The organism is Duganella sp. GW821-FHT01E12 (assembly GCF_059422325.1).
Genome location: NZ_JBWKWR010000004.1, coordinates 277,842 through 332,080 on the forward strand (window position 1 = coordinate 277,842; position 54,239 = coordinate 332,080).

General features: G+C 66.4%; 56 protein-coding genes (2 of these 56 cut by a window edge). 24 read left to right on the forward strand and 32 right to left on the reverse strand.

Features of this window, described 5'->3' with window-relative positions:
- Positions 1 to 384, reverse strand: partial view of a YgjP-like metallopeptidase domain-containing protein gene (locus tag AC07WS_RS14515; protein WP_494729763.1) — the 5' portion only. It extends 135 nt beyond the left edge of the window; 384 of the gene's 519 nt are visible here — the first part of the coding sequence; the start codon lies at positions 382 to 384; the stop codon falls past the left edge of the window.
- Between the two features lie 79 nt (positions 385 to 463).
- On the opposite strand from AC07WS_RS14515, the gene AC07WS_RS14520 reads away from it, so the two are divergent.
- Entirely contained in the window at positions 464 to 814 is a 351-nt protein-coding gene (locus tag AC07WS_RS14520; protein WP_494729764.1) for a VOC family protein, read from the forward strand.
- On the opposite strand, the gene AC07WS_RS14525 is transcribed toward AC07WS_RS14520, so the two are convergent.
- Genes AC07WS_RS14525 through AC07WS_RS14535 form a run of 3 tightly spaced genes read right to left on the reverse strand, consistent with a single transcriptional unit; the run spans position 811 to position 2,725 of the window.
- A complete protein-coding gene (locus AC07WS_RS14525) occupies positions 811 to 1,176 on the reverse strand; it encodes a cupin domain-containing protein (protein ID WP_494729765.1) in 366 nt (121 codons plus the stop codon). The genes AC07WS_RS14520 and AC07WS_RS14525 overlap by 4 nt on opposite strands.
- 47 nt (positions 1,177 to 1,223) lie before the next feature.
- Positions 1,224 to 2,054 carry an AraC family transcriptional regulator gene (locus AC07WS_RS14530; protein WP_494729766.1) on the reverse strand — a complete coding sequence of 277 codons (831 nt, stop codon included), beginning with the start codon at positions 2,052 to 2,054 and terminating at the stop codon, positions 1,224 to 1,226.
- Positions 2,055 to 2,110: 56 nt separating this feature from the next.
- Positions 2,111 to 2,725 (reverse strand): hypothetical protein, encoded by a 615-nt coding sequence (locus AC07WS_RS14535; RefSeq protein ID WP_494729767.1) that lies wholly within the window; start codon positions 2,723 to 2,725, stop codon positions 2,111 to 2,113.
- A gap of 127 nt (positions 2,726 to 2,852) precedes the next feature.
- Between AC07WS_RS14535 and modA the strand changes: the two genes are divergently transcribed.
- Genes modA through AC07WS_RS14555 form a run of 4 tightly spaced genes read left to right on the forward strand, consistent with a single transcriptional unit; the run spans position 2,853 to position 5,793 of the window.
- Positions 2,853 to 3,596 carry a molybdate ABC transporter substrate-binding protein gene (gene modA, locus AC07WS_RS14540; RefSeq protein ID WP_494729768.1) on the forward strand — a complete coding sequence of 248 codons (744 nt, stop codon included), beginning with the start codon at positions 2,853 to 2,855 and terminating at the stop codon, positions 3,594 to 3,596.
- 4 nt (positions 3,597 to 3,600) lie between these two features.
- Positions 3,601 to 4,287, forward strand: a complete 687-nt coding sequence (gene modB, locus AC07WS_RS14545) for a molybdate ABC transporter permease subunit (RefSeq protein ID WP_494730013.1) — start codon at positions 3,601 to 3,603, stop codon at positions 4,285 to 4,287.
- A 2-nt stretch (positions 4,288 to 4,289) separates the two neighbouring features.
- Positions 4,290 to 4,991, forward strand: coding sequence for an ABC transporter ATP-binding protein (locus AC07WS_RS14550; protein WP_494729769.1), 702 nt, complete (start codon positions 4,290 to 4,292; stop codon positions 4,989 to 4,991).
- Positions 4,981 to 5,793 (forward strand): TOBE domain-containing protein, encoded by an 813-nt coding sequence (locus tag AC07WS_RS14555; RefSeq protein WP_494729770.1) that lies wholly within the window; start codon positions 4,981 to 4,983, stop codon positions 5,791 to 5,793. The genes AC07WS_RS14550 and AC07WS_RS14555 overlap by 11 nt, the downstream gene beginning before the upstream one ends.
- Here AC07WS_RS14555 and AC07WS_RS14560 read toward each other — a convergent pair whose 3' ends face one another.
- Entirely contained in the window at positions 5,794 to 6,591 is a 798-nt protein-coding gene (locus AC07WS_RS14560; protein WP_494729771.1) for an AraC family transcriptional regulator, read from the reverse strand. It lies immediately after the preceding gene.
- Positions 6,592 to 6,691: 100 nt separating this feature from the next.
- On the opposite strand from AC07WS_RS14560, the gene AC07WS_RS14565 reads away from it, so the two are divergent.
- The gene (locus tag AC07WS_RS14565) at positions 6,692 to 7,516 is read left to right on the forward strand and encodes an inositol monophosphatase family protein (protein WP_494729772.1); all 825 of its coding nucleotides are present in this window, start codon (positions 6,692 to 6,694) and stop codon (positions 7,514 to 7,516) included.
- A 32-nt stretch (positions 7,517 to 7,548) separates the two neighbouring features.
- Here the strand turns inward: AC07WS_RS14565 and AC07WS_RS14570 are convergent, their stop codons facing one another.
- The 3 genes from AC07WS_RS14570 to AC07WS_RS14580 form a co-directional block, all read right to left on the reverse strand.
- Entirely contained in the window at positions 7,549 to 7,911 is a 363-nt protein-coding gene (locus AC07WS_RS14570; protein WP_494729773.1) for a KGG domain-containing protein, read from the reverse strand.
- Positions 7,912 to 8,033: 122 nt separating this feature from the next.
- Complete coding sequence (phaP, locus tag AC07WS_RS14575) at positions 8,034 to 8,477, reverse strand: TIGR01841 family phasin (protein ID WP_494729774.1); 444 nt, start codon at positions 8,475 to 8,477, stop codon at positions 8,034 to 8,036.
- Between the two features lie 105 nt (positions 8,478 to 8,582).
- Positions 8,583 to 9,611, reverse strand: a complete 1,029-nt coding sequence (locus tag AC07WS_RS14580; protein WP_494729775.1) for an NADP-dependent oxidoreductase — start codon at positions 9,609 to 9,611, stop codon at positions 8,583 to 8,585.
- 124 nt (positions 9,612 to 9,735) lie between these two features.
- Here AC07WS_RS14580 and purU point away from each other — a divergent pair, with 124 nt between their 5' ends.
- From purU to AC07WS_RS14600, 4 genes are read left to right on the forward strand one after another with little or no spacing between them, the layout of a single operon-like run.
- Positions 9,736 to 10,605, forward strand: coding sequence for a formyltetrahydrofolate deformylase (purU, locus tag AC07WS_RS14585; protein WP_494729776.1), 870 nt, complete (start codon positions 9,736 to 9,738; stop codon positions 10,603 to 10,605).
- Positions 10,606 to 10,624: 19 nt separating this feature from the next.
- Positions 10,625 to 11,167, forward strand: coding sequence for a YaeQ family protein (locus AC07WS_RS14590; protein WP_494729777.1), 543 nt, complete (start codon positions 10,625 to 10,627; stop codon positions 11,165 to 11,167).
- Positions 11,168 to 11,179: 12 nt separating this feature from the next.
- Entirely contained in the window at positions 11,180 to 11,626 is a 447-nt protein-coding gene (locus AC07WS_RS14595) for a copper chaperone PCu(A)C (RefSeq protein ID WP_494729778.1), read from the forward strand.
- Positions 11,626 to 12,111: a YcnI family copper-binding membrane protein gene (locus AC07WS_RS14600; protein ID WP_494729779.1), complete on the forward strand. Its 486-nt coding sequence runs from the start codon at positions 11,626 to 11,628 to the stop codon at positions 12,109 to 12,111. The genes AC07WS_RS14595 and AC07WS_RS14600 overlap by 1 nt, the downstream gene beginning before the upstream one ends.
- An 18-nt stretch (positions 12,112 to 12,129) precedes the next feature.
- Here AC07WS_RS14600 and AC07WS_RS14605 read toward each other — a convergent pair whose 3' ends face one another.
- Positions 12,130 to 13,416: a Xaa-Pro dipeptidase gene (locus AC07WS_RS14605; RefSeq protein ID WP_494729780.1), complete on the reverse strand. Its 1,287-nt coding sequence runs from the start codon at positions 13,414 to 13,416 to the stop codon at positions 12,130 to 12,132.
- Between the two features lie 105 nt (positions 13,417 to 13,521).
- Between AC07WS_RS14605 and AC07WS_RS14610 the strand changes: the two genes are divergently transcribed.
- Positions 13,522 to 14,550, forward strand: a complete 1,029-nt coding sequence (locus tag AC07WS_RS14610; protein ID WP_494729781.1) for an Rpn family recombination-promoting nuclease/putative transposase — start codon at positions 13,522 to 13,524, stop codon at positions 14,548 to 14,550.
- Here the strand turns inward: AC07WS_RS14610 and AC07WS_RS14615 are convergent.
- Positions 14,522 to 15,301, reverse strand: a complete 780-nt coding sequence (locus tag AC07WS_RS14615) for a head GIN domain-containing protein (RefSeq protein WP_494729782.1) — start codon at positions 15,299 to 15,301, stop codon at positions 14,522 to 14,524. The two genes, AC07WS_RS14610 and AC07WS_RS14615, sit on opposite strands and share 29 nt — an antisense overlap.
- A gap of 206 nt (positions 15,302 to 15,507) precedes the next feature.
- Here AC07WS_RS14615 and AC07WS_RS14620 point away from each other — a divergent pair, with 206 nt between their 5' ends.
- The 3 genes from AC07WS_RS14620 (at position 15,508) to AC07WS_RS14630 (ending at position 18,138) form a co-directional block, all read left to right on the forward strand.
- Complete coding sequence (locus tag AC07WS_RS14620; RefSeq protein ID WP_494729783.1) at positions 15,508 to 16,152, forward strand: class I SAM-dependent rRNA methyltransferase; 645 nt, start codon at positions 15,508 to 15,510, stop codon at positions 16,150 to 16,152.
- 71 nt (positions 16,153 to 16,223) lie between these two features.
- Positions 16,224 to 17,339 (forward strand): type IV pilus twitching motility protein PilT, encoded by a 1,116-nt coding sequence (locus AC07WS_RS14625; RefSeq protein ID WP_494729784.1) that lies wholly within the window; start codon positions 16,224 to 16,226, stop codon positions 17,337 to 17,339.
- Between the two features lie 97 nt (positions 17,340 to 17,436).
- Positions 17,437 to 18,138, forward strand: a complete 702-nt coding sequence (locus AC07WS_RS14630; protein WP_494729785.1) for a YjjG family noncanonical pyrimidine nucleotidase — start codon at positions 17,437 to 17,439, stop codon at positions 18,136 to 18,138.
- Between the two features lie 12 nt (positions 18,139 to 18,150).
- Here the strand turns inward: AC07WS_RS14630 and arr are convergent, their stop codons facing one another.
- The 5 genes from arr to AC07WS_RS14655 form a co-directional block, all read right to left on the reverse strand.
- Positions 18,151 to 18,540: an NAD(+)--rifampin ADP-ribosyltransferase gene (arr, locus tag AC07WS_RS14635; RefSeq protein ID WP_494729786.1), complete on the reverse strand. Its 390-nt coding sequence runs from the start codon at positions 18,538 to 18,540 to the stop codon at positions 18,151 to 18,153.
- Positions 18,541 to 18,648: 108 nt separating this feature from the next.
- Positions 18,649 to 19,923: a c-type cytochrome gene (locus AC07WS_RS14640; RefSeq protein WP_494729787.1), complete on the reverse strand. Its 1,275-nt coding sequence runs from the start codon at positions 19,921 to 19,923 to the stop codon at positions 18,649 to 18,651.
- Positions 19,924 to 19,933: 10 nt separating this feature from the next.
- Positions 19,934 to 20,656 carry a c-type cytochrome gene (locus AC07WS_RS14645; protein ID WP_494729788.1) on the reverse strand — a complete coding sequence of 241 codons (723 nt, stop codon included), beginning with the start codon at positions 20,654 to 20,656 and terminating at the stop codon, positions 19,934 to 19,936.
- A 49-nt stretch (positions 20,657 to 20,705) separates the two neighbouring features.
- Complete coding sequence (locus AC07WS_RS14650; protein ID WP_494729789.1) at positions 20,706 to 21,362, reverse strand: 3'-5' exonuclease; 657 nt, start codon at positions 21,360 to 21,362, stop codon at positions 20,706 to 20,708.
- 19 nt (positions 21,363 to 21,381) lie between these two features.
- The gene (locus AC07WS_RS14655) at positions 21,382 to 21,852 is read right to left on the reverse strand and encodes a ProQ/FINO family protein (protein WP_161092191.1); all 471 of its coding nucleotides are present in this window, start codon (positions 21,850 to 21,852) and stop codon (positions 21,382 to 21,384) included.
- A 472-nt stretch (positions 21,853 to 22,324) separates the two neighbouring features.
- Here AC07WS_RS14655 and rpoD point away from each other — a divergent pair, with 472 nt between their 5' ends.
- Together rpoD and AC07WS_RS14665 are read left to right on the forward strand one after the other, a co-directional pair.
- Positions 22,325 to 24,814, forward strand: coding sequence for an RNA polymerase sigma factor RpoD (gene rpoD, locus AC07WS_RS14660; protein ID WP_494729790.1), 2,490 nt, complete (start codon positions 22,325 to 22,327; stop codon positions 24,812 to 24,814).
- A gap of 150 nt (positions 24,815 to 24,964) precedes the next feature.
- The gene (locus tag AC07WS_RS14665) at positions 24,965 to 25,441 is read left to right on the forward strand and encodes a hypothetical protein (protein WP_494729791.1); all 477 of its coding nucleotides are present in this window, start codon (positions 24,965 to 24,967) and stop codon (positions 25,439 to 25,441) included.
- A 3-nt stretch (positions 25,442 to 25,444) separates the two neighbouring features.
- Here AC07WS_RS14665 and AC07WS_RS14670 read toward each other — a convergent pair whose 3' ends face one another.
- The 9 genes from AC07WS_RS14670 to ppc form a co-directional block, all read right to left on the reverse strand.
- The gene (locus AC07WS_RS14670) at positions 25,445 to 26,224 is read right to left on the reverse strand and encodes a 3-hydroxybutyrate dehydrogenase (protein ID WP_494729792.1); all 780 of its coding nucleotides are present in this window, start codon (positions 26,222 to 26,224) and stop codon (positions 25,445 to 25,447) included.
- Between the two features lie 61 nt (positions 26,225 to 26,285).
- A complete protein-coding gene (locus AC07WS_RS14675; protein WP_494729793.1) occupies positions 26,286 to 29,243 on the reverse strand; it encodes a sensor histidine kinase in 2,958 nt (985 codons plus the stop codon).
- An 18-nt stretch (positions 29,244 to 29,261) separates the two neighbouring features.
- Positions 29,262 to 30,380, reverse strand: a complete 1,119-nt coding sequence (locus AC07WS_RS14680; protein ID WP_494729794.1) for a PAS domain-containing sensor histidine kinase — start codon at positions 30,378 to 30,380, stop codon at positions 29,262 to 29,264.
- Positions 30,381 to 30,430: 50 nt separating this feature from the next.
- Positions 30,431 to 30,886, reverse strand: coding sequence for a PAS domain-containing protein (locus tag AC07WS_RS14685; RefSeq protein WP_494729795.1), 456 nt, complete (start codon positions 30,884 to 30,886; stop codon positions 30,431 to 30,433).
- Between the two features lie 104 nt (positions 30,887 to 30,990).
- Positions 30,991 to 31,713, reverse strand: coding sequence for a DsbC family protein (locus tag AC07WS_RS14690; RefSeq protein WP_494729796.1), 723 nt, complete (start codon positions 31,711 to 31,713; stop codon positions 30,991 to 30,993).
- A gap of 24 nt (positions 31,714 to 31,737) precedes the next feature.
- Entirely contained in the window at positions 31,738 to 32,688 is a 951-nt protein-coding gene (locus tag AC07WS_RS14695; RefSeq protein ID WP_494729797.1) for a hypothetical protein, read from the reverse strand.
- Between the two features lie 8 nt (positions 32,689 to 32,696).
- Positions 32,697 to 33,212: a nuclear transport factor 2 family protein gene (locus AC07WS_RS14700; protein WP_494729798.1), complete on the reverse strand. Its 516-nt coding sequence runs from the start codon at positions 33,210 to 33,212 to the stop codon at positions 32,697 to 32,699.
- 77 nt (positions 33,213 to 33,289) lie between these two features.
- Positions 33,290 to 34,222, reverse strand: coding sequence for a hypothetical protein (locus AC07WS_RS14705; RefSeq protein ID WP_494729799.1), 933 nt, complete (start codon positions 34,220 to 34,222; stop codon positions 33,290 to 33,292).
- Positions 34,223 to 34,834: 612 nt separating this feature from the next.
- Positions 34,835 to 37,651 (reverse strand): phosphoenolpyruvate carboxylase, encoded by a 2,817-nt coding sequence (gene ppc / locus AC07WS_RS14710; protein WP_494729800.1) that lies wholly within the window; start codon positions 37,649 to 37,651, stop codon positions 34,835 to 34,837.
- 148 nt (positions 37,652 to 37,799) lie between these two features.
- On the opposite strand from ppc, the gene hemC reads away from it, so the two are divergent.
- From hemC to AC07WS_RS14730, 4 genes are read left to right on the forward strand one after another with little or no spacing between them, the layout of a single operon-like run.
- On the forward strand, positions 37,800 to 38,819 hold the full coding sequence (gene hemC, locus AC07WS_RS14715) for a hydroxymethylbilane synthase (protein WP_494729801.1): 1,020 nt from the start codon (positions 37,800 to 37,802) through the stop codon (positions 38,817 to 38,819).
- Between the two features lie 7 nt (positions 38,820 to 38,826).
- Positions 38,827 to 39,630, forward strand: coding sequence for a uroporphyrinogen-III synthase (locus tag AC07WS_RS14720; RefSeq protein ID WP_494729802.1), 804 nt, complete (start codon positions 38,827 to 38,829; stop codon positions 39,628 to 39,630).
- A complete protein-coding gene (locus AC07WS_RS14725; RefSeq protein ID WP_494729803.1) occupies positions 39,627 to 40,772 on the forward strand; it encodes a uroporphyrinogen-III C-methyltransferase in 1,146 nt (381 codons plus the stop codon). The genes AC07WS_RS14720 and AC07WS_RS14725 overlap by 4 nt, the downstream gene beginning before the upstream one ends.
- Before the next feature lie 2 nt (positions 40,773 to 40,774).
- Positions 40,775 to 41,971 (forward strand): heme biosynthesis protein HemY, encoded by a 1,197-nt coding sequence (locus AC07WS_RS14730; RefSeq protein WP_494729804.1) that lies wholly within the window; start codon positions 40,775 to 40,777, stop codon positions 41,969 to 41,971.
- A 29-nt stretch (positions 41,972 to 42,000) separates the two neighbouring features.
- Here the strand turns inward: AC07WS_RS14730 and AC07WS_RS14735 are convergent, their stop codons facing one another.
- The gene (locus tag AC07WS_RS14735; RefSeq protein WP_494729805.1) at positions 42,001 to 42,240 is read right to left on the reverse strand and encodes a hypothetical protein; all 240 of its coding nucleotides are present in this window, start codon (positions 42,238 to 42,240) and stop codon (positions 42,001 to 42,003) included.
- Between the two features lie 16 nt (positions 42,241 to 42,256).
- On the reverse strand, positions 42,257 to 43,015 hold the full coding sequence (locus tag AC07WS_RS14740) for a DUF899 domain-containing protein (RefSeq protein ID WP_494729806.1): 759 nt from the start codon (positions 43,013 to 43,015) through the stop codon (positions 42,257 to 42,259).
- A gap of 965 nt (positions 43,016 to 43,980) precedes the next feature.
- On the opposite strand from AC07WS_RS14740, the gene ppa reads away from it, so the two are divergent.
- The gene (gene ppa, locus AC07WS_RS14745; RefSeq protein WP_494729807.1) at positions 43,981 to 44,523 is read left to right on the forward strand and encodes an inorganic diphosphatase; all 543 of its coding nucleotides are present in this window, start codon (positions 43,981 to 43,983) and stop codon (positions 44,521 to 44,523) included.
- Between the two features lie 40 nt (positions 44,524 to 44,563).
- On the opposite strand, the gene AC07WS_RS14750 is transcribed toward ppa, so the two are convergent.
- Positions 44,564 to 45,031, reverse strand: a complete 468-nt coding sequence (locus AC07WS_RS14750) for a Crp/Fnr family transcriptional regulator (protein ID WP_494729808.1) — start codon at positions 45,029 to 45,031, stop codon at positions 44,564 to 44,566.
- Positions 45,032 to 45,469: 438 nt separating this feature from the next.
- Here AC07WS_RS14750 and AC07WS_RS14755 point away from each other — a divergent pair, with 438 nt between their 5' ends.
- A complete protein-coding gene (locus AC07WS_RS14755; protein ID WP_494729809.1) occupies positions 45,470 to 46,078 on the forward strand; it encodes a PEP-CTERM sorting domain-containing protein in 609 nt (202 codons plus the stop codon).
- 9 nt (positions 46,079 to 46,087) lie between these two features.
- Here the strand turns inward: AC07WS_RS14755 and AC07WS_RS14760 are convergent, their stop codons facing one another.
- Entirely contained in the window at positions 46,088 to 47,221 is a 1,134-nt protein-coding gene (locus tag AC07WS_RS14760) for a GNAT family N-acetyltransferase (protein ID WP_494729810.1), read from the reverse strand.
- Positions 47,222 to 47,348: 127 nt separating this feature from the next.
- Between AC07WS_RS14760 and AC07WS_RS14765 the strand changes: the two genes are divergently transcribed.
- Both AC07WS_RS14765 and AC07WS_RS14770 read left to right on the forward strand, forming a co-directional pair.
- Positions 47,349 to 49,412 carry an NAD(+) synthase gene (locus AC07WS_RS14765; protein WP_494729811.1) on the forward strand — a complete coding sequence of 688 codons (2,064 nt, stop codon included), beginning with the start codon at positions 47,349 to 47,351 and terminating at the stop codon, positions 49,410 to 49,412.
- 113 nt (positions 49,413 to 49,525) lie between these two features.
- On the forward strand, positions 49,526 to 49,864 hold the full coding sequence (locus tag AC07WS_RS14770) for a P-II family nitrogen regulator (RefSeq protein WP_020705920.1): 339 nt from the start codon (positions 49,526 to 49,528) through the stop codon (positions 49,862 to 49,864).
- 139 nt (positions 49,865 to 50,003) lie between these two features.
- Here AC07WS_RS14770 and AC07WS_RS14775 read toward each other — a convergent pair whose 3' ends face one another.
- The 4 genes in view from AC07WS_RS14775 to AC07WS_RS14790 are tightly spaced (at most 57 nt apart) and all read right to left on the reverse strand, a layout consistent with a single transcriptional unit that may run on beyond the window.
- Entirely contained in the window at positions 50,004 to 51,041 is a 1,038-nt protein-coding gene (locus AC07WS_RS14775) for a hypothetical protein (protein WP_494729812.1), read from the reverse strand.
- A 22-nt stretch (positions 51,042 to 51,063) separates the two neighbouring features.
- Positions 51,064 to 53,256, reverse strand: coding sequence for a formylglycine-generating enzyme family protein (locus tag AC07WS_RS14780; protein ID WP_494729813.1), 2,193 nt, complete (start codon positions 53,254 to 53,256; stop codon positions 51,064 to 51,066).
- Entirely contained in the window at positions 53,256 to 53,894 is a 639-nt protein-coding gene (locus AC07WS_RS14785; protein ID WP_117009744.1) for a trimeric intracellular cation channel family protein, read from the reverse strand. The genes AC07WS_RS14780 and AC07WS_RS14785 overlap by 1 nt, the downstream gene beginning before the upstream one ends.
- A 57-nt stretch (positions 53,895 to 53,951) precedes the next feature.
- Positions 53,952 to 54,239, reverse strand: partial view of an FMN-dependent NADH-azoreductase gene (locus tag AC07WS_RS14790; RefSeq protein WP_494729814.1) — the final stretch only. It continues 405 nt past the right edge of the window; 288 of the gene's 693 nt are visible here — the last part of the coding sequence; its start codon lies beyond the right edge, outside the window; it ends in the stop codon at positions 53,952 to 53,954.

Consider the following 54,239-nt stretch of genomic DNA (forward strand, 5'->3'; position numbering starts at 1 on the left):
CTCCTTGATGTGCGCCAGTTCGTGCACGGCGATCATGCGCAGGAATTCTATCGGCACTTCCTTGAACAGCGTCGCCACGCGGATCTCGTGCTTGGCCTTGAGCTTGCCGCCCTGGACGCGCGAGATGGACGTGTGCAAGCCCAGCGCGTGGTTGATCACGTGGATCTTGCTGTCGTACTCGACCTTGTTGATCGGCTCGGCGTTGCGCAAATGCTCATTTTTCAAATCCTGCACGTACTGGTACAGTGCCTTGTCGGTGCGCAGCTCGTGCGCCTTGCTGTAGCGCTTGAGCAGCACTTCGCCCAGGCGGTTCTGGGCCAGGAGCTGCGACACCTGCTGCTGGGTTTGTTCGGAATAGGCGCTGAGGTACTTCAGGGAGGACATGTCGGGGCACGGCTGGAATGATTCGAGGCGTGAATGTACCACAGCCGGCGGTCCTCCCCATCAATGAAAGGAGTGAAACATGCGGGTGACACGAATGGTAACCAACATCGCCACGGCGGACACCGAGGCGGCCAAGGCATTTTATGGCGGCGTGCTGGGCCTGTCGGTGGTGATGGACCACGGCTGGATCGTGACGCTGGCGGGCGAGGGCGAGGACATGCCGCAGATCAGCTTTGCGTCCGAGGGCGGCTCGGGCACGCCGGTGCCGGACCTGTCGATCGAGGTCGACGACCTGGATGAGGCCCACCGGCGCCTGGTCGCCGCGCGCGTGCCGCTGGAGTACGGCCCGGTCAGCGAGCCCTGGGGCGTGCGGCGCTTATTCGTGCGCGATCCGTTCGGACGGCTGCTCAATATCCTGTCGCACGGTTAGCCGAGCTGCTGCGCGATGGAGCGGGTTTTCGCGGTGACCGTGTCGCCGGTGTGCAGCGTGGCTTTCTTCTCGATCAGCATGAGCAGGCATTCCTGTTCCGCCACCGGGTTGTGGCGCACGCCTTTCGGCACGACGTAGGCCTGACCCTCGGACAGTTCAACCGTGCCGTCTTCCATCTCGATGCGCAGCCGGCCCTTGAGGATGAAGAAGAGCTCGTCCTCGGCGTCGTGGCTGTGCCAGGTCAGCGATCCGAGCACCTTGGCGACCTTGATGTAATTGTCGTCCAGTTCGCCGATCACGCGTGGCGACCAGTGTTCGGACAGCGCGGCTGCGCTGGCGGCGGGGGAGAGGGCTTGCTTCATGGCGGTTCCTTGGTGGACGATGGAGCCGCCACTGTAGCCTGCCGCGCTCAGCCGGTCTTGAACGTTTGTGCGTCCGGGTTCAGGCGCAGCCAGCGGGCCGGCGGGATGCCGTAGGCGGCGACGAAATGGCGTGTCATGTGCGGCTGGTCGGCGAAGCCGGCATGGACCGCGCAGTCGGCCAGCGGCATGCCGCGCAACATGAGCCGGCGCGCCAGTTCCAAGCGGCGCAAGGTCAGGTAGCGGTGCGGACTGGTGCCGAAGAACAGGCGGAAATCGCGCGACAGGCTCCAGCGGTCGCGGCCGCTCGCTTGCGCCAGCTGGTCCAGCGTCAGCGGCGAGAGCAGGGCGTCGTCGATATTTTCGCGGGCGATCTGGGCGGCACGGAAGTCGCCGCCGGCCGGCGCCGGCTGGCCGGCCACCAGGCGCAGCGCGGTGGCGACGTCGACCAGCGCGTCGTCGCGTTCCATCGCGTCGGGCGCGGTGTCGAAATGGTTCAGCAGGCCGCGCGCCGCCTTGACCAGCCTGCGGTCGCCGGACACGCCGCCATCGATGAACGGCAGCGGCGCGCCGCCCAGCACCTGCTGCAAAAGTGCCGGCGCCAGGTAGGCGATGCGGTAGTGGAAGCCGTCCTTGGTGCCGGCCTGGCCGTCGTGCAGTTCGTCGGGATGCAGCACCAGCGCCTGTCCGGACAGGCTGTGGCGCATCGACGACCGATAGCGGAACGATTGAACGCCGGACATGGTCAGGCCGATGGCGTAGCTGTCGTGGCGGTGCGCGCCGTACGCCGCGCCCTGGAAGAACGCTTCGAACAGCTCCACGCCTTCGGCCTGCCGGCCGTGCCGCAGCCAGTCCGTGCGCTGACGAGGCGGCAGGCTCATGGCCGGCTGCCGGCGTGGTTCGATTCCTGCCACATGCCGCTTCCTTTCACGCGATGCTATCCCGGATGCGCGCCAGCGGCGCGGGCTTGGTTGATCCCGGCTTGGCAGCTCGCGAGCGCGGTGGCGAACTTGGCGCGCTCGGGCTGGGGTTCGTTGGGATAAATGTCCGAATGTATCTGATGATAAACCGTGCGGTCGATGACGAGGTAGCGCTGGTAGAGATCCGTTTCCTCGCCGGAGTCGCCGGTGACGAAGCCGTACACGGTTTCGCTGCAGTACAGGCCGTCGCCGAGTGCCACCGTGACCGGCGAATTGCCGAATGCCAGACTCATGGCGCAGAAGAGCAAGGCCAGCAGCCATGCGACGCCGGCCACGAGACAGATGACGGCGCCCAGGATCCTCGGGCGGCTGTCGATGGAATAGAGCACCTGCACGCCGGCCGCGATCAGCGCGAGGGCGATGGCCATTACATTGGCGGCGTGCCCTGCAAACGAAAATCCCGAAGCCGCTGCCGCCGCGATCGCCACGACCAGGCCGCTCAGGCACAGGTGGCGTCGCGCCGTCACGGCGTTGGCGGCGTCGAGCTTGGCCGCGCGCAGCCGCACCAAGGGTAATAGCAGCGCGGCCATTATGCCCACCGCGAACAGGGCAAGCAGTGCTTTAAAGAGCATGTGATGCAATCATGGTTTTTAAATAATATTTCAGCATAACATTCCTAGTCCCTTGTGCGTAGTGTCGGAATTAAACTATCGCTATATAATCGAGTTTATTGCGATTCATTACTTAAAGGAAAAAACGATGCGTGCGTTGAAACTCGGGGTGGTGCTGATGCTGGCGGCGACGGGCGCGTCGGCGGCGGAGATCACGGTGTCGGCCGCGGCCAGCCTGACCAATGCCTTCAAGGAAATCGGCGCCGCCTACGAGAAGGAGCACGCGGGCGACAAGGTGCAGTTCAACTTCGCCGCCTCCGATCCGCTGGTGCAGCAGATCGCCAAGGGCGCGCCAGTCGACGTGTTCGCCTCGGCCGACCAGGATGCGATGGACAAGGCCGACACGCTGAAGTTGCTGGCCCCGGCCAGCCGCCGGAACTTCGCCAGCAACAGCCTGGTGCTGATCACGCCGCTGGCCGCCACGCTGCCGATCAAGGGCATCGCCGACTTGCAGCAGGCCGGCGTCGCGCGCGTGACGATGGGCAATCCGGCCAGCGTGCCGGTGGGCCGCTACACCAAACACGCGCTGGAGCAGGCCAGGCTGTGGGCCGCCGTCGAACCCAAGGCCATCTTCGGCGCCTCGGTGCGCCAGAGCCTGGACTACGTGGCGCGCGGCGAAGTCGATGCCGGCTTCGTCTACGCCACCGATGCCGCCGTGATGAAGGACAAGGTCAAGGTGGTCGCCACCGTGCCGACCGAGACCCCGGTCAGCTATCCGATCGCGGTGATCGCGGCCGGGCCGCAAGCGGCGGCCGGCCGCAAGTTTGCCGATTATGTGCTGTCGTCGTCTGGCCAGGCGATCCTGGCCAAGTACGGTTTCGGCCGCCCGTAACGTGATAAACAGTTTTCTCGCCGAACCGGCATGGATCGCGCTGCGCCTGTCGCTGAAGGTGGCGTGCTGGGCGACGGTGCTGGACCTGCTGTTCGGCGTGGCGCTGGGCTATCTGCTGGCGCGCAAGCGCTTTCCTGGGCGCGAGCTGCTGGATGCGCTGCTGACGCTGCCGATGGTGATGCCGCCGACCGTGCTGGGCTACTATCTGCTGGTGGTGATCGGCCGCCACGGCGTGCTCGGCGCGTGGCTGCAGCGGGCCTTCGGCATCAACCTGATCTTCACCTGGCAGGCGGCGGTGATCGCGGCGGCCGTGGTGGCGTTTCCGCTGGTGCTCAAGGGCGCGCGGGCGGCGTTCGAGACGGTGGACACGCAGCTGGAGCAGGCCGCCCGGGTGCTGGGGATCTCGCCGTTCGGCGTGTTCCTGCGTGTGACGCTGCCGCTGGCCTGGCGCGGCGTGCTGGGCGGCACCTTGCTGGCCTTCGCGCGCTCGATGGGCGAGTTCGGCGCGACGTTGATGGTGGCCGGCAGCATCCCCGGCAAGACGCAGACGCTGTCGATCGCCGTGTACGAAGCCGTGCAGGCCGGGCAGGACGACAGTGCCAACCTGCTGGTGATCATCACCTCCGTGGTCTGCATCGTGGTGCTGATCGCGGCGAACAAACTGACGCCCAACCGCAACCCGCAGGCCTGAGCATGCAAATCAACATCGACATCGGCAAGACCCTGCGCTCCGGCTCCCGGACCTTCGAGCTGCGCGCGCAGTTGACGTCGAGCAGCCAGCGCATCGTGATCTACGGCCCGTCGGGCGCGGGCAAGAGCCTGCTGCTGAAGGCGGTGGCCGGCCTGAGCACGCCCGACCGCGGCCACATCGAGGTGGCGGGCCGCCGCCTGTTCGACAGCGGCGGCGGCATCGACGTGCCGGCGCAGCGGCGCCAGCTGGCCTATCTGTTCCAGGACTACGCGCTGTTCCCACACCTGAACGTGCGGCAGAACATCGCCTTCGGCTTGCGGCGCGGCTGGCGCAATCCGCTGGCGCGGGTGGACGGCGAGGCGGTGCGCTACTGGCTGCAGGCGTTCGAGCTGGAACATGTGGCGCAGCAGTTGCCGCACCAGCTGTCCGGCGGCCAGCGGCAGCGGGTGGCGCTGGCGCGCGCGCTGGCGCCGGAACCGCAGGCGCTGTTGCTGGACGAACCGTTCGCGGCGCTGGACCCCGGCCTGCGCCAGCGCATGCGCGCCGAGCTGGACGCGCTGCAACGCCGGCTCGGCATTCCGATGATATTGATCACCCACGACCCCGAGGACGTGCGCGCCTTCGGCGACCATGTGCTGCGCATGGAAAATGGTAGCATGGCCGAAATCAAGGATCTGGATTTGGTGGAGCGCAATGAAGCCTGAAGCACAAGCAATGGCCTTGCAGGGCCATGTATGGCTGACCGTCGGCGGTCAGAAGCTGGGCGGGCAGGACCGGATGGCGCTGCTGGCGGCCATCGCCGAGCACGGCTCGATCACGGCCGCCGCCAAGGCGGTCGGCATGAGCTACAAGGGCGCGTGGGACGCCATCGAGGCGATGAACAATCTGGCCGGTGAGCCGCTGCTGGAGCGGCTGGCCGGCGGCAAGGGCGGGGGCGGCACACGGCTGACTTCGCGCGGCGCGCAGCTGGTGGAAAATTTCCGTAAAATCGATGACGAGCACCGCAAGTTCGTGGCGCATCTGAGCAGCCAGTCGCATGCGCTGGCCGACGATTTTCTGTTGATACAAAGGATGAAGATGAAGACCAGCGCGCGCAATCAATTCAGCGGCAAGGTGGTGGCGATCAAGGAGGGCGCCGTGAACGACGAGGTGACGCTGGAAATCGTCGGTGGCCAGCACATCGTCGCCACCATCACGCGCGACAGCAGCGACAGCCTGAGCCTGGTGGAAGGCGCGGAGGCCTTTGCGCTGATCAAGGCGTCGTCGGTGATCGTGGTGACGCAGATGGCCGGCGCCCGCTTCTCGGCGCGCAACCGCCTGACCGGCACGATCACGCGGGTGCAGGTGGGCGCGGTCAACACCGAGGTCAGCATCGAACTGCCGGGCGGCGGCGCCATCGCCGCCATCGTCACCCGCGACAGCGGCGAGACGCTGGAACTGCGCGTGGGCATGGAGGCGACCGCGATCTTCAAGGCTTCCAGCGTGATCATCGGCACGCCGGCCTGATCAGGTGTCGAACTGGGCGAAGCGCGCCGGCGTCACGCCCAGGATGCGGCGGAACAAGGCGATGAAGCTGCTGACGCTGTCGTAGCCCAGGCTCAGCGCCACGGTGGTCACCGAGGCGCCGCCGTTGAGCAGTTCCATGCCTTTCTGCAGCCGCGCCACCTGGCGCCATTCCACCAGCGACATGCCGGTCTGGTCGCGGAAGTGGCGGGTCAGGGTGCGGCGCGACCAGCCCAGCCGCGCGGCCCATTGGTCGAGATCGGTTTCATCGGCGGGATGGTCGGCGATGGCCGCCGCCATCGCCTGCAGGCGCGGATGGCGCGGCATGGTCAGGTGCAGCGGTTCCTCGTCGGCGGTGCGCACTTCGTCCAGGAACACCGTCACCAGGCGCCGTGCGGCGGCGTCGGCCGGCATGCCGTGCGGCCAGGACGCCATGCGCTCCAGCAGCGACACCGCCAGCGGCGACATGCGCATCACCCGCGACTGCGCCGGCAGGTCGGCGCACCAGGACGGCGCCAGGTGGATGGTGTAGCCGGCCAGGCCGGGCTTGAAGGTGTTGGCGTGGGCGGTGGCGCCATGCGGCATGTCGGGCGGTATCCAGCCCATCCGGCCGCGCGGCAGCACCTGGCGCACGTCGCCGGCTTCGACCACGATCACGCCCTGCAGCGGAATATACAGCTGCCCCTCCGGGTGCCGGTGCACGTGCAGGGTGCGGTTGGTGTGGTGGTCGGCGTGCTGCGCGGACACGATGACCGGCATCTCGTCCGTCAGTCGGCGTTCGCCATAGTAATTGCTGCCCATATGATTTTGGCCCGATCGCGATATTACTTGTCTGTCGCCAGTTAGTGAAGTTGTCAAATTACTGGCAATCTACGACTTTGGTTTATAACAAGGAATCGGCATGACTGCAATCGATACGGAAGAAGTGCTGGCGCTGGTGCGCGAGGCGGGCGCCGATCTGTGCGAGACCTTTTGGCGTGGCGAGCCGGTGGTGGAGGTGGACGACATGATGACGGCCTTCCGGTGCATCGACGGCGCCGCCAACGCCCGCATGAAGCGCGCGCTGGCGCGCCTGTACCCCGGCATCGCCTGGATGGAGAACGAGCTCGACACCACCGAGCCGGAGGACGCCGAGACCGCCGCGCTGGCCGCGCGCGGCGAATACTGGATCTGCGACGCCATCGACGGCGCCGTGCAATATCTGCGCGCGATCCCGAACTGGGCCATGTCGCTGACGCTGATGCGCGAGGGCGTGCCGGTGTTCGCCGCCATCTTCGACGCCGTGCACGACGAGATGTTCCATGCGGCCTGGGGCCAGGGCGCCTACCGCAACGGCGAGCGGATACGGGTCAACGGCCGCGCCAACCATTACCAGGGCATCGTCGCCACCAGCCAGCCGCCGTTCGCGGGCCGCGACCGGCACGCCGTGCGCCGTTCCGGCGCCGCGCTGAGCGCCATGCTGCCGGACGTGGCGGCGGTGCGCAACCTGAGCGCGACCTCGCTGCAACTGGCCTACGTGGCGTGCGGCCGCGTCGACGGCTTCTGGGAATTCGGCGACGACAGTTTCAACTGCATAGGCGGCGCGCTGCTGGTGCGCGAGGCCGGCGGACTGGCGACGCAGATCGACGGCCAGCCCTATCTGCTGGGTTCGCCGAGCATGGCCGCGGCGTCGCCGGGCGCGCATGCGTCCATGCTGCTGCGCCTGCAGGAAGTGCTGGCGGCCTGACCGCGCGGGCCGCGCCGCCAGCGCGCCGCCGTTCAGCGTTCGGCGGTTTTGCCGCCTTGCTGGCTGCCTCCCTTGGCCGCTTGCTCCGAGCCGGCGCCGCGCGTGCCGTTGGTGGCGGTTTTTTCGGCGTTGGCGCGCGCCGCGGACTGCCGGCTTTCCCCGCCCTTGCGGCCGATCTGCGCCATGTGTTCGCGGTCGCGGCTGACCGCCTCGCCGCCTTTCTGGCCGGCCCGGCGCGCTTCCTCCGAATCGAATTCGTGGGCCGTGCCTTTCTGGTGGGCCGCCTGGCCGCCTTTGCTGGCGATGGCGCGCTGGGTGGCTTGGTCCATCGCCGCGAAGCCGCGCTTGGCTGTGCCTTTCGGCTTGCTTTGATCGTTACCTGGATTACTGGCCATAAGACCTCCTCATGAGTGTTATGAAATTTCGTCAGGGCTCCCCGAGCAGCCGGGCCGAAGCCCGCTGCTCTGTGTGGTTAGAGGTGCAAGGTTGACGGAAGTTCCACTCGGGCCGGGGCGGTTTAGTGACGCAGCTCGCTGGCCATCTGGTAGTTGGACATCTGCTCGGCGGCGCGCGCCGTCTGTTCGGAGGCCTGGTGCATGATTTCCTCGGCCACGTCGGTGGCGGCGCGGCGCACCGCCGGCATGTGGGTGGCGGCCGTCTGCGCCAGGCTGGAGTTGGCGCGGCTGAGGATTTCCACCAGGTGCTTCTGGTAGTTCTGCAGCGCCGTGGCGCCCGGCGTGAGCTGGGCGCTGACGGCCGCGCCCAGTTGCGGCGCGTCCTTGCTGGCCATCAGCCGCTGGACGTTGTTGCCCATTTCCGCGATCAGGTCGCGGCCCAGTTGCATGTTCAGTTCGCTCAGGCTTTGCAGGGTTTCCAGCGTGCGCTGGCTCAAGTCGGTGTACAGCGTGATCAGGATGTCGATGTGCGATTTGATCGCGGGGGTGATGAATTGGGGGAACATGATTCTTCCTCGTCGTGATCCTTCGATAAAAAAACGCCGGGCTTGCGGCCCGGCGGAATGTGCAGCCGAAGGATAGACGCGGCCTGCGCGCAAAAGTTCCCGGATTTATTCGGCGGCCACCTGCAGCACCAGCTTGCCGAAGTTCTTCCCCTCGAACAGCATGTTGAGCGCCTGCGGGAAGCGCTCCAGTCCCTGCACGATGTCTTCCTTGCTCTTGACCTTGCCTTCCTTCATCCACTGGCCCAGCGCGGCGATGCCCAGGTGGTAGCGGTCGGCGTAGTCGAACACGACGATGCCTTCCATGCGCGCGCGGTTCACCAGCAGCGCCAGGTAGTTGGCCGGGCCCTTGACCGGCGTGGTGTTGTTGTACTGCGAGATGGCGCCGCAGATGACGATGCGCGCCTTCAGGTTGATGCGGGTGAGCACGGTGTCGAGGATGTCGCCGCCGACGTTGTCGAAGTAGACGTCGACGCCGTTCGGGCAGTGTTCCTTGAGGCCGTCCTTGACCGAGCCGCCCTTGTAGTCGATGCAGGCGTCGAAGCCGAGCTGCTTGACCACGAAGTCGCACTTGTCCTTGCCGCCGGCGATGCCGACCACGCGGCAGCCCAGCTGCTTGGCCACCTGGCCGACCGTCTGGCCGACCGCGCCGGCCGCGCCGGACACCACCACCGTCTCGCCGGCCTTGGGCTGGCCCGATTCGATCAGGCCGAAGTAGGCCGTCATGCCCGGCATGCCCAGCGTGTTGAGGTAGGTGGGCAGCGGCGCCAGCTTGGGATCGACCTTGCGGAAGCCGTGGCGCTTGTCGCCGGCCGGGCCGACCCAGTAGCGCTGCACGCCGGTGCCGCCCTGCACGTAGTCGCCCACCGCGAAGTCCGGCGACTTCGACGCCACCACCACGCCCACGCCGCCGGCCCGCATCACCTCGCCGATGGCGACCGGCGCGATGTAGGATTTGCCCTCGTTCATCCAGCCGCGCATGGCCGGGTCGAGCGACAGGTACAGCACCTTGACCACGACCTCGCCGTCGGCCGGCTCGCGCACCGGCTCGCTGACCTGCTGCCAGTCGCTGTCCTTGACCATGCCGACCGGGCGGGCCGCCAGGCGGAATTGAAGATTTGTCTCGTTGATAGTCATTTTGTATCCTCAAAGAAGAGTGTGACGGCCAATATATCTTAAATTGAACGATCGTGCTATTTTTACGGTGTGGGCCCAGCCGTGCGACAATACCGGCCTTGTTAGACCTATAACGATGGTGGATATGAGCAATCCCGAATACATTTTGACACTCTCTTGCCTGGACCAGCGCGGTATTGTTCATCGCGTGTCGGGCTTCCTGGCCGACCACGGCTGCAATATCATCGACTCGGCCCAGTTCGGCGACGGCGAATCCAAGCTGTTCTTCATGCGCGTGCATTTCGCGCTGGAAGACCGCAACGTCAACGACGACCTGCTGCGCGCCGACTTCGGCCTGCTGGGCGCGGAGATGAAGCTGGACTGGGAGCTGCGCGACGCCCACTACAAGCCGCGCGTGATGCTGATGGTGTCGAAGATCGGCCACTGCCTCAACGACCTGCTGTTCCGCTACAAGAGCGGCCTGCTGCCGGTGGAGATTCCGGCCATCGTCTCCAACCACATGGACTTCTACCAGCTGGCGGCCAGCTACAATATTCCGTTCCACCACCTGCCGCTGGCCACCGGCGCGCCGGCCGAGGCCAAGCTGGCGCAGGAAGCCAAGATCATCGAGCTGATGAACACGCACAACATCGACCTGGTGGTGCTGGCGCGCTACATGCAGATCCTGTCGCCCGGCCTGTGCGCGGCGCTCAAGGGCAAGGCGATCAACATCCACCATTCCTTCCTGCCGAGCTTCAAGGGCGCCAAGCCGTATGCGCAGGCGCACCACCGCGGCGTCAAGCTGATCGGCGCCACCGCGCACTTCGTCACCGGCGACCTGGACGAGGGGCCGATCATCGAACAGGACGTCGAGCGGGTCGACCACTCGATGGACGCCGACACGCTGTCGGCCATCGGCCGCGACGTCGAGTGCGTGGTGCTGGCGCGCGCCGTGAAGTGGTTCGTCGAACACCGCATTTTGCAGAACGGCGACAAGACTGTCGTCTTCAAATAATTCAATCAGAGATACACCGATGGCCCTCAAAGCAACAATCTACAAAGCCGACCTGCAGATCGCGGACATGGACCGCAACTTCTACGAGACCCAGTCGCTGACGCTGGCGCGCCATCCGTCCGAGACCGACGAGCGCATGATGGTGCGCCTGATCGCCTTCGCGATCCACGCCAACGAGGCGCTGACCTTCACCAAGGGCTTGTTCGACGTCGAGGAACCGGACCTGTGGCAGAAGGACCTGACCGGCGCCATCCAGCTGTGGATCGAGGTGGGGCAACCGGACGAGAAGGTGATCCTGAAGGCCAGCGGCCGTTCGGAGCACGTCGTCGTCTACAGCTACGCCGCGACCAGCCACATCTGGTGGAAGGCCCTGGCCAACAAGGTCGAGCGCTGCAAGAACCTGACCGTGATCAACCTGGACTCGGACGCCACCGAACAGCTGGCCAAGATGGCCCAGCGCAGCATGCAGCTGCAGTGCACGATCCAGGACGGCCAGATCTGGCTGACCGACGGCACCACCACGGTGGAAGTCGGCCGCGAGACCTTCAAGGGCGAGCGTTGATATAATCAGCCGATGAAAAAAATCCTCTCAGCATTGCTGCTGGCGGCGGCCGCGCCGGCCGCGCTGGCCCAGGTCGAGGTGGGCGACGCGTGGATACGCGCCACCGTGCCCTCGGCCAAGTCGACCGGCGTGTTCATGCGGCTCAAGTCGAAGCAGGACGCGCAGCTGGTGGCGGTGCGCGCCGATGTGGCGGGCGTGGCGGAAATCCATCAGATGCAGATGGAAGGCCAGCTGATGAAGATGCACGCCGTGCCGTCGCTGGACTTGCCGGCCGGGCAGATGGTGGACCTGGCGTCCGGCGGCTACCATGTGATGCTGATGGATTTGAAGCGCCAGTTGAAGCAGGGCGAGACCGTGCCGGTCACGCTGGTGATCCGCAGGAAGGGCAAGCAGACCGAGACCGCCACCATCGACGTGCCGGTCAAACCGCTGACGTACACACCACCGAAGGGACAGTGATGAAAACGACTCTGACCATGCTGGCTTTCGCCGCCGCGCTGCTGGCCCCTGCGGCGCAGGCGCATGTGACGCTGGAACAAAGCACCGGCCTGGCGGGCAGTTTCCAGAAGCTGACCTTTCGCGTCGGCCACGGTTGCGACGGCAGCGCCACCAAGGGCTTGACGGTGTCGCTGCCGGAAGGCGCCACCAGCGCCAAGCCCATGCCCAAGGCGGGCTGGAAGATCGACGTCGGCACCAATGGCGGGGTGCAGGAAATCAGCTGGAAGGGCGGGCCGCTGCCGGACGCTTATTTCGACGAGTTCGTCGTGCAGGTCAAGCTGACCACGCAGCCGGGCAAGTTGTACTTCCGCGTGGTGCAGCAGTGCGACAAGGCCAGCGTGGCCTGGGACGAGATTCCCGGCGACGGCGCCGTCAAGCTGAAGGCGCCGGCGCCGATGCTGGAAGTGCTGCCGGCGCCGGCCGGCACGGCCCAGCACCAGCACTGACACCGCCGGCCGCGCGGTTTATTTGACGACCGCGCCGCCCTTCATCACCCACTGGACGTTCTCCAGCGTCTTCACATCCTTGAGCGGCTCGCCGTCGACCGCGATCAGGTCGGCGAACTTGCCGGCCTCGATGGTGCCCACCCGGTCGGTCCAGCCCAGCAGCTCGCTGGCGTTGACGGTGGCCGTGCGGATCGCCTGGATCGGCGTCATGCCCAGCTTGACCAGCACGCCGAACTCGCGCGCGTTCAGGCCGTGCGGATAGACGGCGGCGTCGGTGCCGAAGGCGATCGGCACGCCGGCCTTGATGGCGCGGGCCACGTTCTGGCGCGCGGTCGGCAGCACCACCTTGGCTTTTTCCAGCAGCGGCTTGGGCAGCTTGATGGCCTCGGCGTTCTCGATCAGCCAGTCGCCCAGGTAGAGCGTGGGCACCAGCCAGGTCTTGTGTTCCTTCATCAGCTTGATGCCCTCGTCGTCGATGTAGGAGCCGTGCTCGATCGAATCGACGCCGGCCAGCACCGCCAGCTTGATGCCGTCGCCGCCGTGCGCGTGGGCGGCGGCCTTGCGGCCCAGGCGGTGGGCGTCGCCGACGATGGCCTTCAGTTCCTCCAGCGTGTATTGCGAGGTGCGCGGATCGTCGCCGAACGAGAGCACGCCGCCGGTGGCGCAGATCTTGATGACGTCGGCGCCGTACTTGATGTTGCGGCGCGTGACCTTGAGCGCCTCGTCGACGCCGTCGGCCACGCCCAGGTTGGTGATCTTGTATTCGGGCGCGTGCATGGTGTCGTCGCAGTGGCCGCCGGTGATGCTCAGCGGCGGGCCGGAGGCGGCGATGCGCGGGCCGGGCACGTCGCCGTCGTTGATGGCGTCGCGCAGGCCGATGTCGGCGTAGGCGTCGGCGCCGACGTCGCGCACGGTGGTGAAGCCGGCCTGCAGCGTCAGGCGGGCGTTCTTGGCGCCGGTCAGCGTGGCGCGCGGCACCGACTTGGCGATGATGGAATAGCCGGCGTCCTGCGGATCGCCGGTCAGGTGGGTGTGCATGTCGATCAGGCCGGGCAGCAGGGTCTTGTTGCCGAGGTCGATGACTTGCGCGCCGGCCGGGATCGCCAGCTGGCTGCCGGCCGCGGTGATGCGTTCGCCGCTGATCAAGACCACGGCGTTGTCGACCAGCGCGCCGCTGCGCACGTCGAGCATGTGGGCGGCCTTGATGGCGGTGACGTCGGGCGGGGCGGCGCAGGCGGCGGAGCAGGCCAGCAACAAAAGGGGCAGCGCGAAGGCGCGGCGGACGGACGTGGCGATAACGTTCAAGCGGATCTCCTTGTGGTGAGTTTCTTATTCGCGCCGGCTTGATGCGGGCCAAACAGCGCCCGCCTAGCGTACCCGCGTCTACAGGCGGGCGCTACAATTTTTTGGATGAACAGCCGTAGCGACTCGCTTTACCGCCAACTCTTCGCGCATCCCGAAATCGTGCGGGATCTGCTGGCCGGGTTTTTGCCGGCGGATTGGGCGCGGTCGCTGGACGCGGGCATGCTCGAGCGCGTCAACGCCAGTTACGCCAGCGACCGCGGCAAGCAGCGCCACCAGGACATGGTGTGGCGGGCCAGGGTGGGAGGGGAGTGGGTCTACGTCTACATCCTGCTGGAATTCGAGGCCCGTTCGGATCGTTGGATGGCCTTGCGGATGCAGGTCTACGTCGGCTTGCTGCTGCAGGATCTGGTCGCCCAGCGTCGCCTGAGCCGGCGTGGCAAGTTGCCGCCGGTGCTGCCCGTCGTGCTGTACCACGGACATCGCCCGTGGCGCGGCAGCAGGGACCTGGCCGAGTTGATGCTGGCGCCGCCGGTGGGACTCGAACATTTCCAGCCCCGGCAGCGGTACATGTTGATCGACCAGCGTCGCAGTCTGGCCACGGCCGATCCGGCCAATATCCTGGGCATCTTGTTCCGTCTGCTGGGCGCGAAGACCAACGCCGACTTGCTGTCCGCGCTGGGCGCTTTCGCCGAACGAATGAATGCCCCGGATATCGCCCGCGCCCGCGATAGCCTGGCGCGCTGGGTGCACACGACCTTGCAGGACGAATTTGGCGAAGCTAATATGAACTTCGAGGAGGAGGAGCCGGTGATGCTTTTTAACAGACGATTCAAGACTTACGAAGCGCTGCTCGAATATGAGGCCGTCAATCGTGGTCGCACCGAGGGCTTGAAGGAGGGGCGTCGCGAAGGATTACAGCAAGGAATGCAGCAAGGGCGGCAGGAGGGAGAGCACGGAGCACTGAAAGGCGTTTTGCAGGCATTGCTGGATCGGCAAAACGTGCCGCTGCCGGGTAGCGTCGCCGAGAAAGTGGACCACGCCGACGCCGCCCAACTCAGCGCCTGGATCCAGGCGCTGATCGACGGCCGCGATCCGGCGCAAGTCTTTACTGCGGCGAGCCGCCCAGCCGCTTGACGCTGCCCGAACCCAGCACGCTGCTGGTCAGCTTCGGATCGCCGTAGTAGCTGATGTCGCCCGAGCCGGCCACGCTCAGGTTCAGCGTCTGCTTGGCCCACACCGTCGCCTCGCCGGAGCCGCCGATGCTCACCGTCACGTCGCGCGCGGCCAGCTGGCCGGCCTGCACCCGTCCCGAGCCGCCGATCGACACCTGCAGGCGCTCGACGTTGCCGCCCACCTTCAGGTTGCCGCTGCCGCCCAACGCGATCGCCACCGATTCGCTCTCGAGCTTGCGCACATTGATCGCGCCCGAGCCGCCCACGTCGAATGTCAGGCGCTCGCCGCGCAGCTGGTCGGCCTCGACCGAGCCGGAGCCGGCCACCGCGATCTTCTCGATCGAACGCGCCTGCACCACGATCTTCATCGTGTGCGCCTCCAGGTTGACGTCCTTGCGCGTGGGGCGGATGCGCAGCGTGCCGTTGTCGACCACCGTCTCGAGCAGCGGCAGCAGGTTGTCGTCGGTCTCGATGCTGATGCCCTCGGTGTTGCCTTGGCGGAGCTCGATGTTGCCGCTGACGTTGGTGGCCAGCGAGGTGAAGTGGCCGATTTCGCGGTTCTGCTTGACGATCTTGCCGCTGCCCTGCACACGCTCGCCGTGGAACCAGCTGAACGGGCCGGCCACGGCCACGCCCACCGGCGCGGCGACGGCCAGCAGGCCGGCGGACAGGAACAGGATGCGCAGCGCGCTGCGGACGGATGGATTTGCCATGGTGATCTCCTCGTGATGGTTGGCACAGCTCTTGAGGTTGGATACTACGGACTCGCCCCGCCGCGCGAAACCGGGCTGCGACAGATTGCAGCAGGCGCGGAACAGAATGCACAGGCCGGGGAGCAGGCCGCGTCCGGCGGCGGGCGGGGCGGCCGGCATGAGGTATCATTCGGCCTATCCCGCAACACCGCACATATTGGACGCACATGCTTATCATCACCATCAAACAGGGCAAGGAAAAGAGCCTGCTGGCCGGCGACCCCTGGATTTACGCCTCCGCGATCGAAAAGGTCGACGGCAAGCCGCAGGAAAAGAACAAGCCCGGCGCCACCGCCACCGTGCAGACCTCGTCGCGCCAGTTCATCGGCCGCGCCGCTTACAACGCCAAGTCGCAGATCTGCGCGCGCATCTGGACCTACAAGGAGGATGAGCCGGTCGACCACGCGCTGATCAAGCGCCGCGTCAAGGCCGCCATCGCCAAGCGCGCCGCCAGCGTGCGCGCGGCCGGCCCCAACGACCTGGTGCCGGTGGTGCGCGGCGACGAGGACGGCCTGTCCGGCCTGCTGGTGGACAGCTGGGGCGGCGTCAAGGGCTACCTGATCTGCCAGTTCCAGTCGGCCGGCGTCGACGCCTGGAAGGTGGCCATCGTGCAGGCGCTGCTGGCCGAGACCGGCTGCCCCAACGTCTACGAGCGCTGCGACGACCTGATCCGCAAGGGCGAGGGCCTGCCGATCTTCTACCGCGCGCTGGCCGGCGAGGAACCGCCCGACCACGTGCTGGTCACCGAAGGCAAGCAGCGCTACAGCATGGACTTGCGCACCGGCTTCAAATATCCCAAGGTCCGCAGCTAAAATATTTCGATGCTGCAATTTTTTCTCTTATAATCGTTGACGGAGCACCACCGACCCCACCGAGAGCAGAGATGGAACATTACCAGTCGTCGCAGATACGCACCCTGACCTACATCGAGAACGAAGACCACCCGGTGTTCGGCACGCTCGTCGAGCAGATCCTGCATCTGCTCAATTCCAAGCTGATCTTCAGCGACATCCTGATCCACCAGAACAGCCCGTTGTTGCTGCGCCAGCCGAAGGGGCTGGTGGCGGTGACCGATTCGCCGATCACGCGCGAGGAGCTGCAGGAATTCTTCGAGGTGGTCGAGCCGAACTGGGCCGAGCGCATCCAGGACCGCGCCTTCGACCGCGCGGTGGACCTGCACACGGCGCGCATCCGCGCCAACTGCTTCAGCTTCCAGGGCAAGAAGCGGCTGGGCTGCGTGATCCGTCGCTTCCCGAAGGAGCCGATGGTGCTCAGCGAGCTGGGCCTGCGCCAGGCCGAGCAGAACTTCGCCAAGCTCACCAGCGGCCTGGTGCTGATCATCGGCGACACCTGCCAGGGCAAGTCGACCACCATCGCCGCCATGCTCGACGAGATCAACAAGCACCGTTCCGGCCACATCATCACGATCGAGGACCCGGTGGAAACGCTGATCCCGCAGCGCCAGTGCGTGATCACGCAGCGCGAGGTGGGCTTCGACGGCGACGTCGAGAGCTTCTACCTGGGCGCGCTGGACGCGCTGCGCGAGCGGCCGGACGTGATCGTCATCGGCGAGATCCGCGACGCCCAGACGGCGCAGGAAGCGCTGGCGCTGGCCGAGTCGGGGCCGCTGGTGCTGGCCTCGCTGCACGCGCGCTCGACCGAGCTGGGCCTGCAGAAGATGGTGCGGCTGCTGGGCAACGGCGAGCCGCAATCGCAGGCCTTGGCGCACGCGCTGCGCGGCGTGCTGTGCCAGGCGCTGCTGCCGTCGGTCGATGGCGACCGCTACTATCTGGCCACCGAATGCCTGACGTCGAATCCGGAAGTGGTGGGCATGATCGCCAGCGGCCAGATCTCGGCGCTGCGCAATTGGATGGAGAGCAAGCCGGGCGAGGGTTGCCACACGATGAACGCCTCGCTGCGCGCGCTGCTCGCCGCGGGCAAGGTCAGCGTCGACGACGCCCGCAACGCCACCACCGACCGCATCGGCTTCACCGAATAAAATTGGGGTCAAGTCTGACATTCGGACACGAGCTCTGCCGTAGCGGGCCGCTACGGCAGAGCTCGTGTCCGAATGTCAGACTTGACCCCACCATGATATGAAACACAGACTATTTCTTTTTGACTTGGACGACACGCTGCTGGACTTTAAGGCGTCCGAAAAACTCTCCTTCGTGCGGACCATGCGCGAGCTCGGCCTGCGCGACGAGGTGGAACCGATTTTTCTTCAGTATCAGGCGATCAACGTGCAGCTGTGGCGCGACTTCGAGACCGGCGCCGTGAGCAAGGACTTTCTGAAGGTGGAACGCTTCCGCAAGACCTTCCAGGCCAACGGCATCGAGCTCGATCCCGAGGCGGCCAGCAGCATGTATCTGGAGTCGCTGCCGGACACCGTGGTCCTCATCGACGGCGCCAAACAGCTGTGCGAGACGCTGTCGGCCATCGGCGAGGTGGGCATCGTCACCAACGGCGTCGAGGCCATCCAGAACCGCCGCATCGCCAGCTCCGGGCTGGCCGACAGCATATCGTTTGTCGCCACCTCCGAGGCCTGCGGCCACGCCAAGCCCGATGTCCGTTTCTTCGAGTACGCGGCCCGCATGGCGCGCCCCTTCGCCAAGCCGGAATCGATCATCGTCGGCGACCGGCTGGACGCCGACATCCTCGGCGCCAACCGCTATGGCATAGAAAGCTGCTGGTTCAACCCGGGCCGCCTGGCCAACGAATCGGACGCGGTGCCCACCTTCGAGGTCGCCGGCCTGGCGGACGTGGTTCCTTCGCTCAGGGGATTGGCGGCCGCATAAGCGTGGACGGGCTCAGTCGTCGACCGCCTCTATCCCTTGCAGCCTGAGCTGCTCGACGTGGTCCTTCATCGCCTGCAGCACGTCGGGCGCATGGCCTAGCCAATCCTTGACCTCCCCGATGACCCGCAGCGGCTCGCGCGAGCGGTAGGACTTGGTTGGATTGCCGGGGAATTTTTTGTCGGTCAGATTCGGGTCGTCCACGATCGAGCCGGTGGGCTCGACGATGTAGATCCTGCCGGGGCCTTCGCCGAGCGCCAGCTCCGCGCCCCACGTGGCGGCCTCCAGCGTGGCGCTCAGGTAGACATGGTTGGCCTTGCGCCGCGTGCCATAGTTGGAGGTGTAGCCGGGTTCGATCAAATCGCCGACTTTCAAGTCGGCCTTGCTGCCGTGGTAGTACTCCATTCATGCCTCCCAACCAGTGGGGGTCAAGTCTGACATTCGGACACGAGCTCTGCTGTAGACGCGGCCTACGGCGGAGCTCGTGTCCGAATGTCAGACTTGACCCCACTTCTAATCCAGCGGAATCGCGCGGTAGCGGTTGACGTCGTTGCCGTTGACCGGCGATGCGTTGTTGCCCCACGCGCTGCGCAGGTAGGACACGACCTGCGCCACTTCGGTGTCGTTCAGCACGTGGCCGAACGGCGGCATGCCGTACGGACGCGGATTGCCCCCGGTGCCGGGCGCGAAGCCGCCGTTGAGCACGATGCGGATCGGGTTGACCGCCTGCTCCATCGTCAGCGCGCGGTTGCCCGCCAGCGGCGGGTAGCCGGGCGGCAGGCCGGCGCCGCCGGCGCCATGGCAGTCGACGCAGTGCTTCTCGTACAGCTTGGCGCCGGCCGCCAGGTAGGCCGTCGCCTCGGCGCCCTTGTCGCGCTCGAAGTCGGATTTCTTGCCGTCGCCCGGCAGGGCCTTCAGGTAGACCGCCATGGCGTTGATGTCGCCGTCGCTCAGGTGCTGCAGGCTTTGCTGCACCACCTCCGTCATCGGCCCGAACACGGTCGCGCGCGGCGACACGCCGGTCTTCAGCAGTTGCGCGATGTGCGGCTGCATCCATTCGCCCAGCCCCGCCTCGGCGCCGGAGTTGAGCGAGGGCGCGTACCAGCCCAGCACCGGGATCAGGCCGCCGGACAAGCCTTCGCCGTCGGTGGCGCCCAGCGTGTTGCGCGCGCTGTGGCAGGCGCTGCAATGGCCCAGGCCCTGCACCAGGTAGGCGCCCCGGTTCCAGTCCACCGATTGCTTGCTGTCCTCGCGGAACACGGCCGGCTTGAAGTACAGCGCGCGCCATCCGGCCAGCATGAATTGCTGGTTGTAGGGGAAGCGCAGCTCGTGCGGCAGGTTGGCTTGCGCCACCGCCGGCACCGACTGGAAGTAGGCGTACAGCGCGTCGGCGTCGTCGCGCGTGATGCGGGTGTAGTTGGTGTAGGGGAAGGCCGGATACAGCAGGCGTCCATCCTTCGATTTGCCGTTGTGCAGCGCGCGCCAGAAATCGTCCGCGCTCCAGCCGCCGATGCCGGTGGCCTTGTCCGAGGTGATGTTGGGCGAGATGACGTTGCCGAACGGCGTCTGTAGCGCGCGCCCGCCGGCGTACTGCGCGCCGCCGCGCACCGTGTGGCAGGCCATGCAGTCGCCGGCCTTGGCCAGATAGGCGCCGCGCGCGATCTGCTCGGCCGGCGCCAGCTTGGCGGTGACGGTGGGCGCCGGGCCGGCGTCATCGGAACCGCCGAACAGCACGGTCAGGATGCCGGCCACCAGCAGGGCGATAACGGTATAAATGATTTTCTTCATAGGCCTACCCTCAAGGTGCTGGCACGCTGCCGCAGTTCAGCGGCAGGGGCGTGGCGATGCTGTCGGCGGCGCCGGGGCGGGCGGCGGCGTCCGGCGTTTGCTTGCTGAGCCAGCCGGAGACGGCGGCCACGTCGGCCGGCGTCAGCCGGTTGGCGATCTCCGCCATGCAGTCCGGCGCGGCGGCGCGGCGCACCTTGTTCTTCCACGCGCCGAACTGGGCGTTGATGTAGTCGCTGGGCAGGCCGACAAGGCCGGGAATGGCCGGCGCCACGCCGGTCAGCGCGCTGCCGTGGCAGGCCACGCAGGCCGGGATCTTCTTGGCCGGGTCGCCGCGCTGCACCAGTTCCTGGCCGCGCGCCAGGGCGGCGCCGTCGGCGCTGGCGCCGCTGCCGGCCTGGGCGGGCGGGTAGGGCGGATGCTGCTGCGAGAAGTAGTCGGCGATCTCGCGCAGGTAGGCGTCCGGCAGGTGGTCGACCATATAGGTCATCATCGGATAGTGGCGCCGGCCTTCGCGGAAATTGACCAGCTGGTTGTACAGGTAGCCGGCCGGCTTGCCGGCGATGCGCGGGAAGAAGGCGTCGCTGCGCTCCTTGGCTGCGTGGCAGGCGGTGCAGGCGGCCACGCGCTGCTCCAGCGTGTCGGGCAGGGTGGCGGGCGCGGCGGCCAGCGACGGCAGGCCGCAGCCGGCCAGGGCCAGCGCGGCGCAGGCGCGCACGACGGAAGTTGTGAACATGCGATTCCTTGAGGTCGTAGCTATCTGGCAAGGATACCAGATGGCGGGACTAAATCGGCTTGGGCGGGCGGGGAAGTTTCACCGCTTTCATCGGCGGCAGCTTGTTGCCGGCGGCGATGAAGTGGCGGTAGACGCGCAGGGCCACCTGGGCGTCGTCGGCCGCGTACAGGATCTGCTTTTCGTTCAGGCGCGGCAGCGCCCAGTTGGTGGTGGAGATCTTCTTGGATTTTTGCAGCTTCTGGCCGAAGAACTTGGCGACGGCGGTCTTGGCGCCGAGGTCGTTGCGTTGGCCCGGCGTGCGCAGCGCCACCGACAGGTCGACCACGCCGGCCGCGCGGATCGCCAGCTTGGCGTGCAGGCGCTTGACGTCGTCGGACAGGCCGAAGCCCACCTTGAGCGGCGCCGGCGTTTCCAGCACCGCCCGCAGCGCGTCGAGCATGGCCGTCGAGGTGCCGCCGCCGATCTGGAACAGATAGGCCTTGTGGTCGGTGGAAAACTGGATCAGGTGCGGGCCGGTCGAGGTCTCGCCCTTGGTGAAGGTCGGCTTCGATTCGGTGTCGAAGCCGATGGCGTCGGCGGCCAGCAGGGCGTCGCGCGCGGCGACCGCTTGCTCGGCCGTGGCGACCAGCTGCACATCGGCGATGCGTATCCCCACGTAGGGCGGCAGCTCGGCCTCCGCCGGCGCGGCAGGCTGCTGAGTGTTCAACTGAGCCAACTGAGCCAACTCAGCCTTTGCGCGAGAACTTCGCGGTCAGCTGGTTCAGCTTGTCGGCACGCACGCGGGCCGCTTCCTCGGCGGCTGCCGCTTCGCGCTCGGCCTTCTTGCGCTCGGCTTCCTTCTTGAAGCGTTCCTGCAAGACCTGGGTGGCGTGGGCGCGGTGGGTGTCGGTCACTTCGGCGCCCGGAGTGCCGTCCAGATCGTGGCGCACCTTGGCTTTTTCCATGACCTTCAGGTAGCGCAGCGAGCCGGTGTGGATGCCGAGCGCGGTGCGCATGGTCTTGCGGTCCAGTTCGGGCATCACGGCGAGGATCTGCTTGTCGATACCGATCGACAGGGGCAGGAAATCGCGGAAGGCCGGGAATTGGGTTTGCAATTGTTTCAACAAGCTGCGCGGGGACTGCGCTGCTGGTGCCGCGGTGGCGACGGGCTCGGTGGCCGGCGCCTGAGGGGTGAGGCTAGTGTTCATCGACTTCATAGTTTAAGCAAGAGGCGTGAGCATATCATGGGCACTACGGGATTGCAGTGCCTTTTAGGCCATGATGTAAAAATGACCACTTCAACATCATACGCCTGTTGGACGCCGGAGGTGCGTTCGCACGCCAAAACATGTATAATGCGAGACGCACTTTTGCAGGACGGTGCGTTTCAGTTTGGTACAGGATGCGATTTGGACGGTCTGACAAGAGTGTGTAGCCCTTGTTATATGGTTTTAAGATGTCGGATATGGGTACTATCAATTATCCTGATGTCTCGCTATACGGCATACTTTGCCCTCTCCCTATTCTTCACTGAAAAGAGAAACAAGCCCGTTGTTGGACGCGGGCTTTTTTTATTCCGCAGATAATCGTCAGCTAAATTACAACATTTCCATCCCAGCGCACTGGCAACGGTCGGCGCGGGCTACGGCATTTTGTATTTTCTGGCGAATACGCATTGAGAGATATTTAATGACAAAAACGCCGAAAACTTTAACGTTGTCCGTCAAGGCCGCCCGCACCAGCTCCGCTCCGCTGGTGGTGCCAAAGACGACTCTATCTTATGTGATCGATAATGCGCAAGAGGCAGCGAGCAAAGTAACGGTAGTCAAAAAGAAAACGCGCCTGAGCGCCGCGGCCGAAGCGGCCCAGGCCGAGGCGCAGGTGGCGCTGCAGGCCGACGCCTCGGACACGCCGGTCAAGACCGTCAAGGTGGCGCGCAAGACCGCCGTCATCCCTGGCGCCGACAGCGTCGCCCCGGCGGCGGTGGTCAAGGCCGCGCCGAAGTCCAAGCTGGTCAAGGTCGCCAAGGCCGAGCCCGCTCCTGTCGTCATCGTGACCGCCGGCCCGGCCGTCAGCCAGGTGACCGACGCCGCCACGCTGGCCTCGATCGACACCTCGGGCTACCTGCTGCCCAGCGTCAAGGTGCCGGGCCGCCGCGGCCGCAAGCCGTCCGAGTTCACCCCGGAAAACGACGAAGTCGCCGCGCTGAACGCGGTCGAGCGCGCCGAACTGAAGGCCGTCTCCAAGGCCCGCGAGCGTAAGGCCAAGGGCGGCGCCGCCGACATGCTGGGCATGGATTCCAAGAGCACCGCCGAAGAACTGGAACGCCGCCGCACCCAGATCAAGAACCTGATCAACATGGGCAAGGAACGCGGCTTCCTGACCTACGCCGAGATCAACGACCAACTGCCGGAAAACATTGTCGACCCTGAAGCGATCGAAGGCATCATCGCGACCTTCAACGACATGGGCATCGCCATCTACGAGCGCGCGCCGGACGCCGAATCGTTGCTGCTGACCGACAGCGTGGCCACCGTCACCTCCGACGACGAAGTGGAAGCGGCCGCCGCGACCGCGCTGTCGACGGTCGATTCCGACTTCGGCCGCACCACCGACCCGGTGCGCATGTACATGCGCGAGATGGGCGCCGTGGCGCTGCTGACGCGCGAAGGCGAGATCGAGATCGCCAAGCGCATCGAAGGCGGCCTGAAGGACATGATCCAGGCCATCTCCGCCTGCCCGACCACGATCGCCGAGATCGTCGCGCTGGCCAAGAAGATCGAAGCGGACGAACTGAAGGTGGATGAAGTGGTGGACGGCTTCGTCGACCTGAACGAGGCGAACAACACGCCGGCCGTTGCGGCCGCGCCGGCCGCCGCCTCGGACGACGAGGAAGAAGAGGAAGAGGAAGTCGAGGAGGAAGACGGCGACGCCAACGGCGGCGCGGCGGGCTTCTCGACCGAGCAGCTGGCGCAGCTGAAGAAGGCCGCGCTGGAAAAGTTCGACGTCATCTCGACCCAGTACGACAAGATGCGCAAGGCCACCGGCGGCTACGGCTCCAAGGGCTATGTGGCGGCGCAGGAAGCCATTTCGGCCGAGCTGCTGGGCATCCGCTTCACCGCCAAGGTGGTCGAAAAGCTGTGCGACACGCTGCGCGGCCAGATGGAGGAAGTGCGCCACATCGAGCGCGCCGTGCTGGAGCTGTGCGTGAACAAATGCGGCATGCCGCGCGCCCACTTCATCAAGGTCTTCCCCGGCAACGAGTGCGACCTGGACTGGGTCGACGGCGAAGTCGACAGCGCCTATCCGTACAGCGCCATCCTGGGCCGCAACGTGCCCGCGGTGAAAGAGCTGCAAAAGAAGATGATCGACCTGCAGGCCCGCGTGGCGCTGCCGCTGGCCGACCTGCGCAAGATTAACAAGCAGATGGCCGCCGGCGAAAAACGCGCGCGCCAGGCCAAGCGTGAAATGACGGTCGCCAACTTGCGTCTGGTGATCTCGATCGCCAAGAAGTACATCAACCGCGGCCTGCAGTTCCTCGACCTGATCCAGGAAGGCAATATCGGCCTGCTGAAGGCGGTGGACAAGTTCGAATACCGCCGCGGCTACAAGTTCTCGACCTACGCGACCTGGTGGATCCGCCAGGCCATCACCCGGTCGATCGCCGACATGGCCCGCACCATCCGCGTGCCGGTGCACATGATCGAGACCATCAACAAGATGAACCGCATCTCGCGCCAGATCATGCAGGAAACCGGCAGCGAGCCGGACCTGGCGACCCTGGCGGTCAAGATGGAAATGCCGGAAAACAAAGTCCGCGAAATCATGAAGATCGCCAAAGAGCCGATCTCGATGGAAACGCCGATGGGCGAGGACGGCGATTCGCAGCTGGGCGACTTCATCGAAGACAACACCACCCTGGCGCCGCTGGACGCCGCGCTGCACGCCTCGATGCGCAACGTCATCAAGGAAGTGCTGGACTCGTTGACCCCGCGCGAAGCCAAGGTGCTGCGCATGCGCTACGGCGTGGAAATGTCGAACGACCACACGCTGGAAGAAGTGGGCAAGCAGTTCGACGTGACCCGCGAGCGCATCCGCCAGATCGAGGCGAAGGCCATGAGCAAGCTGCGCCAGCCGTCGCGCTCGGACAAGCTGAAGACCTTCCTGACGCAGAACTAAGCGTCGGCGGGATGAAAAACCCCGTGTGGCCGTGCGACGATCTTGAGCGTCGCATGCGCACACGGGGTTTTTTTTTCGTCGTGACAAAACGCGCATTTCTTTCCGGCCGGATTGCAATACACTAGCAATTTCCTGAAACCCGGCCTCCACATGGTGAAGATCAAATTTCTCGGCATGCTACTGGCCTGCGCATCCATGACGGCGGGCGCGGCGGAGGTCGATATCGCCACCGGCATCCAGTTGGCGCAGATCGACTTCGACACCTATCACGCCTTGCTGCTTGAGCGTTGCAGGACGGTCGCGCCGGAATCGGTGGACGCGCTGGCGGCGGCCATGGCGCAGTGGAAGGCGCAGAACGCGGACGCGCTGGTCATCCTGCGCCAGCTGTACAAGGCGCAGCTGATCCAGCAGATGCGCGCCCGCCAGCCGGCGGCCACCGAGGCCGACATCGACGCCCATGTCGCGGCGGTGATGGGCTTGTTCAACGCGGGCCTGAAGGACAAGGTGGCCGCCGTCACGGAAGGCGAGGCCAGGGCGTCCTGCGAAGGCGAGTACGCCAACAGCCTGCAGAACCGCCCCGACATGGACTTCGACAGGCTGCTGAAGCGGATGACGCTGGGGCGCTGACGCTTACTGCATGAACCAGCCGTGGCTGACCACCAGCGATTGTCCGGTCAGCGCGTTCGACGGGAAGCTGGCGAACAGCAGCGCCACCTCGGCCACGTCCTCGACGGTGGTGAACTTGCCGTCCACAGTATCGGCCAGCATCACCTTCTTGACCACGTCCTCCTCCGAGATGCCCAGGGTCCTGGCCTGCTCGGGGATTTGCTTGTCCACCAGCGGCGTGCGCACGAAGCCGGGGCAGATCACGTTGGCGCGCACGCCGTGCTCGGCGCCTTCCTTCGACACCGCCTTGGCCAGGCCGATCAGGCCGTGCTTGGCCGTCACATAGGCCGACTTGAGCTTGGACGCCTCCTTCGAGTGCACCGAACCCATGTAGATCACGCTGCCGCTGCCGGCCTTGTACATATGCGGCAGGCAAGCCTTGGTGGTCAGGAAGGCGCCGTCCAGGTGGATGGACAGCAGCTTCTTCCACTCCTCGTAGGGGAAGTCCTCGACCGGATGGATGATCTGGATGCCGGCGTTGCTGACCAGGACGTCGATCTGCCCCCAGGCCTCGACCACGCTGGCGATGCCGGCGTTGACCTGGGCCTCGTCGACCACGTTCATGGCGATGGCCATGGCCTGGTGGCCGCCGGCCTTCATTTCATTGGCGGTGGCCTGCGCCGCCTCCAGGTTCAGGTCGGCGATGACGATCTTGCCGCCTTCGCGCGCATACACCAGGGCGATTTCCTTGCCGATGCCGCTGGCGGCGCCGGTGACGATGCAGACTTTGTCTTTCAGTTTCATGAACTTGCTCCTCGTAGGTGGGAATGCAAAACGTGATTACAGCGATAGCGCGCCGCGCCGTCTATGCGCTGGCGTACATAGCGGGCAAGGTCAGGCGCACAAACGCGCCGCCGTCGCCCCGGTTGCCCATCTCCAGCGCCGCGCCGATGCGCGCCGCCCGCTCGCGCATGCCGACCAGGCCCCAATGGCCGCTGCGGCCGCCCTGCGCCAGCGTGTCCGCCGCGATGCCCTTGCCGTTGTCGCTCACCTGCAGCGTCAGCCGGCCGGCGCCGTAGTCCAGCTCCACCACGATGGCGCTGGCCTGCGCGTGGCGGAAGGCGTTGCAGATGGCTTCGCGGCCGATGGCGAACACCTCGTCGGCGGTGATCGCGGGCAGGGTGTATGGTGCGCCTTTTTGTTCGAGCGTGAAACTGGCCGAAAGTCCAGCCGCCAGGCGCTGGCCGAAGCGCTCCAGCGACTGGCCCAGCGTCTCGTCGTCGCGCAGCGGCGAGCGCAGGCCGCGCACCTCGTCGCGGCCCTCGACCAGCGCCTGCTCGATGTAGCCGATGCCGCGCTCCATCGCCGCGCGCGCCGGCAGCGCCGGCGGCACCTGTTCCATCGCCAGCTGCATCATCAGGATCGTGCCCTGCGCCTCCTGCAGGAAGGTGTCGTGCAGCGCGCGGGCGATGCGCTCGCGCTCGCTCAGGCGCTCGACGTGGCGCGCCTCGATCAGGCGCGCCATCTGCGCCAGCCGCCAGCGCCAGGCCAGCGCCAGCGCGGCCGCCAGCGCCAGCGCGCACAGCAGTTTGAACCACAGGCTTTGCACGAAGGTCGGCGGGATCGTCACCGCCAGCGCCGCGCCGTCGTTGTTCCAGACGCCGTCCTGGTTGGCGGCGATCACCTGGAAGCGGTACTGGCCCGGCCCCAGGTTGGTGTAGAACGCCTCGCGCCGGCCGCCGGCCGGCTGCCAGTCGCGGTCCACGCCGTCGAGCCGGTAGCGGAAGGCGATCTTGTCCGGCATCGACAGGCCCAGCGCGGTAAAGCTGAAGTGCAGATTGTTGGCGCCCTGCGGCAGCGTCAGCGGCGCGTCGGCCGGGTAGGCCTTGCCGTTGCTCTCGACCGCGCGCAGTTCCACCGGCGGCGGCCTGGCGTCGCGGCGGATCCGGTCGGGCGCGATCAGCATGACGCCGTTGTAGCTCGACAGCCAGAGCCTGCCGTCGCTGGCCTCCACCATCGACGGGAACGGCCCGGTCGGCTGCACGGCGCCGGCCAGGCCGTCGTCCACGCCCAGCAGCTCGTAGCCGACCGCCGCGCCGTCGCGCAGGAAGCGGCGCAGCTGCGCGGCGGGGATGTGAAAGGCGCCGTCGTGCCCGTGCAGCCACAGCTCGCCGCCGGCCGTTTCCACCACGCCGCTGATGCCGCGCAGCGCGTGGCCGTCGGCCGCGCGCAGCGGCACGAAGCGCCGGCCGTCGTACAGCGCGGCGCCCAGCTCGCCCGCCACCCACAGGTGGCCGTTGCGCTCGGCCCCGCTCAGCACGTTGCCGATGGCCAGGCCCTGCGCCGCGCCCAGCACGGTGACGGCGCCGCCGTCGAGGATGGCGAGGCGGTTGTCCTGGTAGCCGGTCCAGACGCGGCCGCGGCGGTCGGTCCACATCGACAGCACCCGCGCCGCCGGCAGCCGCGCATCGTCGACGCGGCGCCAGACGCCGTCGTGGAGACGGAAGATGCCCAGGTTCAGGTAGCTGGCCCACCAGTCGCCGGCGCCGTCCTGGGCCAGCGTGCGCGTCAACGGCGCGTCCTGGCGCGCCGCGGGCGGCGGCGCGATCAGCGTGCCGCCGCCGGGGCCGGGCAGCCAGATCCCGTGGTCGGTGCCCAGCGCCGCACGGCCGTCGCGGCCGGCGGCGGACGACAGGAAGGAGTGCGGCGCGTGCTCGTATTGCGTGCCGTCGGCGTCCATCAGCCAGGAGCCGGCGCCGAAGCTGCTGACGCGGACCTTGCCGTCGGCGTCGGCCCGCAAGGCCGGGGTGGCGATGTCCAGATTGCCCGGCAGCGGCGCCACGCGGTTGCGGCGGAACCGGTCCAGGCCGTTGACGGTGCCGATCCACACATTGCCGTCGCGGTCCTCGAAAAAGGTTTGCGGGTTCATGCCGCTCAGGCCCTGTTCGCGCGTGATGCGCTGGCGCGGATCGGGAAACACGTCCGGCAGCATGCGTTCGACCCGGTCCTCGCTCAGCAGCCACATGGTGCCGGCGCGGTCGAACCACATGCCGCTGCCGGGCAGCTCGGGCCGGGCCGGCGGCTGGCCCCCGGGCGCTTGCTGCGACAGCCTGTAGTTGGCGTCGTTGCCGTTGGAGGCCCAGACGGTGCCGTCCGGCGCGGCCGCCAGCGACGACAGGCGGATGTTGGCCGGGCTGGCCACGTGGTAGCGCTGCTCGCCCTGGCGGCGGTAGTAGACCGCGCGGTCGCTCGACACCCACTGGGTGCCGGCGCGGTCGAACAGCACCTGCCACACCGACCTGGCGCCGGGATCGAAGCCGCTGTCGGGGCCCACGCGCCGCCAGCGCCCGCCGTCGAGCCAGGCCAGGCCGTTGGCGGTGGTGACCCACATGGTGCCGTCCGGTGCGCGGCCGAAGCTGTAGGTGGCGCCGGGCGGAAAGCCGTCGGCCGCGCCGTAGTGGCGCACCCGGCCGTCCTTGAACACGCTGGCGCCGCCGAAGCGGTAGCCCACCCACAGCGCGCCGTCCGGCGCCGCGTACAAGGGCAGCACGATGGTCGACAGCAGGCGCTGGCCGCCGACCTGCTCGCGCCGTTCGAAGTTGAGGCCGTCAAAACGGTACAAGCCGGTGGGCGTCGACAGCCACAGCCAGCCGTCCGGGGTTTGGGTGATGGCCTGGATCTGCGCCGGCGCGCCCTGGGCGGCGGTCCAGGCGTGATGGCTGTAGTCGCTCAGCAGGCGGGCGTGGCCGGCCGCGGCCGGGCGCGCCGCGGCCAGCAGCAGCGCGGTCGCCAGCAGCCGGGTCGTGCGCGGGCTAAAGTTCATCGGCGCGGCGGACAGGTATTACGGGGCCGGGGTCTTGGCCGGCAGGTGCATGCGCAGCACGGTGCCGGCGCCGGGCAGGTGCGCCACCGCCAGTTCGCCGCCGAAGTCCGCCAGGCGGGCGCGGATGGCGCCGAGGTCGAGCATGTCGCGCGGCGATGGCTGCCCGCTCTGGCCGTCGCCGCTGACGATGATGGACAGCTGTTCCGGCCGCAGATTGAGCGTGGCCCGCACGCTGCGGGTGCCGGCCTGTTCGCACAGATAGCCCAGCGCCGCCAGTACGATGCCGTAGATGCCGGTGATCTGGCGCTGGTCCAGCGTCGCGCTGTCTTCCAGCAGCTCCAGCCGGCAGCTCAGGCCGTGGCGCCGTTCTAGCTGCTGCATCTGCCATTCGATGGCGGCCGACAGGCCCAGGTCCAGCGTGCGCGGATGCAGTTCGTTGATCAGTTCGCGCACCGCGAGGATGCTGGCGTCGAGCGTGCTGAGCGCTTGCGTGGCGCGCTGGTGCAGCAGCGGCTGGCGGGCGCGGGTGCGGTTGTGCAGGGCGGTCACGTCCAGCTTGAGCGCCAGCAGGTTTTGCGCCAGGTCGTCGTGCACCTCCTGGGCGATGCGGCGGCGTTCGCTTTCCTTGACGGTGTGGTGGTGCTCGGACAAGGTCCGCAGCTCCTGCAGCGACGATCGCAGCCGGGATTCGGAGCGCTTGCGCTCGGTGATGTCGACGCACATGGCGATCAAGAGCTTGGGCTGGCCGTGTTCGTCGTAGGTCGGTTGCTTGTGGGTTTGCAGCCAGCGGTTCTCGCCCAGGCCGGCGTGCCACAGCTCCTCCTCGTAGACGATGTGCTTGCCGCTTTCGAAGGCCTTGCGGTCGTGTTCGAGGAAGTAGGCGGTCTGCTCGGCGGGGAAGAAGGCGGCGCCGTCGTTGCCGCGCATGGCGTCGAAGGGGATGCCCCACAGCGCCTCGCAGGCCGGGTTCATCAGCACGACGCGCGATTGCGCGTCCTTGATGAACAGGGCCAGCGGCATGACGGCGACGATGTTGTGCAGTTCGCCGCCGGGGGCGCCGTCGACGATGCCGCCATGAACCTGGTTGAGCATGCTTTCAATTTCAGATATTCCCAGCGATTCAATCAGGCTTTTCATGGCGGCTTAGGGTGGTGGTCCGTTTCTCTATTTTAATATTATTTTGGACACTAGCCCGCCGCGCGTTTGCGCTCGGTGATGTCGATGCACATGGCGATCAGCAGCTTGGGCCGGCCCTGCTCGTCGTAGGTCGGCTGCTTGTGGGTCTGCAGCCAGCGGTTCTCGCCCAGGCCGGCGTGCCACAGCTCTTCCTCGTACAGCGTGTACTCGCCGGTCTCGAAGGCGATGCGGTCGTGCTTGAGGAAGTAGGCGGTCTGCTCGGCCGGGAAGAAGGCGGCGCCGTCGTTGCCGCGCATGGCGTCGAAGGGGATGCCCCACAGCGCCTCGCAGGCCGGATTCATCAGCAGGACGCGCGATTGCGCATCCTTGATGAACAGGGCCGCCGGCATGCCGGCGATGAGCTGGTGCAGCTCGCCGTCCGGCGCGGCGTTGCCGATCTCGGTCTTGATACGGTTGAACATGCTGTCAATTTCCGATTTTCCCAACGAGTCGATCAGGGTTGTCATGGCGGGTCCAAGGTAGTGGTGATGCTTATATTCTAATGCTATTTAGACCAGCTTGATCAATCTTTAAGGAAATAAAAAAAGACCGCCCCGCGCCGCCGCCCGGCCTACTTGGCCGACGCGCCCAGCCTGGCCTCCAGCGCCGGCCGGTCGAACGCGGTGCCGGTGCGGCTGCCGTCGCTGAAGTAGATGGTCGGCGTGCCGGCCACGTGCAGCTTCTTGGCCAGCGCCAGGACCTGCTCGTTCGGTGTCGGGCAGGCGGCCGGCGCGGCCGGTGCGGCCTTGGCGTTGACGATCCAGTCGTGCCACGCCTGCGTGCGGTTGGCGGCGCACCAGATGTCCTTGGATTTGACCGCGGAGTCGTCCGACAGGATGTTGAGCAGGAAGGTGTAGATGGTGACGTTGTCGATGCCCTCCAGCGTCTGGTGCAGCTTGCGGCAGTAGGGGCAGTTCGGATCCTCGAACACCGCCATCACGCGCTTGCCGTCGCCCTTGACGGTCTTGATGGCGGTCTCCAGCGGCAGGTCGGAAAAACGGATCGCGGCCAGCTGGTCGGCGCGGGCCCGGGTCAGGTCCTGGTAGTTGTTGGCGGTGTCGACGACCTTGCCGACGAACAGGTAGCGCGCGCTTTCGTCGGTGTAGAAGATGTCGCCGTTGGTGCTGATCTCGTACAGTCCGCCATATGGCGTCCTGGTCACCGAGTCGACTTTGATATTGACGCCCAGGCGGGGCGTGATCAGGGCCTTGATGCGGGCTTCCGCCGGGGTTTCGGCGTGGGTGGCGGGCAGGGCCAGAAGGCTGGCTGCCAGCAGCGCGAGGGTGTGCTTCATGTGGTGCGGTCCTGTCGGGTGGGGTTATTCGATGCCGCTGGCGCGCGCGCGGATGCGCTCGCGCTCGTTGGGGAAGATCCTGGCCTGCAGCGCTTCCAGCTGCAGCCGGCGGGCGTCGGAGCCGGGCAGGGCGGCCAGGCGGCCGGCCTCGGCGCGATAGCGCAGATAGTGCGCGCGCCACTCGCGCTCCTCGCCGGCGGCGGCCTCGTAGCTCTGCGTGGCGCGCGCCAGCAGTTCGCGGTTGTCGCTGGCGCGCGCGGCGTCCCGGGTGGCGCCGTGCAGGCGGCGCTCGCGCAGCGTGTTGGAATCGGACTCGGGCTCGGCTTCGCCGGCCCCGGCGGCGTTGGCGCCAGCCTGCTCGCGCAGCTCGGCCAGCGCTTGCGCCAGTTCGGCATCGTCGGCGCCGAACCACACGCTGGCCGTGGCCGGGCCGAAGCTGCTCTGGCGCAGGCGCGCGCGCTGCTGCTGCCAGTTTGCCAGTTGCTCCACCTGCTGAGGCGAGGGCGCGGCGCCGGCGGGCAGGGCGATGCGCTGGCTTGCCAGCAGCTCGTCGTGCGCGCGCACATAGGCCGCGTAGCGGACGGCCAGCGTCTTGGCCTGGTCGCCGGCGGCGCCGCTCACCTGCCGTTCCAGATGGGCGCGCAATTGGTCGGCGCGCGCGGCCAGGTCGGCGTCTTCGCCGCGTACCAGGAAGAATTCGAACAGCATGCGCAGCGGCCCGTCGATTACCAGCTTGCCGGCGGAGTCGGTCGCCAGCGAGGAGGGCGGCAGTTGATCGTCGGGCGGCAGTTCGCTCGGCTGGCGCAGGCCGTTGTCCAACCTGCCGAGACCGAAGCTGTCGTGCCAGGCCGGCGCGTCAGCCCGCGGCGCCGGTACGGCCGGGGTGTCGGCCGCTGGCCAGTACCATGCCAGCGCCACACCGGCCAGGGCGGCGGCGCCTAGCCAGTAGCGCTCCCGGTGCGCAAGCGACGTCATGGCCGGCTTCAGTATTTTTTATTGATGGCCGGCGCCGCCAGGTCGGAGCCCGGCACGGCCTTGCTGGCGCCGTCCACGGTGGCGGCGTAGCGGGTCAGCACCTTCCAGCCGCCGTCCATCTGCTTCCAGGTATCGACCACGAACACCTGCGTGGGCAGCGCGCTGTTTTTCGGCGCCGCGATCTTCCACAGGAAGCTGACCACGGCCAGCTCGCCATATTCGTGCACCGCCATTTGTTCGATGCTGGAATCGAGCGCCGGCGCGGCAAACGCCTGCTGCTGCCATTCGGCACGCGCGGTCGGGCGGCCGGGGACGGCGGCGCTGCGCAGCTCGAACTCGTCCGCGACGATTTTTTTCAGGGCCCCGGCGTCGCGCTGGTGGACCGCGTCCAGCCAGTCGTTTTCCAGGGTGCTGAACAGCTGTACCGTGCGGGTGACGGTCGGCACCGTGCGCGGCGGCGCGGCGTGCAGCGCGCCCTGCGCCAGGGCCAGCAGCGCCAGCCCGATCAAGGTTTTCTTTTGCATCGAGGTTCCAGTGAGAAGAATGCCGCCGCGATGCGCCGCGGCGGCAGGATCGGTTCTAGCCGATTGTACTCGCCTGCTTAGGGATAGTGCTGCGCGCACGCCTGGCTAGGCAGCAGCACCCAGTTCTGCTGGATCAGATACTTCATGGTGCCGAAGGTCTGGTTGTACTTGGCGCCGTTCGACGCGGTGGCGGTGGTGCCGAAGTTCCACGCGCACTTGTCGCCGTTTTCCATGCCGCTCTGCGTCGAGTACCAGGCGTTGCCGTCCGGGTCGGTGACCGCCTCTTCCAGTTCGTGCGCGAAGATGCTGGCCATGGCATCCGCGCCCGGCGTGTTGTTCGGGCTCGGCGAGGTGGCGCCGCAGGCCGATGCGCACTGGGTTTCCGGATTGCCGACAAAGGCGTATTTGATGTTCTGGCCGTTGAAGTTGGTGTTGGTGTGCCAGCCGCAGTACTGGGTGCAGAAGCCCGAGGTGGCGGTGGTGTTCTTGTCGGTCATCACGAAATAGATGGCGTTGGCGTCCAGCGGCAGCGCGCCGGAGCTGATGGCGCTGGTCACCACGGTCTGGATGTTGGCGTCGGTCAGCTTGGCGCCCAGCGTGCCGGAGTTGCTGGTGCTGCCGGCCAGGGTCACCTGGTTCACCACGTGGGTGTTGCTGGCGTTGTAGTAGGTGGTGTTGATGTTGAAGTAGGGCGAGCCGCCGATGTGCGAGGCGATATTGTTCAGCACGTTTTGCGATGCGCTGTCCCAGGCCGAGCCGTACCAGATGTAGTAGACCTTGGTCGGCGCCACCATCACCGGGCCGCCCTGGTAAGTCAGGTTGGCGCTGCGCTGCGCCCTCAGCGTGGCGGCCCGTTCCGGACGGCTCATCGAATCGAGGTCGAGTTCGCCCCAACCCTTGCCGGTCGGTTTGAACAGGGAGTCCTTGTCTTCCTTGATGGCGCCGGCGTGCGCGGCGGTTACACAGGCCAGGCCGGCTGCCAGCATGGTCAGTTTGCGGGTGAAAGTCATGTCGATTTCTCCAATAGGTGTGTCGCAAGGTTCAACTGAATAAAGTCGTCCTGGGGGACGATCTGTGGTGTGCGTCGCTGCGCAGGTCTGCAGCCAGGCGCGGCGCGCACGCTTCCAGCGCGCGCCTTGGCGGCGCGCGTGAAATCGCGGATTCCGGCCAGCGCCGGGATGTGGCGGGCTGGCGGGAGGGAATTCGGAATATGCCGGGCTCTAGAGCAAGAGCGCTTGATAGGTCAGGGCGGGGCGATATATGGGTGACAGACGACGGGTACTCGACTTCATGTGAACGCTCCGGGTCAGATTTTGCCGCTCCGCTCCACGCTTTTGGCGCTGGCGGAAATATTGTTTATATTGTTTTAAATTCGTCGATCAGCTGTGTTTAATTCTACTGAAGTGTTTTATGTTGCTAGTGATTTTTCGTGCGGTGTGTCTGCAAATCCATACACTTTTCTGAAAAGAATACAAACAATGCAATGCTGAAAACCATCACTATTTGCCAATGTTTTGACTGCAGGTAGGTTTTTTTTCGTTTTATAACAAAATGCCCCCTGCGCAGCCAAAAAAAAACGCCCCGGACCTTGCGGCGCGGGGCGTTGCTGAGCGTGCGACGGTTTAGCCGGTGTTGCGCAGGCCGGCCGCGACGCCGTTGATCGACAGGTGGATGCCGCGGTGCACCCGCTCGTCCGCCTTGCCCGGTTCGCTCGACAGCGCGCGGTGGCGCTTGATCAGCTCGACCTGCAGGTGGTTCAGCGGATCGAGGTAGGCGAAGCGGTTCTGGATCGAGCGCGCCAGCAGCGGGTTGCCGGCCAGGCGCTCGGTGGCGCCGGTGATGCTTTGCAGGATGTCCAGCGTGGTCGCGTGCTCCTCGGTGATGCGCTTGAAGATGCGCTCGCGCAGTTCCTTGTCCTGCACCAGCTCGGCGTAGCGCGAGGCGATCGCCAGGTCGGTCTTGGCCAGCACCATGTCCATGTTCGACAGCAGCGTGGCGAAGAACGGCCACTGCCGGAACATGGCCTGCAGCTGGGCCAGGCGCTCGTCGCGCTGGCCGTCGGCGATCCAGGCGCCGATGGCGCTGCCGAAGCCGTACCAGCCCGGCAGCAGCAGACGGCACTGGCCCCACGAGAAGCCCCACGGTATCGCCCGCAGGTCTTCGATGCGCTTGGTCGACTTGCGCGAGGCCGGGCGCGAACCGAGGTTCAGCTCGGCGATCTCGGCGATCGGCGTGGCGGCGAAGAAGTAGTCGGTGAAGCCCGGGGTCTCGTAGACCAGGTGGCGGTAGGCCTGGTAGGCGCGGTCGGAGATCTCGGCCATCACGGCCTCGAACTGGCGCAGCTGGGCCAGGTGGGCGCCGTCGGCCGACTGCGGCATCAGGCTGGCCTCCAGCGTGGCGGCCACCAGCAGCTCCAGGTTGCGGCGGCCGATGTCCTTGTTGGAGAACTTGGAGGCGATGATCTCGCCCTGCTCGGTCAGGCGGATCTGGCCGTTGACGGTGCCGTGCGGCTGCGCCAGGATGGCCTCGTACGACGGGCCGCCGCCGCGGCCGACCGTGCCGCCCCGGCCGTGGAACAGGCGCAGCTTGACGCCGGCCTTCTCGAACACGGTGACCAGGTGGGTCTCGGCCTTGTACAGCTCCCAGTTGGAGGTGAGGAAGCCGCCGTCCTTGTTGGAGTCCGAGTAGCCCAGCATGACTTCCTGGATCTGGCCCTGGCGCGCGATCAGCGCCTTGACCAGCGGGATCGCCATCACCGCCTCCATGATGCCGGCCGCGCGCTGCAGGTCGGGGATGGTCTCGAACAGCGGGATCACCATCAGGTCCAGCTCTTGCTCAGCGATGCGCAGCAGGCCCATCTCCTTTTGCAGCAGCAGCACTTCCAGCAGGTCGGACACGGTCTCGGTGTGCGAGATGATGTAGTTGCGGATGGCGCGCTCGCCGTACAGCGCGCGGATCTGGCGCGCCGCGCGCAGCACGCCCAGCTCGGAGTCGGTCTCGGCCGAGTAGGCGACGTAGGGTGAATACAGCAGGCGCGGCTGCGCCAGCTCGCTCAGCAGCAGCGCCACTTTCGCGTCCTCGTCCAGCGACGGGTAGTCGGGCTGGCCGCCGGCCTTGGCGAACAGCTCGCCCAGCACGCGCTCGTGGATGTCGGACGATTGCCGCATGTCCAGCGAGGCCAGGTGGAAGCCGAAGATGTCGGCCGCGCGCTTCAAGGTGGACAGGCGCGGCTGCACCAGCACGCCGCCGTGGTTGGCGTTGAGCGAGTCGACCAGCACCTGCAGGTCGGCCGAGAAGCCGGCCGCCGTGGCGTACGGCTCGGCGTGGCCCACTTCCTTGCGCAGGATGTTGGTCGCGCCCAGCGCGCGCGCGGTGCTGGCCAGGCGGGCGTAGATGCCGATCAGGGCGCGGCGGTAGGGCTCGTCGGCGCGGTGGTCCGAGGTGTCCGGCGACTGGTCGGCCAGCGCCTGCAGCTGCGGGCTGCAGGCGATCATCAGGGTCGACACCGACAGTTCGGCGCCCAGCAGGTGCGCCTCCTCCAGGTAGAAGTCGAGGATGGTGGTGGCTTGGCGCGTCAGCGCGTGCTCCATGGTGCCGCCGTTGACGTTGGGGTTGCCGTCGCGGTCGCCGCCGATCCAGCTGCCCATCTGCACGTAGGGCGCGGTGGTGGCCTTGGCTTCGCCATAGTGGGCGGCGATGTCGGACTCGATGTCGTCGTACAGGCCCGGCAGCTCGCGCAGGAAGGTGATGCGGTAGTAGGACAGGGCGTTTTCGATCTCGTCGGCCACGGTCAGCTTGGAGTAGCGCAGCATGCGGGTCTGCCACAGCGTGGCGATGCGGGCGCGCAGCAGGTGCAGGTTGGCCGCCTGTTCCTTCGGCGTCAGCGGCAGGTCGCGCTCGGCCAGCAGGCGGGCGATGTCGTGTTCCGCGTCAAGTATGGACTTGCGCTGCACCTCGGTCGGGTGGGCCGTCAGCACCGGGGCGATCAGCGCGTCCTGGAAGAAGGTGCTGACGGTCTCCTGGCTGACGCCCGCTTCCTTGAGCTTGCACAGCGCGAAGTTGACGCTGCCTTGCTGCGGCTTCGAGCCGGCCAGCAGGTGGGCGCGGCGGCGGCGGATGTGGTGCTGGTCTTCCGCGATATTGGCCAGGTGGGAGAAATACGAGAACGCGCGCACCACCGAGATGGTCTGCTCGCGCGTGAGGATCTTCAGCATGCCGTCCAGTTCCTTGGCGGCGCCGGCGTCGGCCTCGCGGCGGAAGCGCACCGCCGTCTGGCGGATGGTTTCGACCACGGCGTAGACTTCCTCGCCCTCCTGGTCGCGCAGCACGTCGCCCAGCAGGCGGCCGAGCAGCCGGATATCTTCTTTGAGCGGCGCGTCCTTGTCCGCGCCAGGTTGTTCAGCCGTTTGATCGTTCGTTGCACTAAATTGATTTGCCATGAGATAAGCCGCAAAGATGTGAAAAGTCGGTGCAAAGGCTTGTGGCCCGGTTCTGCAAGAAGGTGAGCATGATAAAATTTGTGATCTTAAACACGCACGTGGTACTGGCCCGCGCCGGTCAGCGTCGGCTACAGCGAAAGAACTGGTTGTGAAAATATCGGAATTACTACAAAATCCTCCGTCCACCTTGGTGATCGCTTCGCGTGAAAGCCGGCTCGCCATGTGGCAGGCCGAGCATGTTCGGGCTCGCTTGACTTTATTATATCCGCAGTGCGATATTAAAATTGTAGGAATGTCGACAAAAGGCGACCAAATTCTTGATCGCACCCTGTCCAAGGTCGGCGGCAAGGGCCTGTTCGTCAAGGAACTGGAAGTGGCCATGGCCGAGGGCCGCGCCGACCTGGCCGTGCACTCGCTCAAGGACGTGCCGATGGAGCTGCCGGAAGGCTACGCGCTGGCCGCCGTGCTCGAGCGCGAAGACCCGCGCGACGCCTTCGTCTCCAACGACTACGCCTCGCTCGACGAACTGCCGGCCGGCGCCGTGGTCGGCACCAGCAGCCTGCGCCGCCAGTCGCTGATCGCGGCGCGCTACCCGCAGCTGGTGATCAAGCCGCTGCGCGGCAACCTCGACACCCGATTGGGCAAGCTGGACCGCGGCGACTACGCGGCCATCATCCTGGCCGCCGCCGGCCTCAAGCGCCTGGGCCTGCCCGAACGCATCCGCGCGCTGCTGGACCCGGCCGCCAGCTTGCCGGCCGCCGGCCAGGGCGCGATGGCGATCGAGATCGCCGAGCGCGACGACGGCGTCGACCTGATGGCGCTGCTGGCGCCGCTGAACCACGAAGCCACCGCCCAGGCCGTCACGGCCGAGCGCAAGGTGTCCAAGGTGTTCGGCGGCAGCTGCCAGGTGCCGCTGGCGGCCTACGCCACGGTGGAGGACGGCCGGATGCACCTGCGCGCCATGGTCGCCACGCCGGACGGCGCGCGCATGGCCAGCGCCGAGGTGCGCGGCGCCGCCGCCGAGCCGGAGGCGCTGGGCGAGCAGGTCGCCGCGCTGCTGCGCGCGCAGGACGCGGTCGGCATCCTGGCCTCCTGCCTGAGCGAAGCGGCCCAGTCCGAGGCCGACGCCCGTTCGGCCACGCTGGCCGGCGGCCCGTCCGGCGCCTGACCCGGGGATGACCGGCGCCGTCGTCATCACCCGTCCGCTGGCGCAGGCCCGGCCGCTGGCTGCGCGCATCGCCGCGCTGGGCCGCCGGGTGGAGCTGCTGCCGCTGCTGGACATCGAAGCCCTGCCCGAACCGGCCGCGCTGCTGGCCGCGCTGGCGCGGCTGTGCGCGCCGCAGCCGGGCTACAAGCTGGTCGCCTTCGTCTCGCCCAACGCCATCGACGCCGCCTTCGCGCATATCCGGCAGTGGCCGGCCGGCGTGCAGCTGGCCGTGCTGGGCGAGGGCAGCCGCGCCGCGCTGGCCGCGCACGGGATCACGCCCGACACGGCCGACATCGTCAGCCCGGCCGACAGCGCCCACAGCGATTCCGAACACCTGCTGCAGACGCTGGACCTGGCCGCGCTGCGCGGCCAGCCAGTGCTGATCGTGCGCGGCGAGAGCGGGCGCGAGCTGATGGCCGACGGCCTGCGCGCGGCCGGCGCCGTGGTCGACGTGGTGCCGGCTTACCGCCGCTCGGTGCCGCGCCTGACGCCGCAGCTGGCGGCCACGCTGCGCGCTTTGCTGGCGCAGCAAAACGACTGGATCATCACCAGCTCCGAAGCCCTGCGCGGCCTGTGCGCGCTGCTGGCCCAGATGGACGCGGAACACCCTGATGCAGCGCAGCAGAATTGTGTTGCGGCGATGCAACAGCAGCATTTGATCATTCCGCACGCCCGGATTGCCGAAACGGCAAACAATTTGGGCTTTTCCCGACTGACGCTCACCGGATCAGGCGACGAACGCCTGCTGGCCGCGTTACAATCACGCCTATGAACGATTTGCCTACCTTACCCGATCCTGTCGTCTCCGCCGGCGCCGCCGCCGAGACTCCGCCTGCGGCCAAGCCGCAGCCCGAACCGAGCCTGCTCGAAACCGTGCAACAGCCGCAGATGCTGCTGGTCGGTATCGTCGTGCTGGCCATTTTGCTGGCCGGCCAGACCTGGTCCTCGCACAACCAGGTGCGCAACCTGCGCGAGGAAATGGCGCGCCGCCTGCAGAAGGGCGACGCCAGCAACGCCGAGACCGGCACCTTGGCGCGCGCCGTGCAGGAGACCAGCAAGGAGCTGCAGGGCAAGGTCGCCCTGCTGGAGAGCAAGCAGCAGGAGGCGCAGAGCCAGCAACTGGCGCTGGAGCAGCTGTACCAGGACCTGTCCAAGAACCGCGACGAGTGGGCGCTGACCGAGATCGAGCAAGTGCTGTCGACCGCCAGCCAGCAGCTGCAACTGGCCGGCAACGTGCCGGGCGCGCTGATCGCGCTGCAGAACGCCGACCGCAGCCTGTCGCGCTCGGACAAGCCGCAGTTCATCACCATCCGCCGCGCCATCGCCAAGGACACCGAGAAACTGAAGGCCCTGCCGAGCGTGGATTCGGTGGGCATGGCGCTGCGCCTGGACAACGTGATCGCGCAGATCGACACGCTGCCGATGCTGTCGGACGAAAAGCCGACACTGCCGGCGCCGCCGGAAAAGAAGGCCAAGGCCAAGCCGGCCGTGGGCAAGGGCGGCAAGCCTGAGCCGGTCGAGCAGACCAGCCCGTGGCTGCAGGCGCTGCAGGACGGCTGGAACAGCTGGAGCGGCGAGATGTGGACCGACGTGCGCCAGCTGATCCGCGTGCGCAGCGTGACCACGCCGGACGCGCTGATGCTGTCGCCGACCCAGGCCTACTTCCTGCGCGAGAACCTCAAGCTGCGCCTGCTGAACGCGCGCATGGCGCTGTTGTCGCGCAACGAGACGGCCTTCCGCGCCGACCTGATCGCGGCGCAGGAAGCGCTGGTCAAGTATTTCGATGTGCGCGCCAAGTCGACGCAGACCGTGCAGATGCTGCTGCGCCAGGTACAGAGCAGCAACCTGGCGATCGAGATGCCGACCCTGTCGGACAGCCTGAACGCTGTGCGCAACTACAAAGCGAAGCCATAGTCATGCGTTTATTTCTCTGGATAGTCGCTTTGATGGCCGCGGCCATCGGTATCGCCGTGACGGCGCGTTTCAATCCCGGCAACGTGGTGCTGTTCTACCCGCCGCACCGGATCGACCTGTCGCTGAACTTCTTCGTGGTGCTGGAAGTGGCGCTGTTCGCCTTCCTGTACCTGGTGATCCGCGCCTTCCGCGCCACGGTCAAGATGCCGGGCAAGGTCGCCGCCTACCGCCAGCGCAAGCGCGAGCGCGACGGCAACAAGGGCTTGCGCGAAGCGCTCAAGGCCTTGTTCGAAGGCCGCTTCGGCCATGCCGAGAAGGCCGCGATGCGCGCCTCGGAGCTGCCGGAAAACGCCGGCGTGGCGTCGCTGATCGGCGCGCGCGCCGCGCACCGCATGCGCCAGAGCGCCCGCCGCGACAACTGGCTGGCCAAGCTGAGCGACGACAACGCGATGAAGACCGCGCGCCTGATGACGATGACCGAACTGCTGGTCGACGACCACCAGCCGGAGCAGGCGTTGGCGGCGGTGCAGGAGCTCAACGCCAGCGGCACCCGCCACATCCACGCGCTGCAATGGTCGCTCAAGGCCCAGCAGCAGGCCAAGAACTGGCCGGAAGTGCTGCGCCTGGTGCGTTCGCTGGACAAGCACCGCGCGCTGCATCCGGCACTGTCGTCGCGCCTGCGCGAGCTGGCCTACGACGACATGCTGTCCGACAGCGCGCACGACGCCGAATCGCTGCAGCGGGTGTGGGCCACGGTGCCGAACGCCGACCGCATCAAGCCCTACGTGGCCTGCCGCGCCGCCACCGCGCTCAACGCGCGCGGGCTGCACGACGAGGCGCGCCTGGTGGCGGAGGAATCGCTGGCCGCCGACTGGGACGACCGCGTGGTGCGGGCCTACCGCGAAGCGGCCGCGCCGGCCGGTTCGGCCGCCTTGCTGATGCAGATCGAGCATTGCGAGAACTGGATACACGCGCGTCCGACCGACGCCGAACTGGCGCTGACGCTGGGTTCGCTGTGCCTGAAGCAGAAGTTGTGGGGCAAGGCGCAGCGTTACCTGGAGCAGGCGCTGTCCGACGCGGCCGATCCGCGCATGGTGCGCGAGTCGCACCTGAAGCTGGCGCAGCTGCACGAAGCGCTGGCCCAGCCGGAAGAAGCTGCCAGCCACTACCGCCAGTGCGCGCTGGCCACCATCCTCTAAAAACAAACCCGTCCTTGCGACGGGTTTTTTTACGCCGCGCAGAACCGCTTCAGCAGCGCGTTGACGGCGGCGCTCATGGCCAGCATCGCCGCCGCGTGCAGGCAGGCCGCCGCCAGCACCAGCGTCTGCGAACCGGCCACGGCCACCTCGCGCACGGCGCCGTCGCTGCCGCACAGCGGCACCAGCACCGGCGCCAGCATCAGGCCGGCGCCGTGCAGGGCCGTCATCAAGGCGGCCGAGGCGGCGTGGCCGGCCGCGATCGGCGTCATCGCCCGTAACGCCTGCTCATGCCGCCGCATGACAGCACGCGCTGGCGGCGGGCGCGGCCTCGTAACGGTCGTGGTGGCGCACCCATGCCATGGTGTAGGGAAGGGCGTCTTCGTTGCGGCCCAGCGGGGTCAGGTCGAGGAAATTATAGGTGTGCATCATCACCTCCACGCCGCGCCCGTAGGTCGAGTAGCTGTGGTAGACCACGCCGTCGTCGTCCTTGTAGAACACGCTGACGCCGGGCATGTCTGGGTTTTTGATGGGCTGGCGCTGGTAGTTGTAATCGACTTCGCCGCTGGCCAGCTCCTCCGGCCGGAAGCTGACGTGGAAGTCGTAGTTGAAATCGCCTTCCCCCGACGACACCCAATGGAAGCGCCAGCCCATGCGATGGCGGAAGCGCTCGATGTCGCCCAGCGCCGCGCGCGAGATGGCGACGAAGCTCACGTCGCGCTGCGCCAGGTGGGCGAGGGCGCCGTCGGTATGGTCGGCCATGTAGGAGCAGTGGCCGCATCCTTGTTCGGCGCCGGGCGTGAACATGAAGTGCTGCACCACCAACTGGCGCCGGCCTTCGAACAGGTCGCCCAGCGTGCGTCGGCCTTGCGGCGTGTCGAACACATAGTTTTTCTCAACGCGCACCCAGGGCAAGGCCCGGCGTTCGCGGGCGACCTGGTCGCGCATATGCGTCAATTCCTTCTCGCGCGCCAACAGGTTCTGGCGTTGCCGCAGCCATTCGGCTGGCGTGACGACGGCATGGTTCAAGGTTTCAGTACTGGTCATGGTTGGCTCCTGTGGATGCGCCTCGGATCGGCGCTGCAGGACAACTTTAGGCCAGTGGCCGCGCAGCGGGGAGTAACAAGATTGTCGCGAAACCGGCCAAATGGGGCCATGTCGCGAATCGCACCTGACAGTTCCGCAAACCCGTTCTCACGACGAATTTTTATTGGCCGGACCTCGGGCATGTGCAAGGCGGGGTCTATTTTTTCGGCTTTTACTAAAACCCGCTAACCACTACTACCCAATGCTAACCATCGATATTTCGTGCGGCTCCTCGCTATTTTTGGAACTAAAAAATACTAATCGCCTCTAACGAATACAGGCCGAAAAATTAGTAGCGATTAGCATTCGGCACGGCATTTTTAGTAAGGGATAGCGCTGTGTAGTAAAGGTTAGTAGTGGTTAGCAGCGCTTAGTAAAAACCGATTTTAGAGAGCCCCCATGCCTACATCGCCCAAGATCAAGCCCACGTATAAGCTCCAATTCCCGATCCGCGTACCGGAATGAAGGGCGCGCGGTGTCGCCATCGTGCTTTGCGAACCTGCACGGCAGCGGCAACCGCAACGCATGGAAAGCCGTGTGGCTGCGCCTCCCCGGCAGCAATGAATGGCTGCTGGCCGAGGTCTGCCGCTCGGCGCGAAAAGCCGCGATAGCGCGCTTGCACGAGGGCGGCGAGCTGGCGAACGGCCGCCCGGCCGAAGGCGAACGCCCTCCGGCGTCGCCGTCGGCGCGCCAGACCGCGGTGCGCCATCTCCCGGCCAGCCAGACGTGGCCGCGATCAGCCGCAGCCCCAGGCAGAGCGCCGGCGGCGCAAGACAGTGACGCTCGGCGCAAGTCCGGCTCAGGAACCTGAAGACTGGCAGCCGTGGCGTCCGGGGACTGTTTTGCGGTGCTGCGCCGCACAAGCGGGCTGTACTTCGCTATAATTATGCGGTTAAACATTTGCCAGCACTTACGAGGAAACCCCCATGAGCTTGAACAAAGTATCTTCCGGCCGCGATCTGCCGAACGATTTCAACGTCATCATCGAAATCCCGATGAACGCCGATCCGATCAAGTATGAAGTCGACAAGGAATCGGGCGCGATCTTCGTCGATCGCTTCATGGGCACCGCCATGCACTACCCATGCAACTACGGCTACGTGCCGAACACCCTGTCCGCCGACGGCGACCCGGTCGACGTGCTGGTCATCACCCCGTTCCCGCTGATCCCGGGCGTGGTGGTGCGCTGCCGTCCTGTCGGCGTGCTGAAGATGACCGACGAAGCCGGTGAAGACGCCAAAGTCCTGGCCGTGCCGGTCGACAAGGTGCTGTCGATCTACAGCCACTGGCAGAAGCCGGAAGACCTGAACGAACTGCGCCTGCGCCAGATCCAGCACTTCTTCGAGCACTACAAAGACCTGGAAAAAGGCAAATGGGTCAAGATCGACGGCTGGTACGGCCCGGAAGAAGCGAAAGCCGAGATCCTGAGCGGCGTCGCCACGTACAACAAGGAAAACGGCATCGCGTAATTCGCGCTGCTAACAACGAAGCCCCGCAAGGGGCTTTTTTTTATCCGCGCGGCGCGCCGCTGGCCGCCTCGGCCTCGCGCCGCAGGCGCGACATGTATTGCGGCGTGATGCCCAGGTAGGACGCGATCGCCCGCTGTGAGATGCGCGCCTCCAGCCCCGGATATTCCTCGCGGAAGGCCGCCAGCCGTTCGTGGGCCGAGGTCTCGCCGTTGGTGTAGGCGCGCTGCGCCAGCGTCTGCAGGCCGTGCATGGCGATGTTGAGGTGGTAGTGCTGCATCACCTCGTGCTGCGCGCGCAGTGCGCAGGAATGCTTCCAGTCCAGCGTGAAGCCGTGGATGGGCGTCTCCGCGACCAGGAACTGCACCGCCGGCTGGCCGCTTTCGCCGTTGATCAGGTCGGTCAGCGTGGTGGCCGATTCGCCCTCGCGGTAGAAACGCAGCGTCACCTCGATGCCGTCGCGGTTGAAAAAAGCCGCTGCGCACCACGCCGCTGCTGATCCAGTGCACATGGGTGGCAGGCACGCCGGCGCGTTGCAGGTACTCTCCCTTGCGCGCGTGGAAAGGCTTGGCGATCGGCGCCAAGAGCTCCGTGACGTTGCTGTACGATTCATCGCTGACGTCGATCCGCTTCATCGTGGCGGTCTTGAACCGCTCACGCTGTCTTATAAAATCTGCATTCATGCTTTGCTTGCCACGTTCCTGATAAAACCCGCCAAGGGGCCCAAAGTATAGGCCTGATTGAAGTTGCTGCGGAGCAAACTGGTTTCATCCCGGGAAGATAATAGTTAACGCTATCATTCTAACCGCTTGGGCGTTTCCGTGCCGTCGCCGACTTTGTGGCTCTTTGTTGCTGTTTCATGCCAATTCGTCACATATTCCTTGATGCAAAAATCATAATCACGTACCATCAAATTTGTATTTTTTATAACTAACTGATGGGGAATCTTATGACGACATTGATGACGCGTTTGCTGGCCACCGCCGGACTGTGCCTTGGTTTGGGCTGGAGCGCTGGCGCCGCCGCTGCCAATTACGATTTCAGCACCTTCATGACCGACGGTCAAAGCTACGAGAATGCGACCTTCGGCGACCTGACCATGACTTCCGAGGCCGGCAACCTGACGTACACGGGCTCGTATGGCGGCGGGCTGTTTGCCGGCACCGGCGGCGACAGCGATATCACGTTCACCTTCGCGCACGCGGTCGGCAACATCTCTATCCGTGCCGGTGACGGCGCCGGCGATGCGGACGCCTTCGGCATCACGGCCTACGCATTCGGCAGCAACGCGCTGCTGGGCACCTGGTATTCGCCGACCTTCGGCACCGATGCCAGCAACCAGTGGTTCACGTTGTCGATTCCCGCGGCGAACGTGGGCCGCATCGTGTTCGATCCCTGCAATTCTGCCCGTTGCCCTGGCCAGCTTGGCGCGGTGGGCGGCGTGGTCTTGACCGACCTGAACGTGACTGCCGTTCCCGAGCCGGAGACCTATGGCATGCTGCTCGCCGGCCTGGCCGTGATGGGGGCGGCCGCGCGCCGCCGTCGCAACGCGGCGTAGGCAGGGACGCTATGGCGGGCATGCCTTGAACGGGGTGCGCTCGCCGAGCTCATCGATATATTCGTCCATGGCTGCCGTTTCCTGCTGCAGGAAGTCGGCGATGGCGTCGGCAAAACGCCGGTCGGCCACCCAATGCGCCGACCAGGTCGGCGTCGGCACCAGCCCGCGCGACATCTTGTGCACGCCCTGCGCACCGCCTTCAAAGCGGGCCAGGCCGTGCCGAATGCAGTAATCGATCGATTGCACGTAGCAGGTCTCGAAGTGCAGGCCGGAGACGAATTCCTGCGTGCCCCAGTAGCGCCCGTACATGATGCCGCCGCCCACCAGGTTCAGCGCGGCCGCCACCGGCGCGTCGCCGCGCTTGGCCAGCACCATCATCATGCTGTCCGGCGTCTCGCGCAGGACGCGCTCGAAGAAGGCCAGCGACAGGTAGGGCTTGGAGTAGTGCGCGTGGTAGGTCGACACGTAGCAGCGGTAGAAAAATTCCAGCACCCCGGCGCCGATCTGCGCGCCCGCCAGGTGCTCGAAGACGATGCCGGCGTCCTGCACGCGGCGCCGGTCCTGGCGGATCTTCTTGCGCTTGTCCATCTTCATGCTGGACAGGAAGGCCTCGAAATCCGCATAACCGGGATTCTCCCAATGGAACTGCACGCCCTCGCGCAGCATGTAGCCGGCCTCGGCCAGCGCCTGCTTGTCCTGCGCGTCGGGGAACAGGATGTGCAGCGACGACGTGCCCAGCTGGCGCGCCACCTGCAGCGCGGCGCGCGCCAGCAGCTGGCGGTCGTCCTGGTTGCGGGCCAGCAGGCGGCTGCCGGTCACCGGCGTGAACGGCACCGCCGACAGCAGCTTGGGGTAGTACTCGATGCCGTTGCGGTGGAAGGCGTCGGCCCACGCATGGTCGAACACATACTCGCCGCGGCTGTGATCCTTCAGGTACAGCGGCATGGCGCCGGCCAGCACGCCGTCGCGGTGCAGCACCAGGTAGCGCGGCGACCAGCCGGTGTCGGGCGAGGCGCAGCCGGTCTGGTGCAGCGCGTGCAGGAAGCTGTGGGCCAGCGTCGGATTGTCGCCGGCCAGCGCCCGCCATTGTGCGGGGTCCACGCCCTCCAGTGTATCGATGATGGTCACGACTGCTTCTGACACGCCTGCCTCCGGCCTTTGATATTGGCGCAAGTCTAGCCTATCTGGCGCGGCTTTGTTGGCGGCGGCCCGGCTGTGCCCGTGCGATAATTCGATTTTGCATGTCCCTTGTGCTCGCGAAAGACTACACATGACCTCGAATTTCCTGAATCTGTACACCCACGATTTCGCCCGCGTCGCGATCGCCGCGCCGGTGTGCCGCATCGCCGATCCCGCCCACAACGCCGCCCAGACCATCGCCCTGGCCGCGCAGGCCGCCGAACAGGGCGCGGCCCTGGTGGCCTTCCCCGAGCTGGGCCTGTCGGCCTACACCTGCGACGACCTGTTCCACCAGCGCGCCCTGCTGGACGGCTGCCTCGACGCGCTCGACAGCATCGTCGCCGCCTCGCAGCAATGGAAGCTGGCGCTGGTGGTCGGCGTGCCGCTGCGGGTCGAGCATCAGCTGTACAACTGCGCGGTGGTGATCGCCAACGGCCAGATCCAGGGCGTGGTGCCCAAGAGCTACCTGCCCAACTACGGCGAGTTCTACGACGCCCGCCAGTTCAGCAGCGGCGACTACGCGGTCGCCACCGAGATCGACCTGCTCGGCGAGCGCGTGCAGTTCGGCTCCGGGCTGCTGTTCGAGGTGGCCGACCTGCCGCTGTTCAAATTCCACGTCGAGATCTGCGAGGACGTGTGGGTGCCGATCCCGCCGTCGTCGTTCGCCGCGCTGGCCGGCGCCACGGTGCTGGTCAACCTGTCGGCCTCGAACGCGCTGGTGGGCAAGGCCGGCTACCGCAACCAGCTGGTGTCGCAGCAATCGGCGCGCTGCATCTCGGCCTACCTGTACACCTCGGCCGGCAGCGGCGAATCGACCACCGACCTGGCCTGGGACGGGCAGGGCGTGATCTGCGAGAACGGCGAGCTGCTGGCCGAATCCAAACGCTTCAGCGACGAGGCCACGCTGACCTTCGCCGACATCGACCTGGAGCGCCTGTCGCGCGAGCGCATGCGCATGAACACCTTCGCGCAATCGGTGCAGCGCCACGCGGCCGAGGTGAACAAGTTCCGCACCGTGTTCTTCGAGCTGGAGATCGGCCGCGAAGAACCGCTGGCGCTGAAGCGCTGCGTCGAACGCTTCCCCTACGTGCCGGCCGACGCCCGCCGTCGCGACGAGCGCTGCAACGAGGTCTACCACATCCAGGTGCAGGCGCTGGCGCAGCGCCTGACCTCCAGCAACACCAAGAAGATCGTCATCGGCATTTCCGGCGGCCTCGACTCGACCCACGCGCTGCTGGTGTGCGCGCGCGTGATGGACAAGCTGAACCTGCCGCGCACCAACATCCTGGCCTACACCATGCCCGGCTTCGCCACCAGCGAGCGCACGCTCAAGCAGGCGCACGCGCTGATGAAGCTGGTCGGCTGCTCGGCGCAGGAGATCGACATCCGCCCGAGCTGCATCCAGATGCTGAAGGACTTGAACCATCCGTATTCGGAGGGGCAGGCGCAGTACGACATCACGTTCGAGAACGTGCAGGCCGGCGAGCGCACCAACCACCTGTTCCGCCTGGCCAACCACCACCACGCCATCGTCTGCGGCACGGGCGACCTGAGCGAGCTGGCGCTGGGCTGGTGCACCTACGGCGTGGGCGACCACATGTCGCACTACAACGTCAACGCCAGCGTGCCGAAGACGCTGATCTCGCACCTGGTGCGCTGGGTGGCCGAGTCCGGCGTGATCGGCCGCAACGACGCGCAGGTGCTGCTCGACATCCTGGCCACCGAGATCAGCCCCGAGCTGGTGCCGGGCACGGCGGACGGCCAGCCGGAGCAGCGCACCGAAAGCACCATCGGCCCCTACGAGCTGCAGGACTTCAACCTGTACTACGTGCTGCGCTTCGGTTTCCGTCCGTCCAAGGTCGCCTTCCTGGCGCTGACCGCGTGGCAGGACAAGGAAAAGGGCCGCTGGCCGGACGGCGACCACGTCACGCGCAACCAGTACGGACTGGGCGCGATCAAGCAGAACCTGGGCATCTTCCTGGACCGCTTCTTCCGCACCAGCCAGTTCAAGCGCAGCTGCGTGCCGAACGCACCGAAAGTGGGCAGCGGCGGTTCGCTGTCGCCGCGCGGCGACTGGCGCGCGCCGAGCGACGCGCAAAGCGTTGTATGGCTGGAGGAATTGCGCTCCATTCCGGTGCAAGAAGCGGGGAATTGACAGGTATTCGCATACGTTGATGGACAGTAGGCGCGTGTCGATTACAATACAAAGTAATCGCTCGCGGCTCGCCCGGCTACAGATTTTCGAGTTAAACAAAATAAGGAGAAGTCATGAAACAGATTACCGCTGTGATCAAGCCGTTCAAACTGGATGAAGTGCGCGAAGCGCTGGCTGAAGTCAACGTCACCGGCCTGACGGTGACCGAAGTCAAGGGCTTCGGCCGCCAGAAGGGCCATACCGAACTGTATCGTGGCGCCGAATATGTGGTGGATTTCCTGCCGAAAGTGAAGGTCGAAGTCGTGGTCGACGACGGCGTGGCCGAGCAGGTGGTGGACGCCATCATCAAGGCCGCCCGCACCGGCAAGATCGGCGACGGCAAGATCTTCGTGCAGAACGTCGAGCAGGTGATCCGCATCCGCACCGGCGAGACCGGCGCCGAAGCCGTCTAAGCGCGTCCGCGCCCCGTCATAAAAAATGCCGCATGAGCGGCATTTTTTGTTAGCGGTCTGTCTTATTTCCGAATGGAAGGTGTAGAAGAAGTCGTTGTCGCGCTGATGGTGCTCATACGATACCCTTTGAACAAATAGTCTAGGGAAGCTTGACCGGGCTGGACGTATAGAACGCGCCACCCCAGCCGTCGGCGGTGAACTGCACCTTCACGGCGACGGTCTTGTCGCAACCGGCAAAGGTCCAGGATTCGGTCCACGTGCCTTGGACCAGGTAGCTGTTCTCCAGCGGCTTGTTGAGCGGAAGATAAACCGCGTTGGCAATCGGCTCGCCGCCGTCGACGCGGACGATCTTGATGTCTTTGGCGTCGCAGCCATCGTTCTTGACTCCGCGAATTTGCGTGGCGGCCGCCATCATGGCCGAGCCATAGGCGTTCTTGAAGGTCGAGACCGACGCCCGCGACGTGCCCAGTTGCCTGATCTGCCGCGCCAGTTGCACATCGTTTGCCAGCACCGGCGGCATCGCCATCTTCGCCTGCTGCATGCCGGCCGCGATGCCGATCATCCGGTCCAGATTGCCCGGCGCCACCGTGCTGGTGAGATAGCCCAGCGTGGCCGCCACCGCGCCCACATGTCCGGCGCCGACGGCGGAGGACAGCCCGTTCAATGCCTCGATCTGCTCGCCGCGCTGCCCGATGGGTGTGGCCGCCAGGGCGTTGTACCTGCCCATGTCCACCTTGCCGCCGGGCGAGTAGCTGTACTTGGGATCGAGCACGAAGACTTCGTACAGCACAAAACCGGCAGCCGGCGAACCCTTGGCCTGCGCCTGGCGCGCGAGTTGGCGCGCCAGCGGCATCGGCTCGTCGGCCTTTTCGCCGCCGCCGATCAGGCATTCGGCCCGGATCAGCATGCCCAATGGGTCGTGTGCTTCGGCGGCCTCGCGCGCCAGGATGCAGCCGCGTTCGGCATTCCGGTGAGGCGGCGGCAAGCCGCGCAGATACTCGGCGAACTTGCCCTTCGCCGCGACGTCGCCCGCGGCGGAGGCATACTCCAGCACCAGCAAGGCGCCGTTGACATCGCCGGCGGCCAGGCGGCGCTCCGCGTCGCCGACCGGATCTGCTTGCGCAAACGAACTGACAAGTACCGCGAGGGGAAGAACCAGCTTGATGCTTCGTTTCATGTCGCTCCTGATAGTGGCTTGATTAATTTTCGCTTGCATCTTTTACGCCCCGGAATCCGACACCGCCGGAGCGGTCCTTCGACGGCGCCATCAGCAGGTATTTGCCGTGTTCGTTCAGCTTGTAGGCTTGCGGGAAGTACCAGTACGAGTCCTGCGGCTGATAATAGCTGCCACCGCGCAGGATGGCCGCGCGGCTATGTTCGTCGGCGAACTCGTTGGTCCATTGCCAGACGTGGCCGACCATGTCCTCGATGCCGAACGGGCTGGCGCCCTGCGGGTGCTGGCCGACCGGCTCCGGCGCCGGCAGTTCGCGTCCCTTGGCCGGCGCGGGAACTATGGCCGCGTTCCACTCGTTGCCCCAGGGGTAAAGGCGGCCGTCGCCGCCTTGCGCGGCGTACTGCCATTCCCATTCGTTCGGCAGGCGCTTGCCGGCCCAGCGCAGGTAGGCGCGGGCATCCTCCAGCGCCACCCAGGTCACCGGCCGGTTTTCATCGCCGGCTTTCGGGCTGCCATCGACCCAGTGTTTCAGGAAATTGTGCTCGTCCTGCGGGTGGTAGGCCGTGGCGCTGACGAAGGCCTTGAACTGGGCGTTGGTGACCGGGTACTTGTCCATGTAGAACGGCTTGATCGCCAGGCTGTGCACGTGGCCGCGCCTGGCGCTGGGCTCCCACGGATATTGCACGTCCAGTCCCGGCTTGTTTTCGCCTTCGATTTCGACGCCGTGCACCTGGAAATCGAACACCGTCCCCGGTATCCTGACCATGCCGTCGGGCTGGCCTGCGGCGGGCCGGGTGGCTTCTACCGGCGTCATTTTCTGCGGCAGAGGCTGCCACTGGCCGGAGTACGACAGCAAGGGCCGGGCCGCCTGCCGCGCCAGGCGTTTCAGGGCCGGGTCCAGGCCGGCGACGTGGGCATCGCGCTCGACGCGCAGCACGGCGCCGTAGCCGTGCGCTTCCAGCGGCATGCTCAGCTCCGCATAACCGGCGCGCACCTGCGGCGCGATTTCCCTGCCGTTCCAGAGATCGAAGTAGCGCTGTCCCGGCTGGTGCGCAACGCGCATGATGCGCTCGTCCACGCTCCAGTCGGTGCGGTTGATGACCGTCCACAGCGTGCTCCCCGGCAGCGGGAACTCGCTGGCGTAGACGCCGTAGTGCAGCGTCGGCACATGCGGCACCCAGCCGGCGCTGACCAGATGATCGGGAAAGGCGCGGTAGATGGTGGCGATGCGGCGCATGGCCTCGCCGTCGCGCGCGGTGAACTGGTTCCACCAACCCCAGACGTTCTCCCAGCTTTCGATGCCGACGCCGTTGAAGAAGGCGTCCTGCAGGATATTGCTGCGGTCGGTGGCCCAGCGGTCGCACACGTGGACCATGTGGCGCGGCTCCATCCACTTCCACTTGCTGACCAGCGGCACCAGCGAGTTCGGCCAATAGCCCCAGCTGTGCTGGTTGTAGGCCAGCATGGCGTCGTCCTTGAACGCGAGCTCCGGCTCCAGCGCGACCGGATGGCCGGTGGCGTCGGCGGCGGCGCGGTAGGCCAGCGGCAGGCCGTCCATGGTGTCGCCGTTGATGCCGTCCGCGCCGATCTCCGCCATCAGCGCCGCCGTCGCCTGAGGCATGGTCGTGCCGATGTCGCGCGAGCCGGTATCCCACGGCATGGTCGGGAAGAAGACCTTCACGCCGCGCGCGTGGAAGTCCGCGATCAGCTGCCGCACGCCGGCGATGCCGCCGGGCAGGTCGCGCACCATGTCCCACTGGTTGCGGTTGTCGATGCCGAGGTTGGGATAGACCGGCCACAACAGGACGCTGTCGATGCCGCCGTAGCGCCGCTCCAGGTCTTGCAGATAGCGGTCGACGGTGTAGCGTCCGGCGACGGGGTCGTACAGGTAGCGGTCCTCCACCATCGCCTGCGGCTGCACGAAATTGCGCTGGGTCCAGCGCAGCTCTGGGCGGCGGTACTGCGCGTCGTCGTAGCCGATGGCGGCCAGCCGATCGCTGCGCCAGGCGCGCATGGCGGCCAGCCATTCCGCGTGCTTGCCGTTGGGATCGCGCTTCCAGTTGTTGAGGCGGGCAAGCCAGTCCGCCTCGCCCATATCCTGCTGGTCGGGGCCCAGCAGCTGGCTGCCGCGCACCTCCACCGCGACCGGCGCCGCGGCCGCCTGCGCGACGATCGCGCCCGATAACAGGGCCGCCAGGACGGAGGGGGTAATTTTCATCAGTTCTTGTGGTAGTGGAGGTGCAGTTCGAACTTCCAGGTGACCAGCCGCAGCAGCGTGATGCAGGCCGCGCTGGCCCACAGCGCGAAGTCGTCGGAGACGTCGGTGTATTGCAGGCCGATGTACATCCAGCAGCCGAAGAAGGCGCAGATGGCGTAGGGTTTGCCGTCGCGGAAGACCATCGGCACCTCGTTGCAGACGATGTCGCGCAGCACGCCGCCGAAGATGCCGGTGATCACGCCCATCATCGAGGCGATGAACAGCGGCATGTGCGCGGCCTGCGCCTGCGACACGCCGGCCACGGCGAACAGGCCCAGGCCGATGGCGTCGGCGATCACGATCAGGCGTTCCGACAGGATCTGGCGCAGCGTGCGCATCAGCGGCGCGGCCACCAGCGCCAGGATGAAGATCAGGATCGCGTATTCCTGGTGCAGCACCCAGAACAGCGGCCGCCGGTCGAGCAGGATGTCGCGCAGCGTGCCGCCGCCGAACGCGGTGATGAAGGCCACCGTGAACACGCCCACCACGTCCATGCGCTTGCGCCGCGCTTCAACGAAGCCGGAAAACGCGCCCACCAGAATCGCGACTACCTCGATGACGGTGATCAGGGAAACGTGCGGGACAGGGACGTGCTTCATGTAGGCCGATGGACAAATTGACGATGCCATAGGTTAACATGGCAAACCGACCACGTGTCATGAATCTGCTGCCTGGCGCAGTTGCGCACCCAACAGCGCGACCAGGCGCTCGACGTGTGACTCCGCCGCCACAATCGACTCCTGCAAGCGGGCGTCGCCGAACTCGTCGAATTCGACGGCCACGCCGTGCACGTCGGTGATGCCGATATAGCCCAGCGCCGTGGTGATGGACGGTTCGACGTGGTTCATGTGGGCGATGCGCTGGCCCTCGCCGTAACCGTAATCGCCGCGAGAACTGAGGATGACGAACGATGTGCGGTTCTGGTCCAGCAGCGGCCAGTAGGG

Excerpts from the sequence above, each read along its gene's own strand:
- AC07WS_RS14520 (WP_494729764.1), top strand. The coding sequence starts at position 464 with ATGCGGGTGACACGAATGGTAACCAACATCGCCACGGCGGACACCGAG.
- AC07WS_RS14525 (WP_494729765.1), bottom strand. The coding sequence starts at position 1,176 with ATGAAGCAAGCCCTCTCCCCCGCCGCCAGCGCAGCCGCGCTGTCCGAA.
- AC07WS_RS14530 (WP_494729766.1), bottom strand. The coding sequence starts at position 2,054 with ATGAGCCTGCCGCCTCGTCAGCGCACGGACTGGCTGCGGCACGGCCGG.
- AC07WS_RS14535 (WP_494729767.1), bottom strand. The coding sequence starts at position 2,725 with ATGCTCTTTAAAGCACTGCTTGCCCTGTTCGCGGTGGGCATAATGGCC.
- modA (WP_494729768.1), top strand. The coding sequence starts at position 2,853 with ATGCGTGCGTTGAAACTCGGGGTGGTGCTGATGCTGGCGGCGACGGGC.
- AC07WS_RS14550 (WP_494729769.1), top strand. The coding sequence starts at position 4,290 with ATGCAAATCAACATCGACATCGGCAAGACCCTGCGCTCCGGCTCCCGG.
- AC07WS_RS14555 (WP_494729770.1), top strand. The coding sequence starts at position 4,981 with ATGAAGCCTGAAGCACAAGCAATGGCCTTGCAGGGCCATGTATGGCTG.
- AC07WS_RS14560 (WP_494729771.1), bottom strand. The coding sequence starts at position 6,591 with ATGGGCAGCAATTACTATGGCGAACGCCGACTGACGGACGAGATGCCG.
- AC07WS_RS14565 (WP_494729772.1), top strand. The coding sequence starts at position 6,692 with ATGACTGCAATCGATACGGAAGAAGTGCTGGCGCTGGTGCGCGAGGCG.
- AC07WS_RS14570 (WP_494729773.1), bottom strand. The coding sequence starts at position 7,911 with ATGGCCAGTAATCCAGGTAACGATCAAAGCAAGCCGAAAGGCACAGCC.
- phaP (WP_494729774.1), bottom strand. The coding sequence starts at position 8,477 with ATGTTCCCCCAATTCATCACCCCCGCGATCAAATCGCACATCGACATC.
- AC07WS_RS14580 (WP_494729775.1), bottom strand. The coding sequence starts at position 9,611 with ATGACTATCAACGAGACAAATCTTCAATTCCGCCTGGCGGCCCGCCCG.
- purU (WP_494729776.1), top strand. The coding sequence starts at position 9,736 with ATGAGCAATCCCGAATACATTTTGACACTCTCTTGCCTGGACCAGCGC.
- AC07WS_RS14590 (WP_494729777.1), top strand. The coding sequence starts at position 10,625 with ATGGCCCTCAAAGCAACAATCTACAAAGCCGACCTGCAGATCGCGGAC.
- AC07WS_RS14595 (WP_494729778.1), top strand. The coding sequence starts at position 11,180 with ATGAAAAAAATCCTCTCAGCATTGCTGCTGGCGGCGGCCGCGCCGGCC.
- AC07WS_RS14600 (WP_494729779.1), top strand. The coding sequence starts at position 11,626 with ATGAAAACGACTCTGACCATGCTGGCTTTCGCCGCCGCGCTGCTGGCC.
- AC07WS_RS14610 (WP_494729781.1), top strand. The coding sequence starts at position 13,522 with ATGAACAGCCGTAGCGACTCGCTTTACCGCCAACTCTTCGCGCATCCC.
- AC07WS_RS14615 (WP_494729782.1), bottom strand. The coding sequence starts at position 15,301 with ATGGCAAATCCATCCGTCCGCAGCGCGCTGCGCATCCTGTTCCTGTCC.
- AC07WS_RS14620 (WP_494729783.1), top strand. The coding sequence starts at position 15,508 with ATGCTTATCATCACCATCAAACAGGGCAAGGAAAAGAGCCTGCTGGCC.
- AC07WS_RS14625 (WP_494729784.1), top strand. The coding sequence starts at position 16,224 with ATGGAACATTACCAGTCGTCGCAGATACGCACCCTGACCTACATCGAG.
- AC07WS_RS14630 (WP_494729785.1), top strand. The coding sequence starts at position 17,437 with ATGAAACACAGACTATTTCTTTTTGACTTGGACGACACGCTGCTGGAC.
- arr (WP_494729786.1), bottom strand. The coding sequence starts at position 18,540 with ATGGAGTACTACCACGGCAGCAAGGCCGACTTGAAAGTCGGCGATTTG.
- AC07WS_RS14640 (WP_494729787.1), bottom strand. The coding sequence starts at position 19,923 with ATGAAGAAAATCATTTATACCGTTATCGCCCTGCTGGTGGCCGGCATC.
- AC07WS_RS14645 (WP_494729788.1), bottom strand. The coding sequence starts at position 20,656 with ATGTTCACAACTTCCGTCGTGCGCGCCTGCGCCGCGCTGGCCCTGGCC.
- AC07WS_RS14655 (WP_161092191.1), bottom strand. The coding sequence starts at position 21,852 with ATGAAGTCGATGAACACTAGCCTCACCCCTCAGGCGCCGGCCACCGAG.
- rpoD (WP_494729790.1), top strand. The coding sequence starts at position 22,325 with ATGACAAAAACGCCGAAAACTTTAACGTTGTCCGTCAAGGCCGCCCGC.
- AC07WS_RS14665 (WP_494729791.1), top strand. The coding sequence starts at position 24,965 with ATGGTGAAGATCAAATTTCTCGGCATGCTACTGGCCTGCGCATCCATG.
- AC07WS_RS14670 (WP_494729792.1), bottom strand. The coding sequence starts at position 26,224 with ATGAAACTGAAAGACAAAGTCTGCATCGTCACCGGCGCCGCCAGCGGC.
- AC07WS_RS14675 (WP_494729793.1), bottom strand. The coding sequence starts at position 29,243 with ATGAACTTTAGCCCGCGCACGACCCGGCTGCTGGCGACCGCGCTGCTG.
- AC07WS_RS14680 (WP_494729794.1), bottom strand. The coding sequence starts at position 30,380 with ATGAAAAGCCTGATTGAATCGCTGGGAATATCTGAAATTGAAAGCATG.
- AC07WS_RS14685 (WP_494729795.1), bottom strand. The coding sequence starts at position 30,886 with ATGACAACCCTGATCGACTCGTTGGGAAAATCGGAAATTGACAGCATG.
- AC07WS_RS14690 (WP_494729796.1), bottom strand. The coding sequence starts at position 31,713 with ATGAAGCACACCCTCGCGCTGCTGGCAGCCAGCCTTCTGGCCCTGCCC.
- AC07WS_RS14695 (WP_494729797.1), bottom strand. The coding sequence starts at position 32,688 with ATGACGTCGCTTGCGCACCGGGAGCGCTACTGGCTAGGCGCCGCCGCC.
- AC07WS_RS14700 (WP_494729798.1), bottom strand. The coding sequence starts at position 33,212 with ATGCAAAAGAAAACCTTGATCGGGCTGGCGCTGCTGGCCCTGGCGCAG.
- AC07WS_RS14705 (WP_494729799.1), bottom strand. The coding sequence starts at position 34,222 with ATGACTTTCACCCGCAAACTGACCATGCTGGCAGCCGGCCTGGCCTGT.
- ppc (WP_494729800.1), bottom strand. The coding sequence starts at position 37,651 with ATGGCAAATCAATTTAGTGCAACGAACGATCAAACGGCTGAACAACCT.
- AC07WS_RS14720 (WP_494729802.1), top strand. The coding sequence starts at position 38,827 with ATGACCGGCGCCGTCGTCATCACCCGTCCGCTGGCGCAGGCCCGGCCG.
- AC07WS_RS14725 (WP_494729803.1), top strand. The coding sequence starts at position 39,627 with ATGAACGATTTGCCTACCTTACCCGATCCTGTCGTCTCCGCCGGCGCC.
- AC07WS_RS14730 (WP_494729804.1), top strand. The coding sequence starts at position 40,775 with ATGCGTTTATTTCTCTGGATAGTCGCTTTGATGGCCGCGGCCATCGGT.
- AC07WS_RS14735 (WP_494729805.1), bottom strand. The coding sequence starts at position 42,240 with ATGACGCCGATCGCGGCCGGCCACGCCGCCTCGGCCGCCTTGATGACG.
- AC07WS_RS14740 (WP_494729806.1), bottom strand. The coding sequence starts at position 43,015 with ATGACCAGTACTGAAACCTTGAACCATGCCGTCGTCACGCCAGCCGAA.
- ppa (WP_494729807.1), top strand. The coding sequence starts at position 43,981 with ATGAGCTTGAACAAAGTATCTTCCGGCCGCGATCTGCCGAACGATTTC.
- AC07WS_RS14750 (WP_494729808.1), bottom strand. The coding sequence starts at position 45,031 with ATGTGCACTGGATCAGCAGCGGCGTGGTGCGCAGCGGCTTTTTTCAAC.
- AC07WS_RS14755 (WP_494729809.1), top strand. The coding sequence starts at position 45,470 with ATGACGACATTGATGACGCGTTTGCTGGCCACCGCCGGACTGTGCCTT.
- AC07WS_RS14765 (WP_494729811.1), top strand. The coding sequence starts at position 47,349 with ATGACCTCGAATTTCCTGAATCTGTACACCCACGATTTCGCCCGCGTC.
- AC07WS_RS14770 (WP_020705920.1), top strand. The coding sequence starts at position 49,526 with ATGAAACAGATTACCGCTGTGATCAAGCCGTTCAAACTGGATGAAGTG.
- AC07WS_RS14775 (WP_494729812.1), bottom strand. The coding sequence starts at position 51,041 with ATGAAACGAAGCATCAAGCTGGTTCTTCCCCTCGCGGTACTTGTCAGT.
- AC07WS_RS14780 (WP_494729813.1), bottom strand. The coding sequence starts at position 53,256 with ATGAAAATTACCCCCTCCGTCCTGGCGGCCCTGTTATCGGGCGCGATC.
- AC07WS_RS14785 (WP_117009744.1), bottom strand. The coding sequence starts at position 53,894 with ATGAAGCACGTCCCTGTCCCGCACGTTTCCCTGATCACCGTCATCGAG.